General features: G+C 59.7%; 53 protein-coding genes and 2 pseudogenes (2 of these 55 only partly in view). 23 read left to right on the forward strand and 32 right to left on the reverse strand.

All coding sequences use genetic code 11. The features are described from left to right. On the forward strand, nt 1-362 hold the 3' portion of the coding sequence (locus tag ACYZTZ_RS21325) for a hypothetical protein (RefSeq protein ID WP_461999625.1). 193 nt of this gene lie to the left of the window's left edge; the window shows 362 of its 555 coding nt (coding positions 194-555); its start codon lies beyond the left edge, outside the window; the stop codon is at nt 360-362. A 58-nt stretch (nt 363-420) separates the two neighbouring features. On the opposite strand, the gene ACYZTZ_RS21330 is transcribed toward ACYZTZ_RS21325, so the two are convergent. From ACYZTZ_RS21330 to ACYZTZ_RS21340, 3 genes and pseudogenes are all read right to left on the reverse strand, one after another. After that, on the reverse strand, nt 421-879 hold the full coding sequence (locus tag ACYZTZ_RS21330; protein ID WP_442965775.1) for a methyl-accepting chemotaxis protein: 459 nt from the start codon (nt 877-879) through the stop codon (nt 421-423). A gap of 84 nt (nt 880-963) precedes the next feature. Next, nucleotides 964-1,740, reverse strand: a pseudogene (locus ACYZTZ_RS21335) (PAS domain-containing protein); the annotation flags it as partial. 417 nt (nt 1,741-2,157) lie between these two features. Beyond that, nucleotides 2,158-3,030, reverse strand: coding sequence for a LysR family transcriptional regulator (locus ACYZTZ_RS21340; protein ID WP_461999626.1), 873 nt, complete (start codon nt 3,028-3,030; stop codon nt 2,158-2,160). 99 nt (nt 3,031-3,129) lie between these two features. Here ACYZTZ_RS21340 and gstA point away from each other — a divergent pair, with 99 nt between their 5' ends. Beyond that, on the forward strand, nt 3,130-3,732 hold the full coding sequence (gene gstA / locus ACYZTZ_RS21345; RefSeq protein ID WP_461999627.1) for a glutathione transferase GstA: 603 nt from the start codon (nt 3,130-3,132) through the stop codon (nt 3,730-3,732). A gap of 24 nt (nt 3,733-3,756) precedes the next feature. On the opposite strand, the gene ACYZTZ_RS21350 is transcribed toward gstA, so the two are convergent. The 4 genes from ACYZTZ_RS21350 to ACYZTZ_RS21365 form a co-directional block, all read right to left on the reverse strand. Continuing rightward, the gene (locus ACYZTZ_RS21350; RefSeq protein ID WP_461999628.1) at nt 3,757-4,770 is read right to left on the reverse strand and encodes an ABC transporter substrate-binding protein; all 1,014 of its coding nucleotides are present in this window, start codon (nt 4,768-4,770) and stop codon (nt 3,757-3,759) included. After that, the gene (locus ACYZTZ_RS21355; protein WP_461999629.1) at nt 4,767-5,309 is read right to left on the reverse strand and encodes a sigma-70 family RNA polymerase sigma factor; all 543 of its coding nucleotides are present in this window, start codon (nt 5,307-5,309) and stop codon (nt 4,767-4,769) included. Before ACYZTZ_RS21355 ends, ACYZTZ_RS21350 begins: the two co-directional genes overlap by 4 nt. Before the next feature lie 132 nt (nt 5,310-5,441). Beyond that, the gene (locus ACYZTZ_RS21360; RefSeq protein ID WP_461999630.1) at nt 5,442-6,233 is read right to left on the reverse strand and encodes a phosphate/phosphite/phosphonate ABC transporter substrate-binding protein; all 792 of its coding nucleotides are present in this window, start codon (nt 6,231-6,233) and stop codon (nt 5,442-5,444) included. A gap of 8 nt (nt 6,234-6,241) precedes the next feature. Beyond that, nucleotides 6,242-7,183, reverse strand: a complete 942-nt coding sequence (locus ACYZTZ_RS21365) for a fatty acid desaturase (RefSeq protein WP_461999631.1) — start codon at nt 7,181-7,183, stop codon at nt 6,242-6,244. Nucleotides 7,184-7,518: 335 nt separating this feature from the next. On the opposite strand from ACYZTZ_RS21365, the gene ACYZTZ_RS21370 reads away from it, so the two are divergent. Further along, nucleotides 7,519-7,935, forward strand: a complete 417-nt coding sequence (locus ACYZTZ_RS21370; RefSeq protein WP_461999632.1) for a GNAT family N-acetyltransferase — start codon at nt 7,519-7,521, stop codon at nt 7,933-7,935. 12 nt (nt 7,936-7,947) lie between these two features. On the opposite strand, the gene def is transcribed toward ACYZTZ_RS21370, so the two are convergent. From def to ACYZTZ_RS21385, 3 genes are all read right to left on the reverse strand, one after another. After that, nucleotides 7,948-8,487 carry a peptide deformylase gene (def, locus tag ACYZTZ_RS21375; RefSeq protein ID WP_461999633.1) on the reverse strand — a complete coding sequence of 180 codons (540 nt, stop codon included), beginning with the start codon at nt 8,485-8,487 and terminating at the stop codon, nt 7,948-7,950. Beyond that, entirely contained in the window at nt 8,484-9,440 is a 957-nt protein-coding gene (locus ACYZTZ_RS21380) for a YihY/virulence factor BrkB family protein (protein ID WP_461999634.1), read from the reverse strand. Before ACYZTZ_RS21380 ends, def begins: the two co-directional genes overlap by 4 nt. Nucleotides 9,441-9,611: 171 nt before the next feature. Continuing rightward, nucleotides 9,612-9,803: a CsbD family protein gene (locus tag ACYZTZ_RS21385; protein ID WP_033056805.1), complete on the reverse strand. Its 192-nt coding sequence runs from the start codon at nt 9,801-9,803 to the stop codon at nt 9,612-9,614. A 199-nt stretch (nt 9,804-10,002) separates the two neighbouring features. Here ACYZTZ_RS21385 and ACYZTZ_RS21390 point away from each other — a divergent pair, with 199 nt between their 5' ends. Continuing rightward, complete coding sequence (locus tag ACYZTZ_RS21390) at nt 10,003-10,380, forward strand: hypothetical protein (protein ID WP_033056806.1); 378 nt, start codon at nt 10,003-10,005, stop codon at nt 10,378-10,380. A gap of 178 nt (nt 10,381-10,558) precedes the next feature. Here ACYZTZ_RS21390 and fadD1 read toward each other — a convergent pair whose 3' ends face one another. Both fadD1 and fadD2 read right to left on the reverse strand, forming a co-directional pair. Then, a complete protein-coding gene (gene fadD1 / locus ACYZTZ_RS21395) occupies nt 10,559-12,259 on the reverse strand; it encodes a long-chain-fatty-acid--CoA ligase FadD1 (protein WP_461999635.1) in 1,701 nt (566 codons plus the stop codon). Between the two features lie 359 nt (nt 12,260-12,618). Further along, a complete protein-coding gene (gene fadD2, locus ACYZTZ_RS21400; RefSeq protein ID WP_056741482.1) occupies nt 12,619-14,307 on the reverse strand; it encodes a long-chain-fatty-acid--CoA ligase FadD2 in 1,689 nt (562 codons plus the stop codon). A 227-nt stretch (nt 14,308-14,534) separates the two neighbouring features. On the opposite strand from fadD2, the gene ACYZTZ_RS21405 reads away from it, so the two are divergent. Together ACYZTZ_RS21405 and ACYZTZ_RS21410 are read left to right on the forward strand one after the other, a co-directional pair. Beyond that, nucleotides 14,535-15,479 (forward strand): lysophospholipase, encoded by a 945-nt coding sequence (locus ACYZTZ_RS21405; RefSeq protein WP_461999636.1) that lies wholly within the window; start codon nt 14,535-14,537, stop codon nt 15,477-15,479. A 40-nt stretch (nt 15,480-15,519) separates the two neighbouring features. Beyond that, nucleotides 15,520-15,990: a MaoC family dehydratase gene (locus ACYZTZ_RS21410; RefSeq protein ID WP_046049496.1), complete on the forward strand. Its 471-nt coding sequence runs from the start codon at nt 15,520-15,522 to the stop codon at nt 15,988-15,990. A gap of 103 nt (nt 15,991-16,093) precedes the next feature. Here ACYZTZ_RS21410 and ACYZTZ_RS21415 read toward each other — a convergent pair whose 3' ends face one another. The 4 genes from ACYZTZ_RS21415 to ACYZTZ_RS21430 form a co-directional block, all read right to left on the reverse strand. Continuing rightward, nucleotides 16,094-16,954 carry an efflux RND transporter periplasmic adaptor subunit gene (locus tag ACYZTZ_RS21415; protein ID WP_056741484.1) on the reverse strand — a complete coding sequence of 287 codons (861 nt, stop codon included), beginning with the start codon at nt 16,952-16,954 and terminating at the stop codon, nt 16,094-16,096. 10 nt (nt 16,955-16,964) lie between these two features. Then, nucleotides 16,965-17,171 (reverse strand): DUF1656 domain-containing protein, encoded by a 207-nt coding sequence (locus ACYZTZ_RS21420; RefSeq protein ID WP_008151119.1) that lies wholly within the window; start codon nt 17,169-17,171, stop codon nt 16,965-16,967. Continuing rightward, nucleotides 17,158-19,146 carry an FUSC family protein gene (locus ACYZTZ_RS21425; protein ID WP_461999637.1) on the reverse strand — a complete coding sequence of 663 codons (1,989 nt, stop codon included), beginning with the start codon at nt 19,144-19,146 and terminating at the stop codon, nt 17,158-17,160. Before ACYZTZ_RS21425 ends, ACYZTZ_RS21420 begins: the two co-directional genes overlap by 14 nt. A 157-nt stretch (nt 19,147-19,303) precedes the next feature. Next, nucleotides 19,304-19,771, reverse strand: a complete 468-nt coding sequence (locus tag ACYZTZ_RS21430) for a ferritin-like domain-containing protein (RefSeq protein ID WP_461999638.1) — start codon at nt 19,769-19,771, stop codon at nt 19,304-19,306. 203 nt (nt 19,772-19,974) lie between these two features. Between ACYZTZ_RS21430 and ACYZTZ_RS21435 the strand changes: the two genes are divergently transcribed. Further along, on the forward strand, nt 19,975-20,211 hold the full coding sequence (locus ACYZTZ_RS21435) for a DUF3820 family protein (protein WP_007949456.1): 237 nt from the start codon (nt 19,975-19,977) through the stop codon (nt 20,209-20,211). A 36-nt stretch (nt 20,212-20,247) separates the two neighbouring features. Beyond that, the gene (locus ACYZTZ_RS21440; protein ID WP_461999639.1) at nt 20,248-21,429 is read left to right on the forward strand and encodes an aminotransferase class V-fold PLP-dependent enzyme; all 1,182 of its coding nucleotides are present in this window, start codon (nt 20,248-20,250) and stop codon (nt 21,427-21,429) included. Between the two features lie 2 nt (nt 21,430-21,431). On the opposite strand, the gene ACYZTZ_RS21445 is transcribed toward ACYZTZ_RS21440, so the two are convergent. The 4 genes from ACYZTZ_RS21445 to zwf all read right to left on the reverse strand — a co-directional run bounded on the left by ACYZTZ_RS21445 (nt 21,432) and on the right by zwf (nt 25,178). Then, entirely contained in the window at nt 21,432-22,157 is a 726-nt protein-coding gene (locus tag ACYZTZ_RS21445; RefSeq protein WP_461999640.1) for an intradiol ring-cleavage dioxygenase, read from the reverse strand. 168 nt (nt 22,158-22,325) lie between these two features. Next, entirely contained in the window at nt 22,326-22,991 is a 666-nt protein-coding gene (locus ACYZTZ_RS21450) for a bifunctional 4-hydroxy-2-oxoglutarate aldolase/2-dehydro-3-deoxy-phosphogluconate aldolase (RefSeq protein ID WP_008151112.1), read from the reverse strand. Nucleotides 22,992-23,008: 17 nt separating this feature from the next. Then, nucleotides 23,009-23,722, reverse strand: coding sequence for a 6-phosphogluconolactonase (gene pgl / locus ACYZTZ_RS21455; protein ID WP_461999641.1), 714 nt, complete (start codon nt 23,720-23,722; stop codon nt 23,009-23,011). Further along, nucleotides 23,709-25,178, reverse strand: coding sequence for a glucose-6-phosphate dehydrogenase (zwf, locus tag ACYZTZ_RS21460; protein ID WP_461999642.1), 1,470 nt, complete (start codon nt 25,176-25,178; stop codon nt 23,709-23,711). The genes pgl and zwf overlap by 14 nt, the downstream gene beginning before the upstream one ends. Nucleotides 25,179-25,417: 239 nt before the next feature. On the opposite strand from zwf, the gene ACYZTZ_RS21465 reads away from it, so the two are divergent. Continuing rightward, nucleotides 25,418-26,278 carry a MurR/RpiR family transcriptional regulator gene (locus ACYZTZ_RS21465; RefSeq protein ID WP_173667542.1) on the forward strand — a complete coding sequence of 287 codons (861 nt, stop codon included), beginning with the start codon at nt 25,418-25,420 and terminating at the stop codon, nt 26,276-26,278. A 95-nt stretch (nt 26,279-26,373) separates the two neighbouring features. On the opposite strand, the gene ACYZTZ_RS21470 is transcribed toward ACYZTZ_RS21465, so the two are convergent. From ACYZTZ_RS21470 to edd, 11 genes are all read right to left on the reverse strand, one after another. Further along, nucleotides 26,374-27,228 (reverse strand): D-hexose-6-phosphate mutarotase, encoded by an 855-nt coding sequence (locus tag ACYZTZ_RS21470; RefSeq protein ID WP_008151105.1) that lies wholly within the window; start codon nt 27,226-27,228, stop codon nt 26,374-26,376. Between the two features lie 108 nt (nt 27,229-27,336). Further along, nucleotides 27,337-28,683, reverse strand: coding sequence for a carbohydrate porin (locus tag ACYZTZ_RS21475; protein ID WP_461999643.1), 1,347 nt, complete (start codon nt 28,681-28,683; stop codon nt 27,337-27,339). 91 nt (nt 28,684-28,774) lie between these two features. Continuing rightward, entirely contained in the window at nt 28,775-29,935 is a 1,161-nt protein-coding gene (locus tag ACYZTZ_RS21480) for an ABC transporter ATP-binding protein (protein WP_461999644.1), read from the reverse strand. Nucleotides 29,936-29,939: 4 nt separating this feature from the next. Next, nucleotides 29,940-30,785, reverse strand: coding sequence for a carbohydrate ABC transporter permease (locus ACYZTZ_RS21485; RefSeq protein WP_046049483.1), 846 nt, complete (start codon nt 30,783-30,785; stop codon nt 29,940-29,942). Then, on the reverse strand, nt 30,778-31,686 hold the full coding sequence (locus ACYZTZ_RS21490) for a carbohydrate ABC transporter permease (protein ID WP_007902369.1): 909 nt from the start codon (nt 31,684-31,686) through the stop codon (nt 30,778-30,780). Before ACYZTZ_RS21490 ends, ACYZTZ_RS21485 begins: the two co-directional genes overlap by 8 nt. 166 nt (nt 31,687-31,852) lie before the next feature. Next, nucleotides 31,853-33,160 carry an ABC transporter substrate-binding protein gene (locus tag ACYZTZ_RS21495; protein ID WP_461999645.1) on the reverse strand — a complete coding sequence of 436 codons (1,308 nt, stop codon included), beginning with the start codon at nt 33,158-33,160 and terminating at the stop codon, nt 31,853-31,855. Between the two features lie 117 nt (nt 33,161-33,277). Further along, nucleotides 33,278-34,537, reverse strand: a complete 1,260-nt coding sequence (locus ACYZTZ_RS21500) for a D-mannose isomerase (protein WP_461999646.1) — start codon at nt 34,535-34,537, stop codon at nt 33,278-33,280. A 312-nt stretch (nt 34,538-34,849) separates the two neighbouring features. Beyond that, a complete protein-coding gene (locus ACYZTZ_RS21505) occupies nt 34,850-36,319 on the reverse strand; it encodes an ATP-binding protein (RefSeq protein ID WP_461999647.1) in 1,470 nt (489 codons plus the stop codon). Continuing rightward, nucleotides 36,309-37,040, reverse strand: a complete 732-nt coding sequence (locus tag ACYZTZ_RS21510; RefSeq protein ID WP_008155851.1) for a response regulator — start codon at nt 37,038-37,040, stop codon at nt 36,309-36,311. Before ACYZTZ_RS21510 ends, ACYZTZ_RS21505 begins: the two co-directional genes overlap by 11 nt. Before the next feature lie 194 nt (nt 37,041-37,234). After that, on the reverse strand, nt 37,235-38,194 hold the full coding sequence (locus ACYZTZ_RS21515; protein ID WP_461999648.1) for a glucokinase: 960 nt from the start codon (nt 38,192-38,194) through the stop codon (nt 37,235-37,237). After that, entirely contained in the window at nt 38,191-40,017 is a 1,827-nt protein-coding gene (gene edd / locus ACYZTZ_RS21520) for a phosphogluconate dehydratase (RefSeq protein WP_008155848.1), read from the reverse strand. Before edd ends, ACYZTZ_RS21515 begins: the two co-directional genes overlap by 4 nt. Before the next feature lie 220 nt (nt 40,018-40,237). On the opposite strand from edd, the gene gap reads away from it, so the two are divergent. The 10 genes and pseudogenes from gap (at nt 40,238) to ACYZTZ_RS21570 (ending at nt 51,151) form a co-directional block, all read left to right on the forward strand. Beyond that, complete coding sequence (gene gap, locus ACYZTZ_RS21525; protein WP_461999649.1) at nt 40,238-41,239, forward strand: type I glyceraldehyde-3-phosphate dehydrogenase; 1,002 nt, start codon at nt 40,238-40,240, stop codon at nt 41,237-41,239. 29 nt (nt 41,240-41,268) lie between these two features. Then, complete coding sequence (locus ACYZTZ_RS21530; RefSeq protein ID WP_008155845.1) at nt 41,269-41,733, forward strand: methylglyoxal synthase; 465 nt, start codon at nt 41,269-41,271, stop codon at nt 41,731-41,733. A 90-nt stretch (nt 41,734-41,823) separates the two neighbouring features. Next, nucleotides 41,824-42,342, forward strand: coding sequence for an RNA polymerase sigma factor (locus ACYZTZ_RS21535; RefSeq protein ID WP_461999650.1), 519 nt, complete (start codon nt 41,824-41,826; stop codon nt 42,340-42,342). 123 nt (nt 42,343-42,465) lie between these two features. After that, nucleotides 42,466-43,431: a FecR family protein gene (locus ACYZTZ_RS21540; protein WP_461999651.1), complete on the forward strand. Its 966-nt coding sequence runs from the start codon at nt 42,466-42,468 to the stop codon at nt 43,429-43,431. A 122-nt stretch (nt 43,432-43,553) separates the two neighbouring features. Continuing rightward, on the forward strand, nt 43,554-46,118 hold the full coding sequence (locus tag ACYZTZ_RS21545) for a TonB-dependent receptor (protein WP_461999652.1): 2,565 nt from the start codon (nt 43,554-43,556) through the stop codon (nt 46,116-46,118). Between the two features lie 113 nt (nt 46,119-46,231). Then, the gene (locus ACYZTZ_RS21550) at nt 46,232-46,840 is read left to right on the forward strand and encodes a biliverdin-producing heme oxygenase (RefSeq protein ID WP_461999653.1); all 609 of its coding nucleotides are present in this window, start codon (nt 46,232-46,234) and stop codon (nt 46,838-46,840) included. A gap of 164 nt (nt 46,841-47,004) precedes the next feature. Then, the gene (locus tag ACYZTZ_RS21555; protein WP_461999654.1) at nt 47,005-47,400 is read left to right on the forward strand and encodes a YbaN family protein; all 396 of its coding nucleotides are present in this window, start codon (nt 47,005-47,007) and stop codon (nt 47,398-47,400) included. A 451-nt stretch (nt 47,401-47,851) separates the two neighbouring features. Beyond that, a pseudogene (locus tag ACYZTZ_RS21560) lies at nt 47,852-48,859 on the forward strand (methyl-accepting chemotaxis protein); the annotation flags it as partial. A 102-nt stretch (nt 48,860-48,961) separates the two neighbouring features. Further along, the gene (locus ACYZTZ_RS21565) at nt 48,962-49,717 is read left to right on the forward strand and encodes a methyl-accepting chemotaxis protein (protein ID WP_462000694.1); all 756 of its coding nucleotides are present in this window, start codon (nt 48,962-48,964) and stop codon (nt 49,715-49,717) included. A gap of 90 nt (nt 49,718-49,807) precedes the next feature. Further along, complete coding sequence (locus tag ACYZTZ_RS21570) at nt 49,808-51,151, forward strand: CoA transferase (RefSeq protein ID WP_461999655.1); 1,344 nt, start codon at nt 49,808-49,810, stop codon at nt 51,149-51,151. 187 nt (nt 51,152-51,338) lie between these two features. On the opposite strand, the gene ACYZTZ_RS21575 is transcribed toward ACYZTZ_RS21570, so the two are convergent. Beyond that, complete coding sequence (locus tag ACYZTZ_RS21575) at nt 51,339-52,202, reverse strand: DNA-3-methyladenine glycosylase family protein (RefSeq protein WP_461999656.1); 864 nt, start codon at nt 52,200-52,202, stop codon at nt 51,339-51,341. A 179-nt stretch (nt 52,203-52,381) separates the two neighbouring features. Here ACYZTZ_RS21575 and ACYZTZ_RS21580 point away from each other — a divergent pair, with 179 nt between their 5' ends. The 4 genes from ACYZTZ_RS21580 to gcvP all read left to right on the forward strand — a co-directional run. Continuing rightward, nucleotides 52,382-52,747 carry a DUF5064 family protein gene (locus ACYZTZ_RS21580; protein ID WP_056745460.1) on the forward strand — a complete coding sequence of 122 codons (366 nt, stop codon included), beginning with the start codon at nt 52,382-52,384 and terminating at the stop codon, nt 52,745-52,747. Nucleotides 52,748-53,005: 258 nt separating this feature from the next. Then, the gene (locus ACYZTZ_RS21585; RefSeq protein WP_008155836.1) at nt 53,006-54,514 is read left to right on the forward strand and encodes a sigma-54-dependent transcriptional regulator; all 1,509 of its coding nucleotides are present in this window, start codon (nt 53,006-53,008) and stop codon (nt 54,512-54,514) included. Nucleotides 54,515-54,978: 464 nt separating this feature from the next. Beyond that, complete coding sequence (gene gcvH / locus ACYZTZ_RS21590) at nt 54,979-55,362, forward strand: glycine cleavage system protein GcvH (RefSeq protein WP_008027813.1); 384 nt, start codon at nt 54,979-54,981, stop codon at nt 55,360-55,362. Between the two features lie 11 nt (nt 55,363-55,373). Next, on the forward strand, nt 55,374-57,162 hold the 5' portion of the coding sequence (gcvP, locus tag ACYZTZ_RS21595) for an aminomethyl-transferring glycine dehydrogenase (RefSeq protein ID WP_461999657.1). The gene runs 1,064 nt beyond the window's last position; only the first 1,789 of its 2,853 coding nucleotides appear in the window; its start codon is at nt 55,374-55,376; its stop codon lies beyond the right edge, outside the window.

Consider the following 57,162-nt stretch of genomic DNA (forward strand, 5'->3'; position numbering starts at 1 on the left):
CGCAACAGGTCAGCGAAGCGACCAGGATCAGCGACAACGTCGATGAGGCGTTCGCGAAAACCCGCGTGGGACTGCAAGCCTCGTCCGCACAACTACCGACCGATGTTGAAACGGCCACGGACGCCTTCAAGGAGTACATGAGCAAAACGCCGGAACAGCGGTTGCGCGACAGTATTTTGCAAGAGATGGGTCTGACGGAAGATGACCTAAAAGCCATGCCGCCGGAAAAACAACTGGCGATCGGTAAAGAGATTGCCGAGCGCATGCAAGACAAGATCAAACTGGCGCAGGCCGAGAAAGAAAACAGCAGCAGCGAAAAAGGCAGCAGCCACGTGGTTGACAAGTTCCTCGCTTCGCTTTAACAGCGCGGGAATCAATAAAAAAGGGTCCCTTCGAGGGACCCTTTTCAATGTGCCGCTATCAACTTATCTGCAAGGTCGAGTTGAACTGACTGATCGCATCCACCACATGCCGCGACCCTTGTTGAATTTCCAGAATCACCGCTCCCGCCTCATTCGCCAGTTCCACCCCAAGCCCGGTTCGACTCAAACTGGACTGCATGCTCGACACCGCACTCAATGACAAATCGTGGTTCTTGCGCACCACTTCAACGATCTCCACCGTTGCCTGGCTCGTTCGTGCCGCAAGGCTGCGAACTTCATCGGCGACTACCGCGAACCCGCGCCCGTGTTCCCCGGCCCGGGCCGCTTCGATCGCGGCGTTGAGTGCCAGCAGGTTGGTTTGATCGGCAATGCCACGAATGGTCTGGACGATGGTACCGATGATGTCCGACTGCTTGCTCACCGCATCAATGCTCAGCGCCGCTTCGTTCAAGTCTTTGGAAATGTCCTGGATGGTCTGCACCGTTTGCTGCACCACCTGAGAACCTTTCTGTGCACAAGCGTCGTTTTGAACCGAGGTGCTGTGGGCCGATTCCGCGGCAGTTTGCAGGGTGGTGACTTGCTGGGTGATGTCGCTGGCGAACTTGACCACTTTGTACAACCGACCCTTGGTGTCGAACAGCGGGTTGTAGGAGGCCTCCAGGAAAACCGTATGACCGTGCTTATCTTTGCGCTCGAAACGGTGCGAGTGATATTCGCCGCGATTGAGCGAGGCCCAGAACGCTTTATAGGCCTGAGATTCGGCTTCGGCACGATGACAAAACAGGCTGTGGTGCTGGCCAACCACTTCGTTGAGCGAGTAATGCATCGTCTTCAAGAAGTTGTCGTTGGCGGTGATGACCTTGCCATCCGGGGTGAATTCGATCACGGCCATGGAACGACCGATCGCCGCGAGCATGCTCTCGTTTTCGTGTTCCTTGTAGACCCTGGCTGAGATGTCAGTGGCGACTTTGATCACACTCCGGACCTGACGATCAGGGCCGAACACCGGCATATAGCTGGCTTCGAGCCAGATCTCCTTGCCGCTCCTGTTCAAACGTAAAAAGGTCCCGCTCACCGGTTCGCCACGGGCCAGGTCACGCCACAACTTGGCGTAGGCTTCGCTTCGATAAAACGCTTCTTCGCAAAAAATCCGGTGATGCTTACCGCGCACTTCTTCGGCGCTATAACCCATGGCACTGCAAAAGTTGTCGTTGGCATCGAGCACGATCCCTTCGGGAGTGAACTCAATCATCGCCATCGAGCGGCTGACCGCGGCCAACTTCGCGTTAGCCTCGGTCAGCGCGCAACTGAATCGTTCGATTTCCAGCAGGTCAGTCTTGTGACGTCGGTTAAACATAGTCGTATCACCTTCAGCGCGGTCTTTTGTTTGATGAAAGTTCTTTGGTCTTTCAACAGCTCCACCACTACGTTCCAAGGAACAGGCACACGCATCCCTCCACAGGAAGGACTTGGTCAGGTGATCAATGATGTTTAATCGGAGAGTCCATGCTGCAACGCTCTTATCAAGACATCCTTCTCTTGATAGCCCGGAATCGGGCCAGCCCTAACGTTCTGATAAGACATTCCATTGACCGGACAGCTCCGTGTTGTTCAGCGTCGGTGCCTTGGGTTGCGCACACTTTTAACCTGTATGACGGCCTTCACATGGCGGCCGACATAGTTAGTTACGAGTCAGCATAGACAGGCGAGGCAGGTAAGCAAGGCCACTAGTCGGCCAGTATTGAGGACAAAATCGGTTCAGCATCGGTATGCGTCATTTCTCAGCAAGCATGCCCATCAACGCCTGCACCGCCGCCGAGGGTGGCTTGGTCGCAGCGGCCACCAAGGCAAATTCGCGATCGATACGCGGTTTGACCGGCACTACCCGCAGACCCTGAAGTTGGCTCGGCAGCGTCATCTCCGGCACCAGCGTCACGCCGATGTTTTCCCGCACCAGGGTGAACGCACTGCTCCATTCACGGACCTCGACCCGCACATCAAGCAGTTGCAGCCCGGCATCCTCTGCCAGGCTGCGAGCGTTGGTCGAACAACCGCCGGTAGCCAGTACAAAAGGTTGTTCCGCCAACTCGGCCAGGGAGACGCCTTCTTCATTCGAACGGCGAGCCAAGGGATGGCCACCAGGCACCACCGCCATCCAGGCATCACGTCCCAGGCGACCGGCATTGCGCTCGGGCGCCGGGTTCAACACCACGCCGACATCCACCAGCCCGGCGCCGAGCAGCGTTTCCACTTCATCGTCGCTGACTTCCAGTGCGACCACCTGAATGCCGGGATAAAGCCGATTGAACTGACGCAGCAGCGGTGGCAGAAAAGTCGCCAGCACCATGGGGAAACTGGCCAGGCGAATCGTCCCGCGCTGAATGTCTTTGGTGGCATCGACGCTGCTGCGAATGTTTTCCAGGGCACCGAGCATGGTTCTCGCGTGTTCGATCACAGACAGGCCGATTGCCGTCGGCAAAGTCTGGCGACTCTCCCGACTGAACAGTTGAACGCCCAGGGTTTCTTCAATCAACGCCAAGGCCTGGCTGGCACCGGACTGGGTCATGCCGACCCGCTCGGCAGCCCGGGTAATGTTGCCCGTGTCAGCCACGGCCACCACCATTCGCCAGTGCATCAGATTCATCATGGCAGTAGCTTTCCTTATGGCGGCTTTCTGAAAGATTAATTTTACCGAGGGTGCCGCGCACTATGACACTGGCGCAAATCCCCAGCCAGAGCCCTGCCGATGAAGTTGTATTACGCCCCACACGCCTGCTCGCTCGCGCCGCATATCGTGCTGCGCGAACTCGATCTGCCATTCGAATTGATCCGCGTCGACAACACCACCAAGCGAACCGCCAGCGGCGACGACTTCCTCGCCATCAACCCAAAGGGCTACGTCGCGGCACTGCAATTGGACAATGGCCAAGTGCTGACCGAAGGTCCGGCGATCCTGCAATACCTGGCAGACCTGCGACCCGAGGCAAACCTGGCGGCAGCGAACGGTACGTTCGAGCGGGTACGGTTGCAGGAATGGCTGAATTTCATCTCGACCGAGATTCATGGCGGGCTGGGCGGGTTGTTCAGTTCGCAGTTCCCGGATGAGGTCAAAGCGCTGATCAAGGAGAAACTGTTCAAGCGGTTTGTTGTGTTGAGCCAGACTCTGGAGCGCCAGGATTATTTGATGGCTGACGGGTTCAGCATTGCTGATGCGTATTTGTTTACGGTGTTGCGCTGGGCGCACCTGTTTACCATCGAGTTGAATGAGTGGCCGGCGTTGGCGCGGTTTCAGGCGCGGGTTGATCAGCGGCCAGCCGTGAAGGCTGCGTTGGCCGCTGAGTTGGTGTAGGCCTCAAGACCAGGCACTACAAATTTACAAACTCGCACTCACCTTAGTGGCCACTTCACCGGGTACCCAGCCCTTCCACACCTGTGGCTGATCACGCAAAAACGCTTCGGCCACCTGACGTGGTTGCAGGCGCTTCTCGCTCATCTGACCGAGCGTGTGGTTCAGCAGATCGATCGGCAGGTCGACCTTTTCGAAGAACGCCACCAGGTCCGGGTACTGCGCCTTGAACGGCGCAGACACCCCAATCGCCAGGTTTGCCGGCATCGAACGCGTGCCTTTCGGATTCGGGTTATTGGCGTCGGCCAGGGTCTTCCAGGCGTCGGCGTCGAACGCCGGCTCGTCGAGTTTCACCAGTTTGAAACGCCCCAACAGCGGCGTCGGCGACCAGTAGTAGAACAACACCGGTTTGCCACGACGGATTGACGAAGCCACCTCGGCATCCAGTGCGGCGCCAGAACCCGTGCGGAAGTTGACGAAGCTGTCGGTCAGGTCATAGGCCTTGAGTTTTTGGCTGTTGACGATCTCCGAGGTCCAGCCGGTCGGGCTGTTGAGGAAGCGACCTCGGCTCGGGTCTTCCGGGTCGCGGAACACGTCCTTGTAGTGCGCCAGGTCGGCGACGGATTTCAGCTCCGGGGCCAGAGGTTTGATGCCGCGTTCGGGGTCGCCCTTGATCACGTATTCCGGCACCCACCAGCCTTCGGTGGCGCCTTTGACCGTGTCGCCCAGGCCAAACACTTTGCCTTCCGAGGCGGCTTTGACCCACGCCGGACTGCGCCCGGCCCACTCTTCGCCGATCACTTGAATATCGTTCTTGGCCAGGGCCGCTTCGAGGCTGACGGTGCTGCCCGGCAAGGTATCGGTCGGGTAGCCGTAACCTTTCTCGACAATCAAGCGCAGGATTTCGGTGATGAGGCTGCCGCTTTCCCAGGTGATGTCACCGAAGTGGATCGGCGCGGTTTTTTCTGCCGCGGGAACGTGGGTTGCCACAAGGCTCAGGGCCAGCAGTGAACTGCCGAGCAGGGTTTTGATCGATCTCATGCGGACCTCCGGGTCAGGGAATTCAAGGATTGGTTGGCACTGTGCCGGGCGCACAGGGCTTGGGTACGCGTCATGTAAACGCTGACCGAACGCTGGGAAATGCCCAGTTCGGCGGCGATTTGCGGGTAGGTCAGACCGTCGATTCGCGACATCAGGAAGGTTGCCCGAACCTTGCCCGGCAAGCGCTCAAGCGTACGGTCGAGGCCATGCAAGGCCTGGGTCAGTTGCACCCGATCTTCGGGCGAGATCGCTAGAGGCTGATCAAGGTGTTGCAGCTGATCGAGGTGTTGGCGTTCCAGGTCACGGCGGCGCCAGAGTTGATAGATCAAGCGCTGGGCAATGGTGGTGAGCAAGGCGCGAGGCTCGCGGATCGGGGTCAGCCCCGGCGATTCGAGCAGCTGTAAAAAGGTTTCGGCAGCGATGTCTTCGACACTGGAACTGGCGCCCAGATGCCGGCGCAACCGTGCGCACAGCCAAGGGTAATGCGCGCGGAACAATCCGCCCACGTCGTTGCGATGGGAAAGGTCGGTGCCGGACATAGAGGCTCCAAGGGTTAGGGGTCGCTGAATGTCCGGTGATCCGGTGACGCGATCCTAGCAAGGAGCCTTATTCATTAATAATACTTAAAAAGCATTTTTATATTCCATTATGAAATTAAACATCAACACCGCCTACCGTAATCGCCCATACCCCAACGCCTCAGCCTCTTGCTGATAGTCGAGAACGATTTGATAGTCGCTTTCGCTGGCCGGCAGAACCTCGTGCAGGCCGAGGACTTCAGCGACGTCGGGCAACTCCTGCAACGTCGTGTTCATCACCTGCCGCAGCTCTTCAGCCTGTTCATCGGTAACGGTCGCGGCGGTGATGAACGGCAAGGTCGGACTGAACGCACTTCGCGCAATGACCCGCAGGCCGGCCACTTCTTCTTCGGCGTGCCGCGCCAGATAGGCGAAGGTGACGCTGTCGATGGCCGCCAGGTCCGCTGTCCCTTCACGCAACCAACGCAGACTTTCGCGGTGGCTGCCGCTGATACCGACACTGGCGAAGAACTGCCCGTCTCGATGCAACGGCGCCAATCGGTGACGCAGCAGGTTCATGCCGCTGTTGGAGTCTTCGCCATTGATCACCCCACGACTGTTGCGAAAGGCCGGCAGGCTTCGCCGTGGATCATCGACGCGACTCAGCAACAGACTGCAATGGTTGCCACCGTTGGCGTCCGGCAGTTCATAACGAGGACGACCGATGACCCGGACCCGACCGCGCAACGCGGTCATCAGCGGGTAGCCGCAGGTTTGGGTCAGCAGCAAGTGTGGGGACAGCCAGAGGTCCATCAGTGAAAGGCCCTCGGCGTTACGGCGGGTGGCACCCAGTCGCTCGATCATGCGCGTCAGCCAGCGCTCGTTGGCCTCGCGGATCGGCTCGGGGGCGACGTACATCAACAGTTCTGCGTAGGCTGAAGTCATTGGATTTCTCAACTGAACGGATGCCGCGGGCTGTCGATAGCCTTCACCCCATGCTGACGCCACAACTGGCCATAACCCCGCACCAGAAACCCGCCGCTGCGCGCCAGCCATTGCTCGCGACGCGCGTGGTAGGCGCGGGGCAAGTCGTACCAGGGCAGCCCTGGCAAGTCGTGATGCACCAAATGCAGATTGAGGTTGAGGAACAGCCAGCGCCACGGCCAGGCGGCTTCATTGATGACCGTCCTTTGCTCGGGCTCGGCGTGGGGACGGTGTTCATAGTAGGAGCGAATCATCGCAATCGATAGCGCCGGCACACTGATCAGCAACAGGTAATGCCACACCGGCAGCACGCTGTAGCGGGCGATAAACAGCAACATCAACAGGGCCAGCGCGCCGTGGCTTAACCACATCAACCAGGCCTGTCGCTCACCTGTTTTTAGACGTTGCAGTTCCTCCCGGGCCAGCGCCAGCAAGGCCAGCGGTGCACCGAGGGCGAAGCGTCCGAGCACGGTTTTGTTCAGCCAGTGCAGACTCTGTTCGAACAGTGAACTGCCCTGCCACTGCTCGGCGCTCAGGTAACGGCTTTCCGGATCGCGACCCGGAAGGGTCAGGTCTTCGTCGCGGTGATGCAGCAAATGGCTGTCGCGATACAGGGTGTAGGGATACCAGACGGCGAACGGCGCATAGCCGAGGATCTTGTTCAGCGATGTCCAGCGGGTGGGGTGACCGTGAAGCAATTCGTGCTGCACCGATAACCAGAGCACCACCAACGGAATCAGCAACACCGTGCTCCACCACAGGCCCAAATGATCGCTGGCCAGCACGATGCTGAACCAACCAGCGTACACGCCGATCAGCAGCAACCAGGTCGGCCACTCGGTGCGAGCGGTCAGGCGTTGGCGCAGGGTTTCGATTTCTTCACGGTGGGCGGTATCGAAGTAATGGGGCATGGCGTTGCTCAGATCGGGGACCAGTCCCCTTCTGTGCAATGGCGTCGGGTTTTCTTGCAGATTATTTGGTTACTTCGTTAGAAGCAGCGGGAGCCCGAGACCGGGCTCCCTTGTCGCGGGATCAATGACCGAACACATCTACCTTCTTGGCCTTCTTGTCCGCACGCTTTTCGTCGGCGGTTTTTGCCGGTTTTTTCTTTGCCGCTTTTTTTGAATCCATGCCTTTGGCCATGATACTTACTCCACTCATACGGGATGTGAGATCAGGTATACACCTATCGCTGCGCGCGCGTTCTTTTATAATCGCCCGCTTTGCGCACCGACAGTCGAAGACCATGCCCAACACCCAATACACCTTGCTCGCCGAGCCTTTATGGCCCTTGATGAACAAGTTTTATCGCGCTCACCAATCGTCGATGAAAGCGGTCCGCGACGCTCAACTCTGGGTGGCCAGGCGCGAGGAGATCATTGGCGCACTGTGCTTGCGACCGGTGGCGGACGGGCATTGGCTGACGGGTTTGTTTGTCGATCCGGCCTGCCGTGAACAGGGCATCGCTGCGGCGTTGATCGCCGAGGCGCTCAAGGATCTTGAAGGCCCGGTATGGTTGTTTTGTCATCCAGACTTGCGTGGGTTTTATGAACGTCGTGGTTTTACCTTCGACCCGCCACTGCCCTACTCCATGGCGGAGCGCTTGAGCCGTTATGCGCGGAGCAAACCAATGATCGCCATGGGGTTGGAAGCCTCTGGATGATTCAGGAAGGCGTCAGTCGTCTGCAGCAGGATCGAGATCCGGAAACATCACTTCGGTAAACCCGAACTTGCTGAAGTCACTGATGCGCGACGGGTACAACCGGCCGATCAGGTGATCGCATTCATGCTGCACCACGCGCGCATGGAATCCCGAGGCGATGCGCACGATCGGTTGGCCTTTTGGATCGAAACCTTCGTAACGAATGTGCTGATAGCGATCCACCGCGCCGCGCAGGCCGGGCACAGACAGGCAGCCTTCGAAACCCTCTTCCAGCGTCGGGTTCAATGGTGTGATCAGCGGGTTGATCAGAATCGTCTGCGGCACGGCTTCGGCGTCCGGGTAGCGTTCGCTGTGCTCGAAACCGAAGATCACCAGTTGCAGGTCGACGCCGATCTGCGGCGCAGCCAGGCCAACGCCACCGACGCTTTCCATGGTCTGGAACATGTCGTCGATCAGTTGCCACAGCTCCGGGCTGTCGAACATTTCGGCGGGCACCGGCGGGGCAATGCGCAGCAGGCGCTCGTCGCCCATTTTCAGAATTTCACGGATCATTTGATGACTTCGTCAGTGGTCGGCTTGATCGAGTGGTCCCGACCCAGTCCCGACACGTGGTGTTTGGGTTCGTGGCTGTGCTCGCCGGGGACTTTTTCGCCATCATTCTTGCCCTCGGTCGACATGTGTTCGATCACGGCATTCATCTCCGCGCCGAGCAACAGCACCGCGGCGGAAATGTAGAAGTACAGCAACAGCACGATGATCGCGCCGATACTGCCATACATGGCGTTGTAGTTGGCGAACGTCTTGACGTACAGACCGAAGCCCAGCGACGCGATGATCCACACCACCACCGCCAGCACCGAGCCCGGGGTGATGAAACGGAACTCTTGTTTGACGTCGGGCATGACGTAATAAATCAGCGCCACCGCCATCATCAACAGAATCACGACCACCGGCCAGCGCACGATGGTCCAGAGGGTCACGATGAATTCTTCAAGGCCGACTTGCGAGGCGATCCACTCCATCACCTGCGGCCCAAGCACCATCAGCGCGGCGGCCATCAGCAGCATGCCGGCGATGCCGATGGTGTAGAAAATCGACAGCGGAAAACGCTTCCACGCCGGCCGGCCTTCGACCACGTCGTAGGCAGCGTTCATCGCGCTCATCATCAGCCGCACACCGGCGGACGCGGTCCACAGGGCAATCACAATACCGACCGACAGTAAGCCACCCTTGGATTGCTGGAGCTGGTCGATGACCGGGTTCACCTGCTCCAGTGCCTGGGGCGGCAGGACCAGTTCCGATTGCAGGCGCAGCCAGGAGAAGAAGTCCGGGAGGTGCAGGAAACCGATCAGGGCGATCAGGAACAGAATGAAGGGAAACAGCGAGAACAGCATCTGATAGGCCAACGCCGAGGCATAGGTCGACATCTCGTCGTCGACGAACTCGGTGATCGTGCGCACCATGACACGGTGCAGGCGCTGACCTTTCATGTGTGGGAAAAACATTAGCGTCTCCTTTCGCCGCAAATTTGGTCGAAGTCGTGGCGACTCAGGGGCCGTTTTCTACATCAAAGTAGCTTACTTGGCGAGTTTGAAACAATTTCCTTGTGCAAGTTCAGGCTGACACAAAAACGGCCATCTGCGGATGGCCGTTTCTGTTGCTCATCAAAGGCCTGATCATGCCTTGTCGATGCCTTTTTTAAGAGCATCCTTGGCTTTGCCGACCGCTTGCTGGACTTCACCTTTCTTTTCCTGCACGACGCCTTCGGCGCGCATTTTGTCGTTACCGGTGGCCTTGCCGACGCCTTGCTTGACGTTGCCGACGGCTTCGTTGGCCATGCCTTTTACTTTATCGCCAGTGCTGCTCATGGTGTTTCTCCTGTGAACCATTCAACGGGAAAAGTCGTTACACAAGGTTGACCGGAGGCGTTTGCGCGGAGTTTCATTTATTTTCCCGGCGACATTTCATCGTTCGGTGCAGGTTGGGCTTTATGTTTGCCGACCAACCCCCGAGAATGCGCAACGTATTCAGGCCATGGCGCTGAAGATCCAATCCCGTAGGAATGTTATGAAACTCGATAAAAAGCAGGCCATTGCCCGCAGAAACCAGGAACTTGGCGGTGCGGTGCTTGGCGTCAACAACTGCCATTTCACCGAATTGAACCGCAATCGCAACATCTGGTGGTTCGATATTCCGGTCGCGCGTCTGGCCATTGGTCAGTACGAGTGGGTTCACCTGCTGATGCACACCCCGGATACCGACGAACTGCTGCACCTGAAAGTGCCGACGGTATTCCTGCGCGAGAAGCTGGAAGGTCTGGTGGTGCGCAACGAAGGTAAACGCAAAGCGGCCTTGAGCCTGGAACTGAGCGCTGACAAGGACTCGTACCTCCAGGACATGCGCCCGGCGGGTACCAACGTCAATTTCGCGCAGTTCCGTCTCTGAACTAAAAGCTTCGCGAGCAGGCTCGCTCCCACAGTCGACCGAGTTCCTCCAGGAGGAATGCGGTCACATGTGGGAGCGAGCCTGCTCCGGGCGGCGTTCCGACGAAAGCGGTCTGATAGACAATGAACCTTCCCTGTCAGGCAAAAAGAAGCCCCGCATCTGCGGGGCTTTTTGTTTGTTACGCGCTTACCTTTTTGACGCCGAGCTTCTTCAGCTCTTCATCGCGCAACTCGCGGCGCAGGATCTTGCCGACGTTGGTGGTCGGCAGCGCATCGCGGAACTCCACGGAGCGCGGAACCTTGTAGCCAGTGACGTTGGCGCGCATGTGCTCCATCACCTGTTCCTTGGTCAGTGTCACGCCCGGTTTGGCGACGATGAAGATCTTGATCGCCTCGCCCGACTTCTCGTCCGGCACGCCGATGGCTGCGCATTGCAGCACGCCCGGCAGGGTCGCGAGCACGTCTTCCAGTTCGTTCGGGTACACGTTGAAACCGGAGACCAGAATCATGTCTTTCTTGCGATCGACGATGCGCATGTAACCGTCAGGCTGGATCAGCGCGATGTCACCGGTCTTCAACCAGCCTTCGCTGTCGAGGATTTCATCGGTGGCTTCCTGACGCTGCCAGTAACCCTTCATCACTTGCGGACCTTTCACACACAGTTCGCCGATGTCGCCCAACGGCTGTTCAACACCGGCATCGTCGATGACTTTGCACAGGGTCGACGGAACCGGAATACCGATGGTGCCGATCTGGATGTTCTGGATTGGATTGACGGTGGCCACCGGACTGGTTTCGGTCATGCCGTAACCTTCGCAGATGGCGCAACCGGTGACCGCTTTCCAGCGCTCGGCCGCAGCCAGTTGCAGGGCCATGCCGCCAGACAGGGTGACTTTCAGCGCCGAGAAGTCCAGCTTGCGGAAGCCTTCGTTGTTGCACAGGGCGACGAACAGCGTGTTGAGCCCGACGAAACCGCTGAACTTCCACTTCGACAGTTCCTTGACCATCGCCGTCAAATCGCGCGGGTTGCTGATCAGGATGTTGTGGTTGCCGATCAGCATCATCGCCATGCAATGAAAGGTGAAGGCATAGATGTGGTACAGCGGCAGCGGCGTGATCAGGACCTCGCAACCTTCATTGAGGTTGGAACCCATCAGCGCCTTGCACTGCAGCATGTTCGCCACCAGGTTGCGGTGGGTCAGCATCGCGCCCTTGGCCACGCCGGTGGTGCCGCCGGTGTATTGCAGCACGGCAACGTCGCTGCTGGCCGGGTTGGCTTCAGCCACTGGCTGGCCGTGGCCCTTGTTCAGCACGTCGTTGAACTTGATGGCCTTGGGCAAGTGATACGCCGGGACCATCTTCTTCACGTACTTGATGACGCTGTTGACCAGCAGACGCTTGAGCGGCGGCAGCAGGTCGGCCACTTCGGTGACGATCACGTGCTTGACGCCGGTTTTCGGCACGACGAGCTGGGCCAGGTGCGCCATGTTGGCCAGGCAGACCAGGGCTTTGGCACCGGAGTCGTTGAATTGGTGTTCCATTTCCCGCGCGGTGTACAGCGGGTTGGTGTTGACCACGATCAGCCCGGCGCGGATGGCACCGAAGACGGCGACCGGGTACTGCAACACGTTGGGCAGCTGCACGGCGATTCGATCGCCCGGCTGCAAGTCGGTATGCTGTTGCAGGTAGGCGGCAAAGGCACCGGACAATTCGTACAGTTCACCGTAGGTGATTGTCTTGCCCAGGTTGCTGAATGCCGGTTTGTCGGCAAAGCGTTGGCAGGACTGCTTCAACACCGCCTGAATATTCGGATACTCGTCCGGATTGATGTCGGCAGCAATCCCGGCAGGGTACTTATCCTTCCAAAAGTCTTCGATCATGGAAGCCCACTCCTCAGCAACGCGAATTCATCACCGCATTTGATGCGATTATTATTGGTGTGTGTTTGTTGGTGAGTCTGGCTATTTACATAGGCCGAGAAGTCACAAAGCGCGCCGAGAGTAGCAGCTTTGCCAAGGGCCGACCAGAGCCAAAAGCCGCCTCTACAGTCACTTTAATGACTCAAGAATAGCAAGCAGTCATTTTAGAGCAAAAATTCTATACAGCCTTGACCCCCCCCATAAATACAGGGCTTAAAGCAAAAGATCGCAGCCTTCGGCAGCTCCTACAAAGGAATGCGATCCCCTGTAGGAGCTGCCGAAGGCTGCGATCTTTTGGCAGCACCTCGGTCTACGACCGGTTACGCAATATCGCGCAACTCCCGCCGCAGAATTTTCCCAACCGGCGTCATCGGCAGCGACTCACGCAAGACGATGTGCTTGGGCACTTTGTACGCCGTGAAGTTTTCCTTGCAGTAGGCTTTCAGCTCTTCAAGGCTGACACCCGTTTCACGGGCCACCACAAACAGCTTCACCGCCTCCCCCGAACGCTCGTCCGGCACACCGATCACCGCACAGTTGGCGACTTTCGGGTGAGCCATGACCACGTCTTCGATCTCGTTCGGGTACACGTTGAAACCCGAAACGATGATCATGTCTTTCTTACGATCGACGATGCGCACAAATCCGTCCGGGTCGATCACCGCGATGTCGCCCGACTTGAACCAGCCCTCGGCATCCAGCACTTCGGCGGTGGCTTCGGGTTTCTGCCAGTAGCCCTTCATGATCTGCGGGCCCTTGATGCACAGTTCACCGCGCTCGCCCAGCGCCTGCTCGACGCCTTCATCGTTGATGACTTTCAGCGTGGTGCCCGGCACCGGCAGGCCGACTGTACCGAGCCGCGACTTGTCGCCGTACGGGTTGGTGCAGGCCACCGGCGAGGTTTCGGTCAGGCCGTAACCTTCGGTGATGCGGCAACCAGTGAGCTGTTCCCAGCGCTCGGCCGTGGCCTTGACCAGCGCGGTGCCGCCAGAGTTGGTGAGTTTGAGGCTGGAGAAATCCAGGGTCTTGAAGTCCGGATGGTCCATCAGCGCGACGAACAGGGTGTTGAGCCCCAGCAGCGCCGAGAACCGCCAGTTCTTCAGCTCCTTGATGAAGCCCTTGATGTCTCGCGGATTGGTGATCAGCACGTTGTGGTTGCCCGACACCATCATGCACATGCAATTCGCCGTGAACGCATAGATGTGGTACAGCGGCAGCGGCGCGACCATAACCTCTTGCCCTTCGCGCAACAGCGGCTGGCCGTCATTGCCAAACTGCTCCAGGCACGCCCGCACTTGCTGCATGTTGGCCACCAGATTGCCGTGGGTCAGCATCGCGCCCTTGGCCAGGCCGGTAGTGCCGCCGGTGTATTGCAGCACGGCGATGTCGTCGAGCCGGATCTTCAGCGGCTTGATGCCCAGGCCCCGGCCCAGGCGCAGCGCGCTCTTGAAGGAAATGGCCTGCGGCAAGGAGTACGCCGGCACCATCTTCTTGACCTTGCTCACCATCGTATTGACCAGCCAGCCCTTGGCGGCGGGCATCAGGTCGCCCATCTTCGCTTCGATCAGGTACTGGATGTCGGTGTCGGGCAGCACTTCCTGGACTTTGGCCCCGAACATGTTCAGGTAGACCAGCGCCCGGGCACCGGAGTCCTTGAACTGATGACGCATCTCCCGCGCGGTGTACAGCGGGTTGGTGTTGACCACGATCAACCCGGCGCGCAGGGCACCGAACACGGCAATCGGGTAATGCAGGACGTTGGGCATCTGCACCGCAATGCGATCCCCCGGCACCAGGTCGGTGTGAGCTTGCAGGTAACCGGCGAACGCTGCGCTGTAGCGTTCCAGTTCAGCGTAGGTCAGGGTGACGCCCATGTTGCTGAATGCCGGGCGGTCAGCAAATTTCTTGCAGGAACGCTCGAACACCTCGATCACCGACTTATAGGCCCCTTGATCGATGTCCAGGGGCACGCCGGCCGGGCGTTTGTCATTCCAGAAATCAGGTTGCATTATTCTTGTCCTCTTTACCTGAACCTATCCGGGGCCGCTTTTCTGTCCTTCCTGTAAAACAAAAGCGAAAAACGGAGCTTCACGGACACTAGCAGCTATGGCGAATCAGGCAAATATGCGCACGGTCGACATTGATCGTGTGAATCTTGCTGCCACGGCGTGGCCTGATCAGACGGCACGCTACGGATGCGCTATACAATGCAACGACCAAGCGCAAAGGAACCGCCATGATCCACGACACTTTCTGGCTGACCGCGAGTGACCGCAGCCGCCTCTTCGTCAACCAGTGGCTGCCCGCCCCACCTTTAAAAGCAGTGATCCTGCTGGCCCACGGCATGGCGGAACACAGTGGCCGCTACGCCCGTCTGGCGGAAAAACTCTGTGATCAGGGCTACGGTGTGTATGCGCCGGACCTGCGTGGACATGGCAAAACTGCCGAAAACGGGACACTGGGCCATTTCGCCGACGATGACGGTTGGTGCAAGGTGGTCGGCGACCTCGCGAGCCTCAACCAGCACATCGGCCAACAACATCCCGGCGCGCCGATCGTGTTGCTCGGTCACAGCATGGGCAGCTACATCGCCCAGGCTTATCTGCTGCACCACAGCGCCAGCCTGCATGGGGCCGTTCTCAGCGGGTCGAACTTCCAACCGGTGGTGCTCTATCGCGCGGCGCGGCAGATTGCGCGGTTAGAACGTTTGCGCCAGGGCCCGAAGGGTCGCAGCGCGCTGATCGAATGGCTGTCGTTCGGTTCGTTCAACAAACAATTCAAACCGGCGCGCACTAAGTTCGACTGGCTCAGCCGCGACCCGGCGGAGGTCGATCTGTACGCCAACGACCCGCTCTGCGGCTTTCGCTGCACCAATCAGCTGTGGATCGATTTACTCGGTGGGTTGCAGCAAATCAGCAAAGCGTCCAATCTCGCTCAGATTGATCCGGGCCTGCCGTTGCTGGTCATCGGCGGTGAATGTGATCCGGTGAGCGAAGGCAAGCGTCTGAAAGATCTGGCCCATGCGCTGCGCGCTGCCGGCAGCCAGAGCCTGCAACTGACTATTTACCCGCAGGCACGGCATGAACTGTTCAACGAGAGCAACCGCGATGAAGTGATCAATGACGTGTTGAGCTGGATCGCCCAGGCGCTGAGCCACCGTCGACCACCCAGATCGGAATAGTTTTTTTGAATTTATTTATTCGTGACAGGAATTGAAACAGATGACCCAGGTTACCAACACCCCTTACGAAGCCCTTGAAGTCGGCCAGACCGCCAGCTACAGCAAGACGGTCGAAGAGCGCGACATTCAGTTGTTCGCCGCGATGTCCGGCGACCACAACCCGGTGCACCTGGACGCTGAATTCGCCGCCGGCACCATGTTCAAGGAACGCATTGCTCACGGCATGTTCAGCGGTGCGCTGATCAGCGCTGCCGTTGCCTGCGAGCTGCCTGGGCCGGGGACTATTTATATTGGTCAGCAGATGAGCTTTCAGAAGCCGGTGAAGATTGGCGACACGCTGACCGTGCGTCTGGAGATTCTCGAGAAGCTGCCGAAGTTTCGTGTGCGGATTGCCACTCGCGTGTTTAACCAGCGCGATGAATTGGTAGTGGATGGCGAGGCGGAGATTCTGGCGCCGCGCAAGCAACAGACGGTGACGTTGCCTAAGCTGCCGGCGATCAGCATCGGCTGATTGCCTCAAGAGATCGCAGCCTCGTTTTACTCGACAGCTCCTACAGGTATATGGCAAACCCTGTAGGAGCTGTCGAGTAAAACGAGGCTGCGATCTTTTGATCTTACGGCCCTTCCTGCACCTGCACACTCGCCGTCATCCCCGAACTCAAATTCATCCCTTCCGGCAACTGATCAATCTTGATCCGTACCGGAATCCGTTGCGCCAACCTCACCCAGTTAAACGTCGGTTCCACCTCCGCCAGCAACTGCCCGTCCGGCGTGGTATTGCGATCGGTAATCCCGCGACTGATGCTTTCCACATGCCCCTGCAACGCCTCCCCCGCGCTCATCAACCAGACCTTTACCGGATCGCCAACACGAATCCGTGGCAGTTTGGTTTCCTCGAAATAGGCCTGCACATAGAAAGTCGAATCGTCGATCAACGCCATCACCGATTGCCCGGCATTCACGTAATTACCTTCAGCCAGACGCAGGTTGGTGATGTGACCATTGCGCGGCGCATGGACCTGACTGCGCGCGAGATTGAGTTCCGCAACCTTGGCTTCGGCCTGGGCTTCGCGCAGTTCGCCACGGGCGATGCCGGCGTTGATTTGCGCATTCTCGCGTAGCTCGGCACTGATTGCCTGCGGACCGAGGGCAGCGCGGCGACTGGCTTCGCGTTCGCGCAAATTGAGTTGTTGTTGCCGGGTCTGAACCACCGCTTGAGCTTTCTCCAGCGCCGCTTCGAAACGATCACGATCAATGCTCAGCAATAAATCGCCGGCCTTTACCTGCTGGTTATCAAAAGCCTTGAGTTCACGCACCCAACCCGAGACGTCCGGGGCGATGACCACCACGTCGGCGCGGATCCGCGCATCCCGAGTCCAAGGCGTGAGCATGTAGTACTGCCATAAATGGAAGCCGGCAAAAATCGCCACCGCCACCAGGCACAAGGTCACCGCGACACGTATCGGTGTACGCATTTTCAACTCCTTATAAAGGTCCGAGGACGACGGTGATCAGGGTCAATACACAGACGTACAAGGCGCAATCAAACAATGCTTCGTGCCAGATCCAGCGGCCCACCGGCGTCAGGCGCAAGAGCATGCGCAAGGCCCCGGTCACGAGCAGCGCCAGCAGCACATAAATCAGAAACGGACTGAGCAGCACGCCACCCACCGACCACTCACGCAAGCCCATGGCTTTGCTCCTGTTGACGGCACCAGGCGCGCCAGCTGCTTTGTAATTGCAGCACCGCGCCTTGGGCCAGTTTCACTGCATCGCTGGGGGGCAATGCGTACAAGGTCTTCAAGAATTCTTCGCTTGGCTGCGCCAACGCCTCGGCGCGACTGCCGGCCGGGCCTTGCTCGAGGATTTTTTCCAGCTGTTCGAGATAACGTCGCTGAGGTGCGCTGACCGGTGCCTGCGCCACCGCCAGACTCAAACGCAAATGCAGCAATTCGTCGCCGATGTCCAAGCCAAGCAGGCCATCGTCCCAGCGACTGCGCGCCGGTTCCGGCAATTCGGGATAGTGCCGCGCCAGTTGTAGCAAGCGGTCGGCCATGCGTCCGCCAAACCAGCTTTCGGCACCGCGCAGATTGCGCCGGGTCAGGCGCACCAGATCGTCGAGTGTCGCCGTCAATAAGCGTCGGCCATGCCACGTCGGGTCGCGCAGGATCAACAAATGGAACGCCAGCACTGCTGCGCCGACACCGACCACAATGGATTGAGCGCTGTTGAAGAACGTCGCGACATCGAATTTCATCGCGTTGAGCGGCGATACCAACACAATGAAGTGCAGACAAAACGAGGTGGCCGTGGCGCCGATCTGCGGTTTGGCCATGCCCAGCGCGCCGAGGAACAACGGCACGCCCATGCCCATGCACAGCAAGGCAAAACCACTCCATTGCGGCAGCAGAATCTGCCCGACGATAAACGCGGCCGGAATTGCCAGGAAGATCCCGCGCATAAAACTCATGCCTATCTGGGCACCGTTCTCGCGGCTGGCGAACAGGCTACACACCACGCACGTCAACAGCAGCGCGCCGGAGGCAGCGGGCCAGGCGGTCGCCAACCAGAAGCACGAGACCACCAGAAACGCCAGGGCACTGCGGGTACCGAAAATCAGCGCCAATGACAGGTCGCGGTGTGGTGTCAGGGTTCTCGGTGGATCGACCGTTTCCTTGCCCTCCTCAACGGCGTTCAACGCGGCGCTGGCCGCCATGGCGGTATCGAGCAACAAAGTGAAACGAGCCAGGCAGTAACTCTGTGCGGAGCTGATGTGCGGGTCGTGGGAAGCATCGAGCAACCGCGGACGCAGCGCTTGCAGGGTCGCGGTATCCGGGCTGTTGAGCGCCTCTTGAACCTCGGTCATCCAGGGCAACAGTTGCTCGGCTTCCTGGGGTTCCAATTGCTTCCACTGACGGCGCACCGAACGGGCGATGCGCAGCAGCATCAACAGCTTTTGGCTCAAGCCGCTGATCGCCCGCGCTCGTTGCCGTCCCAGGCCACCTTCAAACCAGGCATGCTCGCGCTGGGCATCGACGGCGACGATTCTCCCGAGGATTTCCAGCAAGCCTTTACGCGCCTGACCATCACCGGCCAATGTCGCACGCGCGGCGTTCATACCGCTTTGCCACGCTGCCCGCGCCTGATCCGCCAATTGCCGTTCGACCCGCATCGGCCAGAGCAGCGCACTGGCGGCGGTGGCGCAAAGAATGCCCAGGCAGATTTCCGTACAGCGAGCCACGGCTTGATCGAACACCGTCAGCGGATGAGTAATGGCCGGCAGCGCGATGATCGCCACCGTGTAACCAGCCAGCACGAACGAATAGGACCAGGCGCTGCGCAGCAAGGTCGAACTCGCCGTACACAACCCCAGCCACAACGCCAAGGCCAACAAAAACAGCCAAGGCGTCTGGGCAAACAACCCCATGAACACCACTGACATGATCGTCCCGACCAAAGTCCCCAACAGCCGCGCCAAGCCCTTCTGCACCACCATCCCCGACAAGGGCTGGGCGACGATGAACGCGGTCATCAACGCCCAGGCCGGTTGCTCCAGGCCCCAGCGCAATGCCAGCCACAGCGCCAGGCCGCCGCCGATCAAGGTCTTGATCGCGAACTGCAAGGCGCGGCGGTCAGGCGCAAATAAAGCCTGCAAGGTGATAGGCACGTAAAGGACTCTTGGAAAGGCGATTTAACGATAGTCGGGATCGGTTCAGTCACTTGATAAACAAATTATTAGCTAGCTAACTAACATCCGTCCAGTGCTAATTCCCGGACACAAAAAAACGCCAGACTGGCTGGCGTTTTTGACAGACAACGAACGCTTACGAGCGTGCGCGCGCCTGGTTACGCAGGGCTTTTACCTGATCGTGATTACGTTGCACGCCGTGGTACTGACGCTCAACCAGGTCACGAATGCCCACCAGGTTGTGTTTGTTGATTTTTTCGATGGCTTCTTTGTAAGCCTTCAGTGCATGGTCTTCACCCCGTTCGGCTTCATTCAGCACGGCTTCTTCATCCTTGCCGGTGAACATCGATTTCACGTCGACCCAGCGACGGTGCAGGTCACCGCTGACACTGGTGGACGTTTCCGGATCGCCGCCTAGCGAACGCACCTGCGCTTGCAGTTCGGAAGCCGCAGTAGCGCAGTCCGCCGAGCGTTGCACGAACAGGGTTTTGAGTTCAGGGTGTTTGATGTCTTCAGCGCAAGTCTTGAACCCTTCCTGACCGTCTTTACTGGTTTCAATCAGGTCGTTGAGTACAGAGATGGCTTCTTTATTCATGTCAGTCATTTTCAATTCCTCGCGGGTCAATGAAAGATGCAATAGGTGTTGCACCCTGCATGCCAGCTTTGAACTGACTGCTTACTACTTATATTTCAATAACTTATCGTTTAACGCGAAATCTGTATCCGCTTTTTTTGCATGATCTGTCATTTGGCCTGCATGCAGAATGCCTGTATTTTCCAGACTGTTTGAATCAAGACGACTGATTGATGAACCCTGAAAAGCTCGAACTGTTGATTACCCGTGAAATGCCCTTTGGCAAGTACAAGGGCCGAATCATTGCCGACCTCCCCGGCCAATACCTGAACTGGTTCGCTCGGGAAGGCTTCCCCCATGGCGAACTCGGCGGCTTGCTGGCCTTGATGCAGGAAATCGATCACAACGGCCTGTCGGAGCTGCTCGAACCGCTACGCGCCAAACATGGCAAACCCGCCCCCCGCCATTGACCCGACACCCATACCTGGCCCCTGATTGAGTAGCCCATGCCCGATAACACCCGCCGCGCCCGTGATGAAGCTTTCTGGCGAACCTTTGCCGACCGATACGCGGTTGAACCCGGCCCGGTCAACCTCGAAAACGGGTACTTCGGGCGTATGTCGCGCACGGTGGTCGAGGAGTATCAGCGCAACATCGAACTGATCAATCGCAGCAACTCGGTGCACGTGCGACAACGCTTCGAACAGGGCGAAAGCCTGGAGATTCGCAAACAGCTCGCCGAGCTGGTGGGCGTACCCGCCGACACTGTCGCCCTCACCCGCAACGCTTCGGACGGTCTGCAATCGCTGATCCGCAACTACAACCGCCTGATACCGGGCGATCAGGTGCTGATCTGTGATCTGGAATACGACACGGTCAAAGGCGCCATGCGCTGGCTGGCACGTCATCGCGGTGTCGAAGTGATCGAGATCGAACACTCGCACCCCGCCAGTTTCGACAGTTTGCTGGCTACTTATCGCGAAGCTTTCGTGCGTTATCCGCGACTCAAACTGATGGCCCTGACCCACGTCACTCATCGCTCCGGGCTGGTGATGCCGGTGCAGGCCATTGCCGCAGCCGCAAGGGAACATGGCATCGACGTGATCCTCGACGGCGCCCATGCGCTCGGCCAGCTCGAGTTCGATCTCGATAAACTGGGCATCGCCTTTGCTGGCTACAACCTGCACAAATGGATCGGTGCACCGCTGACTCTAGGCTTCATGTACATCGCCCCCGAGCGCCTGGCCGACATCGACCCGGACATGGGCGAGATGCATTTCCCGGTCACCGACATTCGCGCCCGCACGCCGTACAGCACGCCCAACATCCCGGCGCTACTGACCCTGCCGCTGGTGTTCGAGGAACATCGGGCCATGGGCGGTTCCGCCGCCAAGGGCGCTCGGCTCAATTACCTGCGCAACCGCTGGGTGAACGCGGTACGCGAGTTGCCGGGGATCGACGTCATGACCCCGGACGACCCGCGACTGTATTGCGGCATCACTTCGATGCGCTTTACCCGGCATGCCGATCAACAGGCGATGGTCGAGCGGCTGCTCAAGGACTACAACCTGTTTACGGTGGCGCGCAGTGGTGCCGCGAGTGGTCCGTGCATTCGCATAACGCCGGGGCTCACCACCACGGCTGCAGATATGGATGTGCTGGCCCGGGCGTTGACCGAACTGCGCTGACGTCACACCGTGTATTTGTCGAAGTCCTCGGGCTTGATCTGCGTCGATATCGCGAATGTGTTGATGCCGATGGTCGTGTGCCCGAAGTAGCCGTCTTTATTCGAGTCGCGACTCAGGGTGTGAACGTTCAAGGTCGAAGCTTCGCCGCCCATGTTTTCATAGAAAAAGTCTTGATCGTTGGTCAGCGGCGAAACGGCCCGCCCCTGGTACTCCCTGGCGTTGAGTACCGAGCGCGAGGCCACCTCGGGAAAGTAGAGCTGACCGACCCAGGCAACATGCCGTTCTTCCAGATAGTTATTGCCTGCTGCAATGCGTACGACGACGTGAATGTGCAGGGCACGACCGGCGTAGAACCCCGGATAGATCGTGGTAAACCGCACGATGCCGTTCTTGTCCGTAAATTGCCCGCCACGCAGGTAAGTGTCGTCGTCAGTGCGCGGGATCGAACCGATGTCATCGACGTCGACTTCCTTGTCCGGATTGACCTTGCTCCAACCCGAATACGCCCCGCGTGCATTGCAATGCCAGATATCCACCAACGCGTCAGTCACCGGTTGACCGGTCATGGCATCGACAATCGTCAGCCTCAGCACCAAGGGGATGCCATCCATCCCTTCGCTGATGTTTCGTCTGATCAATTTCGGATTTCGAAAATAAGGACCGGCGATCTGTTCGGGTGAAAGCAGGTAAACCGCTGGTGAGGGTGAAACCGGAGTGTTGTCTTCCATGACGTTCTCTCTTCCATAAGATGAACGCAGGTTAGGGCGGAACGAAACCCTATGTGCGGTAATTATTTATCGCACCGCATGGTTTTCATCGGGCAAAAAAAAACGGTGCACCGACCAAGCGCACCGTAAAGCCGTAGAACACACAACGAAGTGTTTGGTAAAAGCCGATCAGTCCAGCAGCGCCAGTGCCTCGGCGGTGCATTCCTGAATGCGGGCCCAGTCGCCGTTCTTGATCCACTCGGGATCAAGCATCCAGCTACCGCCCACGCACATCACGTTTTTCAACGCCATGTAGCTTTTGATGTTGGCCGGGCTGACGCCGCCAGTCGGGCAGAATTTCACTTCGCCGAACGGGCCGCCGAGGGCCTTGATGGCCGCAACGCCGCCGCTGACTTCCGCCGGGAACAGCTTGAAGCGGCGATAACCCAGGCCATAGCCTTCCATGATGCCGGAGGCGTTGCTGATGCCTGGCAACAGCGGAATCGGGCTGTTGACGCTGGCTTCGAGCAGGTCACGGGTGATGCCCGGCGTGACGATGAACTGCGAACCGGCCGCTTCGGCAGCCGCCAGCATATTGCGATCCAGCACAGTGCCGGCACCGGTCACCAGCTCCGGACGCTGCTCGCGCAGAATCTGGATAGCCTTGAGGCCAAACTGTGAACGCAAGGTCACTTCCAGGGCTGTCAGGCCACCGGCCGCGAGGGCGTCGGCCAGCGGCAGGATGTCCTGCTCGCGAGCGATGGTGATCACCGGCAGGATCCGCGCCTTGGCGCAGAGGCTGTCGATCAGGGCAACTTTGTCCGCCATGGAAACGGTCGGGGATGGGGTTGTCATAGCGGCTGATCCTTGGTTCATGGGCACCAGTAAATCTCTAACGTAGGTTGCAGAAACGCGCGAATCGGCATGGCGGCGACATCATCACCGGCCAATGCGGCACTCAGGGTGGTCAGCTTGGACTGACCGGAAATCGATAGAACGGTGGTCTTGGCCGAGGCCAGAAGCGCGCGGCTCATGGTCAGGCGCTGATGCGGCACGGTCGGCGCCAGCATCGGGTAGCAACGACGTGTGCCGTCGGCTTTCAAGGCATCGGCCAGGTTCGGGCTGTTGGGGAACAGCGAGGCGGTGTGACCGTCGTCGCCCATGCCGAGTATCAGCACGTCGATCGGCGGCAATTCCGCGAGCAAGCGATCCGCCTGCTCGGCCGCCAGTTCAAGGTTGGCCGTGGCGCTGTACAGACTCAGGAACTGAGCCTTGGCCGCCGGGCCTTGCAACAGGTAACGCTTGAGCAGACCGGCATTGCTGTCGGCGTGTTCAACCGGCACCCAGCGCTCGTCGGCCAGGGTGACGACAACCTTGGACCAGTCCAGCGTCTGCTTGGCCAGGTGCTGGAAAAACGCCACCGGGCTGCGTCCACCGGACACCACCAGGGTCGCGGTGCCGCGCGTGTCGATTGCGTCACTCAGTTGCTTGGCCACATTCAGCGCCAGGCCTTCGGCCAGCAGCACCGGGCTTTTGAACGCATGGGCGCTGACGCCCTGAGGCAGTTTCAATTCAGATATCGCCATACCACGACCTCCCATCCCGCGTGATCAATGCAATGGAGCTCATCGGCCCCCAGGACCCGGCCGCGTACGGCTTGGGCGCATCACCGGATTTTTTCCACCCGGCGATCAACTGGTCACACCACTTCCACGCGGCTTCGATTTCATCTTTACGGACAAACAGGTTCTGATTGCCGCGCATCACTTCCAGCAACAACCGCTCGTAGGCATCGGGAATCCGTGCGCTGCGATAAGTGTCGGAAAAATTCAGCTGCAACGGACCGCTGCGCAGCTGCATGCCCTTGTCCAGGCCTTGTTCTTTGGTCATCACGCGCAAGGAAATGCCTTCGTCCGGTTGCAGGCGGATAATCAGCTTGTTGCTGATCTGCAGGCGCTGCTCGGGGGCGAAGATGTAGTGGGACGGTTCCTTGAAGTGGATGACGATCTGCGACAGCTTCTGCGGCATGCGCTTGCCGGTACGCAGGTAAAACGGCACGCCGGCCCAACGCCAGTTGCGGATATCGGCACGCAGCGCAACGAAGGTTTCGGTGTCGCTCTGGGTATTGGAGTTCGGCTCTTCCAGGTAACCGGGAACCGATTTGCCTTCGCTGTAACCGGCGATGTACTGACCGCGCACGACCTGAGTGGTCAGGCCTTCCGGGCTGATCGGCGCCAGCGCCTTGAGCACTTTGACTTTCTCGTCACGGATGCTGTCGGCGGACAGGTCGGCCGGCGGGTCCATGGCGATCAGGCAAAGCAGTTGCAGCAGGTGATTCTGGATCATGTCCCGCAGCTGTCCGGCCTTGTCGAAGTAACCCCAGCGACCTTCGATCCCGACTTTCTCGGCCACGGTGATTTCCACGTGGGAGATATAATTCTGGTTCCACTGGGTTTCGAACAGGCTGTTGGCGAAACGCAGGGCGATCAGGTTCTGGACGGTTTCTTTGCCCAGGTAGTGGTCGATGCGGTAGGTGCGGTTCTCCGGGAAGAACTGCGCCACGGCGTCGTTCACCTTGCGCGAGGATTCCAGGTCCGAACCAATGGGTTTTTCCAGCACAACGCGAGTGTTTTCGGTCAGGCCGACCTTCGACAGGTTCTCGCAGATCGCGCCGTAAACGGCGGCCGGTGTCGCGAAGTAGGCAATCACCCGCTGGGCGCTGCCGGCTATTTCGGCCAGGGCGACGTAATCGTCAGCCTTGAGGAAGTCGACGTGCAGGTAACTCAGGCGGGCCAGGAAGCGTTCGACCACGGCTTCGTCCAGCTCTTTGGCGACGACGTAGCGGCGCAGCTCGGAGGCGATAAACGCCAAATGCTGCTGCTCGCTGCCAGGCTCACGGGCCAGCGCGATAATTCGCGTGTCCTCGTGCAAGAGGCCTGCGCCATCGAGCTGATAAAGGGCAGGAAACAGCTTGCGCAGGGCCAGATCGCCGAGGGCGCCGAACAAGGCAAAGGTGCACGGTTCAACCGTAATCGAAGGCATGATGTTTGTTCTTTTATCAAGTTAAGCTACAAATACCTTTTTTCAAGGCATCACTCAAGGGAAAATGTAGTAATAACCACAACATTTTCGCAAAATACAGATTCCGAGTGGTGGACGGTCGGAGCCATCAGTAGGATAGGCCACCGTTACGGGCCCGATCAAAGTCCCAATTTGCATAGCCGGGGCCCTTATTTGCATTGCTCTCATGTTTGCGGAGCTAAGGAACATATATGGACCGCGTGCGAAATTTACTGGAACAGATCCAGAATCGCCTTGAAGACCTGAACAAGGCGGAACGCAAAGTCGCCGAAGTAATCCTGCTCAACCCAGAGCAGGCCACCCGGTTCAGCATCGCCGCCCTCGCCCAGGCCTCAAAGGTCAGCGAGCCGACGGTCAACCGTTTCTGCCGTTCGTTCGGCGTCAGCGGCTACCCGGAACTCAAGCTTCAATTGGCCCAGAGCCTGGCCAGCGGCGCGGCGTATGTCAGCCGTGCGGTCGAGGCTGACGACAATCCGGAAGCCTATACCAAAAAGATTTTCGGCAGCGCCATCGCCTCTTTGGACAGTGCTTTACAGGCGCTTGACCCGAACCTGATCAGCCGCGCCGTCGACCTGTTGATCCAGGCCCGGCAGATCCACTTCTTCGGCCTCGGCGCCTCGGCCCCGGTGGCGCTGGATGCGCAGCACAAGTTCTTCCGCTTCAACCTGGCGGTCACCGCCCACGCGGACGTGCTGATGCAGCGCATGATTGCGTCGGTGGCGCACACCGGCGAGTTGTTCGTGATCATTTCCTACACCGGCCGTACCCGCGAACTGGTGGAAGTGGCGCGTATTGCCCGGGAAAACGGCGCTTCGGTACTGGGCCTGACGGCCGAGGGTTCGCCACTGGCCAAGGCCAGCACGTTGAGCCTGAACATTCCGCTGCCGGAAGACACCGACATCTATATGCCGATGACGTCGCGGATCATTCAGCTGACCGTGCTGGACGTGCTCGCCACTGGCATGACCTTGCGCCGAGGCGTGGATTTCCAGCCGCATTTGCGCAAGATCAAGGAAAGTCTGAATGCCAGTCGGTATCCGATTGGGGATGAGTTTAATTAAAAAGATCGCAGCCTCGCTTCGCTCGACAGCTCCTACAGGTTTACACGATCCCTTGTAGGAGCTGTCGAGCGAAGCGAGGCTGCGATCTTTTGATCTTACGCCCCAACCCGCGCCTGCAAACTCAAATGCGCCCTCTCCCCCGGTGCCAGGCTCAGGCTATCGGTCCCGCCACTCGCGGCTTCCACACACACAAACTCCGAAATCTCGTTCCAGCTCACCCCCAGCAACGGCCGTGAGCCCGGATGCCAAACCACCGTGTCCGCATGGTCACCGGTATCGATGCACAACTCGCGCTGCCAGGCGTGGTCCTTGAGCTGTAATTCGCCATCATGCTGGAACACCCGCTGACAGCCACCTTCTACCCGCAACTCGCCTTCCTGATGACAAATCTGACGGTTCAACTGGTCGTAACCCTGCGCCCCGTCGAGACCAGACAGCGCTACCTCGCCGACGTCACCAATACGCCAATACGCATGCAACGCCTGACTCAATTGGCACGGCAGGCTGTCCTGATGCTCGGTACTCAGGCGCAAATCCATGCGTTCGCCCAAGTGCGCATGCAGGTCCACTTGCCAGTCGCACAACTGAAGTTGCCAGTGCAAGCGCACGCCATCGTCATCAGTGCTGCTGTCCAGCAGCTTCCAGTCGATCAGCCGTGCCCAACCATGGGACGGCCAGGCGTTTTCGCTCGGATGACGGCCATACCACGGCCAGCACACCGGAACGCCACCGCGAATCGCTCCGACCTGCGGCCACTTCGCCGCGCACCAGAGCCAGGGTTTCTGCCCCTTTGGCTGGAAGTGCAGCAACTGCGCACCCTGCCGACTGAACACCGCCTGACACAGCGGATGGTCGATCACCAGCACGTCGCGCTTCTGATAGCGCTCCCACGCAAACACCGGACGTTCGCGCAAGGATTTGAAGAAGCGTTGTAGCGGATGCTCATGCATGTGCCACGGTCCTGAAAATCACCCGGGGTGTGCAGCCCCCAAAAAAAAGCGGACAGCCAAGGCTGTCCGCAAAAATGCGCACATGGAGAGGAGCTTATCGCAACAGCGTTAGAACACCGACTGAATTTTCAGGCCGGCGACCAGCGCGTTGTCGACTTCATCAACACCACCTGGGTGAGTGATGTATTGCAGGTTAGGACGCACGGTCAGCCAGTTGGTAACGTGGAAGCCGTAGTTGATCTCGTAGTTGTACTCGGTGCTACGCAGCGGCGAGAACAGTGGATCCTCGTACTCGGTAACACCATTGGCGGCGTTGACCAGCTCGGCGTTTTTCTTCACGTCATCGTTGACATGGATACGGGCGAAACCGATCCCGACGTCATCTTTTGGACGTGCGTCGAACGGCCCCTTGTACACAAACATCAGCGACTGGTAGTTGTCGACGAAGTTGGTGTCCTTGTCGTGGAAAGTGGCGTTGGCTGCAACGTTCAGACCGCGGGACGCGTCACCGTTGTGGCTGGTGAGTTGTTGCTGCGCAACGAACCAGTAACCGTGTTTGCTATCGTGGCTGCGATAGGCGTTACCGCTGGTGGCTGCATCATTGCCGTCGGCATCCTTGCGGACGTCATCGGCGTTGGCCGTGCTTTTGTAGTAACCGACACGGTATTCGCCCGGCAGGTTATTAGGGTTCGGCAACCAGACCAGTTCGACCGGCAGGACGGTGCCGTTGGTACCACTGCCGCTGAGCTTGAAGCCGTTACCGTGCTCCAGTTGCGACGTGTTCTGGTTGTACGCGCCGATCTGCGCATAGAACTCAGGCGAGATGTTGTACTTCACGCGGACCGCAGCCTGCATGACCGGCCAGTTGTACCAGATGTTGGTGGCCCAGTTACCCGCTTGGGAACCGCAGAACGCCAGGTTCTGGAACTCGCACGGGAAGGTGTTGAAGTCCTCGCCTTCGCCGAAGTAACCGGCTTTGACGTCCAGTTTACCGTCGAGGAACTGGTGCTTGATCCACAATTGGGTCAGACGGACCATATGGCCACGGCCGTAGACTTCCTGGGACGAACTCAAGGTGCCGGCACGCGGGTCGCCGACACGGTCATTGGAGATGTTCTGACCGTTACGGTTGGTGAGCTGGATCTTGGCCTGGGTGTTATCCCAGCCCCACAGCTTTTGCAGGTCCAGTGCCACGCCCAGGCCAAACTGGTCCGCGTAACGCGCGGTCTTGTCATCATTAAACCCGCCGTGGAGGTTGCCACCCACTTCACCGACGTAGTCCATCTTGATGTCGATACCCTGCTCGATCAGCTTGGTCCGCTCGCCACCCCAATCACCGGTCATCCATTCGGAATCAGCGCTGAACGCGTCAGCCGCGTGCACGCTACCGGCCAACATCATTGCCGCAATGGCTGACAACTGGCAGATAAGCTGAGCGTTGTTCTTCTTCTTCATCCCTACATCCTCGTTTTATTGTTATTAACTGTTTTTATTTAACGCGGTGACATCCCCTGTGGGAGCGAGCCTGCTCCCACATTTTTGATCTTCAGCGGCCTTTGAACTGCGCCACATTGGCACTGTGAGTCTCGGTTTTAGGCTGACCGGCCACCCCCAGGCGCTCCCCGGTCTTGGCATCGAACAGCAGCACTTTCGATGGATCGAATTGCAGGGTCAGGGTCTCGCCCACGGCCGGTGCAACGTCCGGCGCCAGACGGCAGCAGACTTTGGTTTCGTTGAGATTGACGAACACCAGGGTGTCGGGACCGGTCGGCTCGGTGACCTGGACTTCGGCGCGAATGATCGGCAAACCATTCGGCTCGCTGCCCGCCAAAACGATCTGCTCAGGGCGCATGCCGAGGATCACTTCGCGGTCTTCAAGACCGGCATCCTGCATGCCCAATGGCAATTCGCAGCGCGCCTGACCGCTGTCGAGCAGCGCCACCAGACGACCGTCCTTGCGCTGCAAACGCAGGGGGATGAAGTTCATCGGCGGCGAACCGATGAAGCTCGCCACGAACAGGTTGGCCGGGTTGTTGTAGATGTCTTTCGGCGTACCGAATTGCTGAATGATCCCGTCCTTCATCACCGCCACTTTGTCGCCCAGGGTCATGGCTTCGATCTGGTCGTGGGTCACGTAGACCGTGGTGGTTTTCAGGCGCTGGTGCATCAGTTTCATTTCGGTGCGCATCTCGACGCGCAGCTTGGCGTCGAGGTTGGACAGCGGTTCGTCGAACAGGTAAATCTTCGGCCGCCGCGCCAGGGCACGGCCCATCGCCACGCGCTGTTGCTGGCCACCGGAGAGCTGGCCGGGTTTACGGGCGAGCAAATGTTCGATCTGCAACAGCTTGGCCACGCGAGCGACTTCTTCGTCGATTTCGGCGGCGGGCATTTTGCGAATCTTCAGACCGAACGCGATGTTGTCGCGCACGCTCATCGTCGGGTACAGCGCGTAGGACTGGAACACCATGGCGATGTCGCGATCTTTCGGGCTCATGCCGCTGATGTCGGCGTCGTCCACCAGGATCGCGCCGCCGCTGATGTTTTCCAGACCGGCGATGCAATTCATCAGCGTGGATTTACCGCAGCCCGACGGGCCGACCAGAATCAGGAACTCACCGTCATCGATCTTCAGTTCGATGTTTTTCAGGGTGTCCGGCAAACCGGCGCCGTAGGTCTTGTTGACGTTGCGTAATTCGAGAGTTGCCATTGTTCTACCCCTTGACCGCGCCGGACGTCAGCCCACGCAGGAAATACTTGCCAGCGAATATGTAGACCAGCAGTGTCGGCAGCCCGGCGATCATCGCGGCGGCCATATCAACGTTGTATTCCTTGGCCCCGGTGCTGGTGTTGACCAGGTTGTTCAGGGCCACGGTAATCGGCTGGGCATCGCCACTGGCGAAGACCACGCCGAACAGGAAGTCATTCCAGATCTGGGTGAACTGCCAGATCAGGCAGACCATCACGATCGGGATCGACATCGGCAGCAGGATCTTCCAGAAAATTGTGAAGAAGCCCGCGCCATCAAGGCGTGCAGCCTTGACCAGCGCATCCGGAATACTCACGTAGTAGTTGCGGAAGAACAACGTGGTGAACGCCAGGCCGTAGACGATGTGCACCAACACCAAACCGGTGGTGGTGTTGGCCAGACCGAGTTTGCCGACGGTGAACGAGGCTGGCAGCAGCACGGTCTGGAACGGCAGGAAGCAGCCGAACAGCAGCAGACCGAAGAACAGTTGCGAACCCCGGAAGCGCCACATCGACAGCACGTAACCGTTCATGGCTCCGATGAACGTGGAGATCAGAACCGCCGGCACGGTGATTTTCACCGAGTTCCAGAAGTAGCCCCCGACGACGTCCCAAGCCTTGATCCAGCCGATGCCGTCAATCACTTGCGGCCAGCTCAGCAGGTTGCCGGTGCGGATGTCTTCCGGGGATTTGAAACTGGTCAGCAGCATCACCACCAGCGGGATCAAATAGATCGCGGCGGCCAGCAACAACGTTGCGTAGATTGCGATGCGGCTGAAGCTGATGCCCGGTTTGCCAAGTTGATTACTCATGGCGTTTGCCTCGCAATTCGGAGTACAGGTACGGCACCAGAATCGCCAGGATCGCGCCGAGCATCATCATGGCGCTCGCCGAACCAATGCCCATCTGGCCACGGCTGAAGGTGAAGGAATACATGAACATCGCGGGCAGGTCGGACGAGTAGCCCGGGCCGCCAGCGGTCATTGCCGCCACCAGGTCGAAACTCTTGATCGCGATGTGCGCGAGGATCATGAAGGCGCTGAAGAACACCGGGCGCAGGCTCGGCAATACGATCTTCAGGTAGATGGTCGGCAGGCTCGCACCGTCGACTTGCGCGGCACGGATGATCGATTGATCGACACCACGCAGGCCGGCCAGGAACATTGCCATTACAAACCCGGAGGCTTGCCACACGGCGGCGATCACCAGGCAATACACCACGCGATCCTGATCCACCAGCCAGTCGAGACGGAAGCCTTCCCAGCCCCAGTCACGCAGCATTTTGTCCAGGCCCAGGCCTGGGTTGAGCAGCCATTTCCACGCGGTACCGGTGACAATCATCGAGAGCGCCATCGGGTACAGGTAAACGGTGCGGATGAAGCCTTCCTTGCGAATGCGCTGATCCAGTAACACCGCCAGGAACACCCCCAGCACCAGGCTGATGCCGATAAACATGCCGCCGAAGACCGCGAGGTTTTTGCTCGCGACCCACCAGCGATCGTTGTCCATCAGGCGGATGTATTGCTGCAGGCCGACCCATTTGTAGCTCGGCATGAAGCTGGAATTGGTGAAGGACAGAACGAATGTCCAGATGATGTAACCGTAAAAACCAACCAGGACGATCAGCATGCTTGGCGCCAAAACCAGTTTGGGGAGCCAGCGCTGCAGTGCGTCGAACGGTGAGGCTTTGCTGAAAACCGCCACAGAGCTCATCGGGATAATCCAGGTGAAGAAGTGAGGATCAGAGGGTGATCCCTTGTGGGAGCGAGCTTGCTCGCGATAGCGGTGTAACAGTCGACATCTCTTTTGAATGTCAGCCAGCTATCGCGAGCAAGCTCGCTCCCACAGGGGGAACTCACTCAGGTAAATGCCGCAGGGATTACTGGGCGGCTTTGACGGCCGATGCCAGTTGGGCGCTGGCCTTGGCCGGGTCAGCATCCTTGTCGTTCATGAAATTGGTCACCACATCGAAGATCGCGCCCTGCACGGCCAGGGAAGTGGCCATGTTGTGCGCCATGCTCGGTTGCAGGCCGCCAGTCTTCTCGTCTGCAAGGAAATCCTTGGCAGCCGCTTGAGCGCAGGAATCGAAGCCCAGACCGCTCATGTCGTTAAGCATGTCGGTACGCACCGGGATCGAGCCTTTGTTGATGCTGAAGACTTTCTGGAAGTCTTTACCCAGGGCGACCTTGGCCAGGTCCTGCTGAGCGGCGATGTCACCTTTGCGATCAGCCTTGAGCTTGAACACGGCCAGGGAATCGATGTTGTAGGTGAAGGCTTTTTCGGTGCCCGGGAATGGCACGCATTGGTAGTCCTTGCCCGCTACTTTCTTGGCAGCGGTCCATTCGCTCTTGGCCCAGTCGCCCATCATCTGCATACCGGCCTTGCCGCTGATGACGTCGGCGGCCGCGATGTTCCAGTCACGACCGGCGCGGTTAGGGTCCATGTAGCCGGTGAGTTTTTTCAGCTCGGTGAACGACTTGGTCATCTCGGCACCCGAGAGGGTTTTCTGATCCAGGTCTACCAGGGCTTTCTTGTAACCGTCCGCGCCCATGACCGAGAGCACCACGTCTTCAAACACGGTGCTGTCCTGCCAAGGCTGGCCACCGTGGGCGAGCGCGATGAAACCGGCGGCTTTCAGCTTGTCGCCTGCGGCATAGAATTCGGCGAGGGTGGTCGGGGCTTTTTCGATCCCGGCTTTCTTGAAGACTTCCGGGTTGATCCACAGCCAGTTGACGCGGTGAATGTTCACCGGCACGGCGACGTAGTCACCTTCGTATTTGACGGTGTCGGAGACTTTCTTCGACAGCAGGCCATCCCAGCCTTCGGATTTGGAAACGTCTTTCAGGGTATCGGTGCTGAGCAGGCCAGTGCTGCCCCACTCCTGGATGTCCGGACCTTTGATCTGTGCAACGCCCGGCGGGTTACCGGCGACGGCGCGGCTTTTGAGTACGGTCATGGCAGTGGAACCGCCGCCACCGGCGACTGCGCCGTCCTTCCAGGTGAAGCCGTCTTTTTCGACTTGAGCCTTCAGGACATCGACCGCGGCCTTTTCACCACCAGAGGTCCACCAGTGAACGACTTCCACCGAACCTTTGGAATCGGCAGCAAGCGTACTCAGCGGGAATGCAGACAGGGGAAGCAGTGAAGCGAGAGAAATGACAGTAGCGAGGCGAGAAATCGCATTCATCTAGTAGTACCTTTCTTGTTGTTATGCATGCAAGTCTGGTGCTTGCGCTGCATAGGATTCTAAACAGGAGTGATCCCTTCGCAGGTAACGAAGGGACGTTTGAATGTCACCACATGGTTACACAGGAGCGCTCTGGGATAACTGTGCCAGGGCAGTCGCCATACTCGGCGCCAGAGGCAATCGCGGGATCAATACGGCTTGCCAGGCGTGATAAAGATCAGGCTTACCAGCCCAGATATCGGCGCTTGGACGGTTTTGCGGATCAAGTTCGTGATGCCAGCTGCCGCTTTCGCGGTCAATGAAATGGCTGTCGCAGAATTCCCAAAAAAGTCGGTACCAGCTTTCGTATTGCGCATCGCCTGTGCGTTTAAGCAGCGCACTGGCGGCGGCGCTGGCTTCGCAATGGGTCCAGTGCAGACGATGGCGAACCACGGCGCGATTGTCCCAGTCGAGGGTGTAAACAATCCCCGGCGCCCCGTCGACATCCCAGCCGTGACGGCAGTTGTGGTCGAAGAGTTTCTGCGCGTCGGTGGCGAGCCAGCCCGGCGTGAGCATCCCGGCCTTAACCCGCGCCGCTTCGAGATGCAGCATCAACCGGGCCCATTCGAAACCGTGACCCGGCGTGGTGCCGAAGGGGCGGAAACCATCGGCCGGGTTGTCGTGGTTGTAGTCGCGAAGCGGCTGCCAGTCGCGGTCGAAATGCTCGACCACCAGGTAATCGTTAGCGGCCGCGTGACCGTGGATGACGCGCTCGACGATGCGCTGGGCGCGGCACAGCCAGCGGTTGTCGTCGGTGACATCGGCCAACGCGAGAAAGGCTTCGGTGGCGTGCATGTTGCTGTTGGCGCCGCGATAACTTTCCTCCTCACTCCAGTCGCGGTTGAAGGACTCGCGCATCGCGCCCTCCTCCTCGCTCCAGAAGTGCGTGTCGATGATGTCGATGGCATCGTCGAGCAAGGCCTGCGCGCCGGGACGCTGAGCGACGACCGCAGAACTGGCGGCCAAGGCAACGAAGGCGTGCAGGTAAGCGGCTTTGTCAGTGTTGCCGTCGCGATGCTCGGGGACAGCGAACCAGCCACCGTGTTCGGCGTCACGCAATGGGCCGCTGAGGGCTTTGATGCCGTGATCCACCAGCTCGGCGAAACCCGGCAGGCCCTGAATGTGAGCCATGGCGAAGCTGTGGGTCATGCGCGCGGTGTTCATGGTTTCGGCGTGGGCATTGGCCGGGAGGCAGCCCTTTCCATCAAGATTGCCGAAACCTTCGGGAAGCTTTGAAGCCTTGGCAAACGCCAGCAGGCGCAGGCCTTCGGCGGCGAGCCATTGCTGATGGCCGGGGGCGTTCAGCCAACTGCTGAACGCGGGTTGGAAGGTGTCCATGGGGTGCCTTTTTTGTTGTTATGACTGGGGGCAGTCTAAACAACGGGCGGTGGTGGGCTTGTAACGAAGGGGGCGAGTTATGTCACTGGATTGTGACAAATGATTTAGGGTTTGTGTCGGGCTCAAAAGCCACCCCTCACCCCAGCCCTCTCCCCATGGGGGAGAGGGGGAAAGGGAGCCGATCTTCATGTTCTTCAAACCTGAGTTCGACTCGGAATTTCAGGTCGATGTAGATCAAATAGCCCACACGATCAGTCCCCTCTACCCCCTGGGGAGAGGGTTAGGGTGAGGGGTGGATCTAAAGGAAGAAACTCAATCCACCGAACGAGGCAAATGCAACGTCACCCTTAACCCGCCTTCACGCAGGTTTTGCAGGCTCACTTCCCCCCCATGGCTATGCGCAATATTTCGCGCAATCCCCAACCCCAATCCATAACCCTGCTGCTGCCCGGCAAGGCGGAAGTGCGGCTCGAACACCTGCTCCATCCGCTGTTCCGGCACACCTGGCCCTTCATCGTCCACATGCAGGATGAACGCACTCTGGTCGTCATCAATGTGCAAATGCGCTTTCTGCCCATACTTCAAGGCATTGTCGATCAGGTTGCCGATGCAACGCTTGAGCGCCAGCGGCTTCCCCGGATACGCCGCCAGCGCACGCCCTTGCTGAGTAACGCGACCGTTACCGTTGGGCGCCAGATACGGTTCCACCAGACAATCAAGCACGTGATTGAGGTCCACCGGTTCGATGTTTTCGTGGATGTCGGTGTCTTTCACGCATTGCAGCGCGCCTTTGACCAGCAGCTCCAGCTCATCCAGATCACGGCCGAACTTGGCTTGCAGCGTTTCGTCCTCGAGCAATTCAACCCGCAACCGCAAGCGGGTAATCGGCGTGCGCAAGTCATGGGAAATTGCGCTGAACAACTGGCTGCGCTCGGTCAGGTAACGGCTGATGCGTTCGCGCATCGCATTGAAGGCGCGGCCGACTTCGACCACTTCACTGCCGCCGCCCTCCGCCACTGGCTCGACTTCCGCGCCGAGGGACATGTCCCGTGCTGCCCGCGCCAAACGCTTGAGCGGCCGGCTCTGCCAGTGCACCAGCAGGCCAATGAACAACAGCAAAAAGCCGCTGGTGAGCACGATGAACCAGACCTGCTGCGCCGGCAGGCCTTGTTCTTCAAGACTGGTGTAGGGCTCGGGCAACAGTGAGGCGATGTACAGCCACTCGCCCGGTGCCATCTGGATTTGCGTGACCAATACCGGCGGGTTCACCGGCTCCAGGGTCAGCGCGTAATGCGCCCAGGAGCGCGGCAATTCATCGAGTTTCAGGCCGCCATTGAAGATCCGCAGGTCTTCGGGGCTGACGAACGTCACCGAGATATCAATGTCCTGACCCAGTGACTGGCGCAGCACTTCGTCCACCGCTTTGAGCACGGCTTCCTTGCGCGGGGTGATCGGCAGCACTTCCATGCCCAAGGGTTTGTCGTTGAGCGTCACCACAAAACGGGTGCCGCCCATGCTGCGCAACTGGTCGAGTACCAATGGCCGAAACGCGACCGGCAGAGAGCGGAAGTAACTGACGCTGGCGGTCATCGAATGAGCGAGGCTTCGGGCGCTGGTGACCAGGCCTTCAAGTTGGGTGGCGCGCAGTTGCGAGACCCAGATCACGCTCGACAGCGTCTGGGCGAACAACACCGCCAACAGCGTCAGCAGCAACATCCGCCCGAGCAGCGAACGCGGCACGGGAATCCGTGCGGCGAGCTTGCGGAAAAACTCAGTGGCCATTGCTGGCAACCACATTGGCGGCCAGTTGGTAGCCGCTGCCGCGCACGGTACGGATCAGCCGCGGCGGTTTTTCGGTGTCGCGCAGGCGCTGGCGCAAACGGCTGACGGCCATGTCGACGATGCGATCCAGCGGCATCAAATCACGACCACGGGTGGCGTTGCCGATGGTGTCGCGATCGAGAATTTCCTGAGGGTGATCGAGGAACAGTTTCAGCAGCGCGAAATCGGCGCCGGAGAGAATCACTTCTTCGCCATCGATGTGGAACAGCCGATGGCTGACCATGTCCAGTCGCCAGTCATCGAAGGCCAACACTTCACTGCCGGAACGTTCCTGACCGAACTGCGCGCGACGCAACAAGGCTTTGATGCGCGCCTGCAATTCACGCGGGCTGAAGGGTTTGCCAAGGTAATCGTCGGCGCCCAATTCCAGACCGATGACGCGGTCGGCCTCGTCGGAACTGGCGGTGAGCATGATGATCGGCACCTGCGCCTGACGCGGGTGCTGACGGATCCAGCGGCAGAGGCTGAAGCCGTCTTCGTCCGGCAGCATCACATCGAGGATCACCAGATCGCTCGGCGCCTCGTTCATCGCCTGACGAAAGCCTGCACCGTCAGGCGTGGTACGAACCTGGAAGCCGGCGCGGGTCAGGTAGGTGTCCAGCAACTCGCGTATCTCTTGATCGTCATCGACCAACAAAATCGACTTGTTGACTGAGCTCACAGGGGCGGCATCCTTGTTGTTTGAATTGGGCGGATTATGCCTTAAGCACTGAATCTACAAACACTGCAGAAGCAACTGTGGAAAAACCACTGTGGGAGCGAGCCTGCTCGCGATAGCAGTTTTACATTCAACACATTGGTTGACTGACACACCGCCATCGCGAGCAGGCTCGCTCCCACATTTTTGATCGCATTTCAGGCTGGGTTGGATTGCTCCAGTGCTACCCCTGCCCCCATCAAGCCGGAATACGGCGCCGTCACCAGCCACACCGGGATGCCTTTGAAGTAATCGCTCATGCAGCCCTTGTCGGCGAAGCACCGGGCGAAACCGCTTTCGATGAAGAAATCGGCAAACCGCGGAATCACCCCGCCCACGATGTACACACCGCCACGCGCACCGGTGGTCAGCACGTTGTTGCCGGCCACACGACCCAGCCAGCAGCAGAACTGCTCGAGCACTTCCAGGGCAATCGGATCGCCGGCCAACCCGGCAGCCGTGATCGCTTCCGGTGTTTCGAGCACAGGCTCATGACCGTCCACCGCACAAATCGCCCGATAGACCCGCGGCAAACCGCTGCCGCTCAACGCCGTTTCAGCGCTGACATGGCCGATCTCATTGAAGATGTGCTGCCACAACTGAGTTTCCCGCGGACTGCTCAGCGGCAAATCGACGTGTCCGCCCTCCCCCGGCAACGCGGCGAAACGACTTTCGCCCAGATCCAGCAACGTGCCAACACCGAGGCCAGTCCCCGGGCCGATCACCACTGCCGGCCGCAACGGTTCCGGCGTGCCTTCGCAGACCACCCGAAACTCGTCCGGCTGCAAACGGGTCATGCCCAGCGCCATCGCCGAGAAGTCGTTGACCAGCAGCAGTTGATCCACCTGCAAGGTCTGGCAGAACCCCTTGCGGCTGAGTCGCCAGTGATTATTGGTGAACTTGAATTCATCGCCGCTGACGGGGCCGGCCACCGACAGGCACACCGAGCCGATTGAACCCGGCGCCAGGCCAAGCCCGCTCAGGTAGAGGGCAATCGCCTCTTCCGGGCTGGCGTGGTCGACCGTTGCCAGCACCTGGATCGATTCCAGCTGCTGGTTTTTCCACAACGCGAAACGTGCGTTGGTCCCACCGATGTCACCGACCAAAGCCAGTTTCAATTAAGCGTCTCCAGGGCAGAAGTAAAGGCGCTGGCGCCCTGCTCCGCCGAGCTGAAGGCCATGCGCATGAAACCAAACAGCTCGCGACCGCTGCCGATGTTATTGCCCAACAGGCCCTTGGCAGGTTCGCGCGCCGCGAATTCTTCGGCGTCCACCTTAAGCTCCAGAGTGCCTTTGACGCCATCGACGCGGATGATATCGCCCTCTTGCACCCGCGCCAAAGCGCCGCCCACATACGCTTCGGGGCTGACGTGAATGGCCGCCGGGATTTTCCCCGACGCACCGGACATGCGCCCGTCGGTGACCAGCGCGACTTTGAAACCGCGATCCTGTAGCACGCCGAGGAACGGCGTCATCTTGTGCAGCTCCGGCATGCCGTTGGAGCGCGGGCCCTGGAAGCGCATCACGGCGACGAAATCCTTCTCGAGCAAACCGGCCTTGAACGCATCAGCCAAATCCTGCTGATCCTGGAACACCATGGCCGGTGCTTCGACGACCTGGTTTTCCAACGCGACGGCGGAGACTTTCATCACACCGCGGCCGAGGTTGCCTTCCATCACTCGCAAGCCGCCCTCTGGCGAGAACGCGCGCGCGACTGGACGCAGGATGGTTTCGTCGAGGCTTTCGATCGGGCCTTCGCGCCAGACCAGTTCGCCGTTTTCGAGGAACGGTTCCATGGTGTAGCGGCTCAGGCCGTGGCCCAGCACCGTGTTGACGTTTTCGTGGAGCAAGCCGGCTTCCAGCAGTTCGCGAATCAGGAACGACATGCCGCCCGCGGCCTGGAAGTGGTTGATGTCGGCTTTGCCGTTCGGGTAAACGTGGCTCAGGGTCGGCACCACCTCGGAGAGGTCGGCCATGTCTTGCCAGGTCAGTTGAATGCCCGCCGCCATGGCGATCGCCGGCATGTGCAAGGTGTGGTTGGTCGAGCCGCCGGTGGCGTGCAGGGCCACGATGGAGTTGACCAGCGAACGTTCGTCGACGATTTCGCCGATCGGCATGAAGTCGCCACTCTGTTTGGTCAGACGCGTGACCTGATGCGCGGCTTCGCGGGTCAGGGCATCACGCAATGGGGTGTTCGGGTTGACGAACGAGGCGCCCGGCAAGTGCAGGCCCATGACTTCCATCAGCAACTGGTTGGTGTTGGCGGTGCCGTAAAAGGTGCAAGTGCCCGGGCTGTGGTAGGACTTCATCTCCGATTCCAGCAGCTCTTCGCGACTGGCTTTGCCTTCGGCGTAGCGCTGGCGCACGTCGGCTTTCTGCTTGTTGGAAATGCCCGAGACCATCGGCCCACCCGGCACGAAGATCGTTGGCAGATGACCGAAACGCAACGCGCCCATCATCAGGCCCGGCACGATCTTGTCGCAGATGCCGAGCATCAGCGCGCCGTCGAACATGTTGTGGGACAGCGCCACGGCGGTGGACAGCGCAATCACTTCGCGGCTCGGCAGGCTCAGTTCCATGCCCGGTTCGCCCTGAGTCACGCCATCGCACATGGCCGGGGTACCGCCGGCGAACTGACCGACGGAGCCGATTTCGCGCAGGGCCTTTTTGATCTGTTCAGGAAAGACTTCGTACGGCTGGTGCGCCGAGAGCATGTCGTTATAGGACGAAACAATCGCAATGTTCGCGGAGTTCATCATCCGCAGACTGTTCTTGTCGTCGGTGCCGCAACCGGCTACGCCGTGGGCGAAGTTGGCGCATTGCAGCTTGCCGCGCATGGGACCGTCGCTGGCAGCACCACGAATCAGTGCAAGGTAAGCCTCACGCGTGGCGCGGCTACGGGCGATAAGCCGTTCGGTGACCTCAAGGACGCGGGGATGCATGTTTAGAACTCCAGGCTAACGGATGTGGCGACCTGATTGTCTATGCTGAACAAGAGCCGTTGTCGATGGGATGACAGACGGTTTTCTTGATCGGTCGGACCAGTTGATTCAGGTCACTCGTTGTAGATTGAACAAAATATTGCCATTAAAAAGGCTTGTTTTCTATTTTTATGCGAATAATCTTGTAATTCCAACAACAAAACGACGGCGGCCCTGTTAAATGACTCTTCGAATCGCAATCAATGGTTTTGGCCGAATTGGCCGTAACGTCCTGCGCGCACTGTATACCCAAGGGTATCGCCAGGATCTGCAGATCGTTGCCATCAATGACCTGGGCGACAGCGCGATGAACGCTCATCTGCTCAAGTACGACACTGTTCACGGCACGTTCGATGCCGATGTCCAGCACGATCAGGAAAGCCTGACCGTCAACGGTGACCGTATTTCTGTCAGCGCCATTCGTAACCCGGCTGAACTGCCATGGGCTGCCGAGCTGATCGACGTCGTATTCGAATGCACCGGTTTGTTCACCGACCGCGCCAAAGCCGCCGCGCATATTACGGCCGGCGCACGCAAAGTGATCATCTCGGCCCCGGCCAAAGGCGCCGACGCTACCGTGGTGTATGGCGTTAACCACGACATTCTGCGCCAATCGCACCAGATCATTTCCAATGCGTCGTGCACCACCAACTGCCTGGCCCCGGTGGCCCAGGTGTTGCACCGCGAGCTGGGAATCGAAAGCGGTCTGATGACCACTATTCACGCCTACACCAACGATCAGCACCTGACCGACGTCTATCATGTCGATCCGTATCGTGCGCGTTCGGCCACCCAGAACATGATCCCGAGCAAAACCGGCGCGGCTGAAGCGGTCGGTCTGGTGCTGCCGGAACTGGCGGGAAAACTGACCGGCATGTCAGTACGCGTGCCGGTGATCAACGTGTCGCTGGTGGACCTGACCGTGCAACTCAAACGCGAAGCGTCGGCCGATGAAGTGAACGCGCTGCTGAAAGAAGCCAGCCAGCACTCGAAGATTCTCGGTTACAACACCCTGCCGCTGGTCTCCAGCGACTTCAACCACAACCCGCTGTCGTCGATCTTTGACGCCAACCACACCAAGTCCAGCGGCAAGCTGCTCAAGGTACTGGCCTGGTACGACAACGAATGGGGTTTCTCCAACCGCATGCTCGATAACTGCCTGGCGCTGTGCAACGCTGAATAACCCGCTGTGAAAAAGCAGGAGCAGCACCGATGATCGGTATCAGCTTTACGCAAAAGACCATGGCAGCGCGCAAGCGTATTGCCTTGGTCGCCCATGACCACTGCAAAGTGTTTTTGCTGGACTGGGCCGAGCGGCAGAAAGACAGGCTCGCACAGCATGAACTCGTCGCCACTGGCACCACCGGGTTGTTGTTGCAACAACGCCTGGATTTGCCTGTGGAGAGCATGATCAGCGGCCCATTGGGCGGCGACCAGCAACTCGGTGCGCGAATCGCCGAGCAGCGGGTCGACATGCTGGTGTTCTTCTGGGACCCGTTTGAACCACAGCCGCACGACCCGGACATCAAGGCGTTATTGCGAGTTGCGGCGGTCTGGAACATTCCGGTGGCCTGCAACGAATGCAGCGCCGACTACCTGCTGAGCAGCCCGATGATGGAGCAGGCGCACGAACATCGGATCCCCGATTACGCGACCTATCTGCTGGGCCGTGCCTAGCCCTTCGCAAATCAGCTTCACAAATCAATACTTGACCACTCGAGCGGATGATAAGCATTATCATTCGCTCGAAATGGATCAGGTCCTCCCGTGAGTCAATCTCGCTTCAATCACGTCTTCATCGCCCAGCGAGTCTCTCTGCTGCGCACATTGGAGCGGATGGTCAACAATCACAGCACCGCCGAAGACCTCTTGCAGGAGACCTACCTGCGAGTGACCCGGGCGCTCAGTGAGCGGGCCATCGATCACCTTGAACCCTTCGTTTTCCAGACCGCCCGCAACCTGGCGCTGGACCATTTGCGTGCGCGGCGAATCCAGTCCCGCACGATGCTCGACGACGTGCCGCTGGACGTGGTGGAAAGCGTCGTTGCCCCCGCCAGCAGTGCCGAGGACGCCGCCCATGCCGAACAATTGCTTGAGCGCTTGAACGTGAGCCTCAATGAACTCAGCGCCCGTCAGCAGCAGATTTTCATCCTCAGCCGTCTGCACGGGCACAGCTATCTGGAGATCGCCGAGAAGCTTGGCGTGTCATTGAGCACGGTGCAAAAGGAGCTGAAATTGATCATGGCGATCTGCATCGGCGTGGCCGAACGGTTAAACGGCGACTGAATCTGTAGGTTTATTCTCTATGCGTGAGGATGAACTGCACTGACTATCGGGCTTTGCTACCCTGCCCCACTTTCAAGCTTCACTAAAAAAACAGCGGTGCCAAGACACTGCCGAGGAAACACCGTGACGGACACCCACCGCTCCCTTCCGCCCTCCCCGGCGCGGGACTCCGCAAGCGCGATGGACCAGGCCCTGGACTGGCTGATCGTGCTGGACAGTCCGAGCGAGGAACAGAGCCGACAGTTTCACGACTGGCTCGCCGCCGATCCGTTGCATGCCGAGGCGTTTGCCAAGGCTCAGGCGATCTGGGAGGGCCCGCAGGTCGTGCAATGCGCGCAAAGCCTGGCCGCCCGGCCGCCGAAAGTGACCGTCCTGTCGCGCCTGCGACCGCACTGGAAACCCTTGGCCACCGCCGCCGTGCTGATCCTCGGTTTGTTCAGCTTCAGCAATCTGCCGATTCGCCTGCAGGCTGATCACCTGACCGTGGTCGGTGAACGCCAGCGTCTGCAACTGGAGGACGGCTCGAAGGTTCTGCTCAATACCAATTCGGCGTTCTCCAGCACCATCAACGATCAACAGCGCGTGGCCCGTTTGTATCAGGGCGAGGCATTTTTCGAGGTGGCGGCCAATCGCGGCCAGCCGCTGGAAATCGACGCCGGGCCGGTCACCGCCAGCGTGCGGGACACCGCGTTTGCGGTGCGCTATCTGGACGGCGTGGCACAGGTTCGGGTGCAGCGTGGGGATGTCGACTTGCGAGCGACCCGCGACGACGCGCGAATTCGTTTGTCCGCCGGAGAAAGCGTCCGCATCGGCCCCAACGGTTTCGATCGCCCCGCCAAACTCGATGCCGCGACCGACCTGGCGTGGGTCCAGGGTCGACTGGTGTTCGAAAACTGCCCGCTGAGCCAGGTGCTGGCGGAGCTGCGTCGTTACTACCCCGGCTGGATCATCAACAACAACGAGCAGTTGGCCGACATCGCCGTCACCGGCAATTACCGCCTCGACCAGCCGTTGGACGTGGTCCGTTCGCTGGCTCACATCACTTCGGCGCGGCTCCAGGAATTCCCGGCGCTGGTGATTTTGAACTAAATGAGAATTATTTTTACTCGATAGCCAAACCCCGTACGTCTCGTTATAGCCAATGCAATTGATTCGCATCTACTGATTCGGATCAGCACCTATAAAGATTCGTGCGACACGGAGCGCTATCGATGTCCTCTCGCCTTACCCGCCAACCTTCTTCACCTTCTCGCGTGCTGTCGCTGCTGACTGCCGCCATCCTGATGGCCGGCAGCGCGCAGCTCTGCGCCGCCACCGCTGCCGAGCAACCGACCCGCAACATGGGCGATTACGCGTTCGCCATCCCTCAGCAGTCGCTGGTCTCGGCACTCAATGCCTTTACCGCCGTGACGGGATGGCAGGTCGGCTTGCCGGCAGAATTGGCTGAAGGCGTAGCCTCGCCGGGCGTACGGGGTTCGTTGCCGCCGGAAAAAGCCCTCGATCGCCTGTTGGTGGGGACCAACCTGAGCTATCGCAAACTGAGCACCCACAACATCGTGCTGGAGAAGCGCAGCAACAGCAACGCGCTCAACCTGGACCAGGTGACCATCAGCGCCACCCGCCAGGAACAGGACGTGAACAGCGTGCCGAGCACCGTCACCGTCCACACCCGCGAAGAACTGGACCGCAACAACGTCAATAACATCAAGGATCTGGTGCGCTACGAGCCCGGTGTTTCGGTGGGCGGCGCCGGTCAACGCGCCGGTCTCACGGGCTACAACATCCGCGGCATCGACGGCGACCGCGTACTGACGCAGATCGACGGTGTGCAGGTGCCCGACAGTTTCTTCAACGGCCCTTACGCCCAGACCAACCGCAACTACGTCGACCCCGAGATCGTCAAGCGCGTCGAGATTCTGCGCGGCCCGGCATCCGTGCTTTACGGCAGCAACGCCATCGGCGGCGCGGTCAGCTACTACACGCTGGACCCGGACGACATCATCAAACCGGGCAAGGATGTCGGTGCACGCCTGAAAACCGGCTACAGCTCGGCCGACGACAGCTGGTTGACCTCCGGCACGGTGGCCGGTCGCACCGGCGACTTCGACGGCCTGTTGCACTTGAGTCAGCGCAATGGTCATGAAACAGAGTCCTACGGCGAAACCGGCGGCACCGGCCTGAACCGCACCGAGGCCAATCCCGAGGACGTGCGCACCACCAACGTGCTGGCCAAACTGGGCTGGGACTACGCCGACGACGCGCGCTTCGGCCTGACTTACGAGCACTACAAGGATGACCGCGACACCAACCAACTGAGCGCAGTGGGCGGCCCGTTCAACGCAGGACGCGGTTTCGGCTTCTATAAATCCCGTACCGGCAACGACACCGTCACCCGCGAACGCTTCGGTCTGGAACACAGCTTCGGCCTGGACAGCGTCCTGGCTGACAACATCAAGTGGACGCTGAATTACCAGATCGCCAAGACCGACCAGAGCACCGAAGAAATCTACGCGCCGTCGCGCACGGTGCTGCGCAACCGCGATACCACCTACAAGGATCGCCAATGGGTGTTCGATGCCCAGGCTGACAAGTCGTTTGCCATCGCCGACACCGACCACCGTGTCACCTACGGCACGACCATCAAACAGGACAAAGTCACCGGCCTGCGCACCGGTAGCGGCACCTGCCTGACCGTGGCCGGCGCTTGCCGGGTCATCGGTGCCGCCAGCGCCGCCGATACCCTGAAACCCGCCAGCGACTTCCCGGATCCGACCATCAACAGCTACAGCCTGTTCGCCCAGGATCAGATCAGCTGGGGCAACTGGACCTTCCTGCCCGGCGCACGCTACGACTACACCGAACTCAAGCCGCACATCACCGACGAATTCCTGGTCACCGCCGACCAAAGCGGCAACGGCGTGGTGAGTGACAAGACGAAGACCTGGCATCGTCTGTCGCCAAAATTCGGCACCACCTATAGCTTCAACGACCACTACACCTGGTATGGCCAGTACGCCGAAGGCTTCCGTACGCCGACCGCCAAGGCACTGTACGGTCGCTTTGAAAACCTGGCCGGCGGCTATCAGGTCGCACCGAATCCCGACCTGGAACCGGAAAAGAGCAAGAGCTATGAAACCGGCCTGCGCGGCCAGTTCGAGGCAGGCACTTTCGATGTGGCGGTGTTCTACAACAAATACCGCGACTTCATCGACGAGAACGCCATCACGCCCGGCTACACCGAGACCACCTTCCAGAGCAACAACATCGCGCACGCCACCATCAAGGGCCTGGAGCTCAAGGGTCGCCTGAACCTCGACAGCTTCGGCGCCCCGACCGGTCTCTACACCCAAGGTTCGGTGGCCTACCTGTATGGCCGAAACGATGACAGCGGCCAGCCGCTGAACAGCATCAACCCGCTGACAGGTGTGTTCGGCCTGGGTTACGACCAGGACAACTACGGCGCCCTGTTGAGCTGGACACTGGTCAAGCGCAAGACTCGCGTCGACAGCACCAGCTTCAAAACCCCTGACGGCACCAGCACCCAGTTCAAAACCCCGGGCTATGGCGTGCTCGACCTGGCCGGTTTCTACAAGGTGACCGACGACGTAACCGTCAACGCCGGCTTGTACAACCTGACCAACAAGAAGTACTGGCAGTGGGATGACGTGCGCGGTTACGACAGCGTCGGCGAAGCCTCGGTCACTCAACCGGCCAACCTCGACCGCCTGACCCAACCCGGTCGCAACTTCGCGATCAATCTGGTCTGGGATATCTGACCCTGCCACCTCCCTGCGCTGCTTGATAGAAGTGGCGCAGTGAGGTTTTTTTACTGTCAGGCGCCTGCTTATCCGTCTCGTTACCAAGCGCCTCTTTTTCTCAAGGACTTCTCATGACCGCTCAGGACACTGCTCAACGCCCAGCTCTGCGTTCGCAACGTTTGAACCAGATCACAAACGAGCCTCATACCAAGCTGGATGCCTTGGTCAAAGCCCACGCACCGTTCGAAACCCAGGCCAACTTCGCGCGTTTCGTGGTGGCTCAGTATTTGTTTCAGTCGGAGCTGGTGTCGCTGTACAACGATGCCGAATTGACCGCCATCGTCCCTGACCTGCCAGCTCGCTGCCGTGCTGAAGCAGCCAAGGCGGATCTGGCGGACCTGGAAACCGAAGTTCCGGCACCCGTCGCCGGAGCGGTGAAGAATCCAACCAAAGCCGAGGCGCTAGGTTGGCTGTTCGTGTCGGAAGGTTCGAAACTCGGCGCTGCGTTCCTGATCAAGCGTGCTGTCGGTCTCGGATTGAGCGAAACCTTTGGTGCCCGGCATCTCGGTGAACCGGCCGGTGGCCGCGCTGAAGGCTGGAAGAGCTTCGTCAAAACCCTCGACGGGCTGGAACTCAACGCACAAGAAGAAGCCGAGTTGGATAAAGGCGCTATCGACGCGTTCAACCGCTTCACCGTATTACTGGAACAGGCCTACGCCACCACCCCCGAACTCGCCTGAAGAAACACATCCCCCCTGTGGGAGTGAGCCTGCTCGCGATGACGGAGTGTCAGTCGACATCATTGCCGCCTGACCCACCGCTATCGCGAGCAGGCTCACTCCTACAAGGGACCGAGTGTGCCTGCACGATCCCGATAAAGCTTTAGTCGCGCAACTTGAGCCCAATGCCTCACCTTTCCTCCTCAAAACTCTCCCGTCTGCTGTTTGGCCTGCTCGCCTACATCAGCCTGGGCATCGGCCTGATCGCCATCGTCGTACCCGGCCTGCCGACCACCGAGTTCATCCTGCTGGCCGCCTGGGCCGCGACTAAAAGTTCGCCGCGCCTTAGCGCCTGGCTGGAAAACCATCGGCTGTTCGGTTCCATCCTGCGCAACTGGCGCAACGGCAAAATCATCGCCCGCCGAGCCAAGGTCAGCGCCACCGTCAGCATGCTGCTGTGCGCCGGGTTGATGCTGGTGATGCTCGATCATGGCTGGCCGATCTTTTTGGCGATTGCCGGCATGAGCCTGGGCAATCTGTGGATCTGGTCGCGGCCGGAATCGTTGCCGACAATTTCCTGAATTTCTGTCCTTTTCAGGGCATTTTCCTGCGCAAACGTTCACCTGCTACCGTTCGTCGGCTTCGCGTTCATGCAACCTCTGCCCACGCCGATGTGCATTAAATGGCGCTGAATGGACTTGGCGAACCGGGTCGATCCCGACTCACAGCCAACACCTCATCCATTCGCGAGTTCGTCCTATGTTCGACTCTCTCTCCATCCGCCTGAAAATCGTCCTGCTGTCCGGTCTGTGCCTGCTGGGCGTGGTCGTCCTGATCGTCGGCATGAACATCTACCAAACCGATCAGAACGATGAACTGGTCAGCGCCTCCAGCAGCAAGATGCTCACCGCCAGCGTGCAGAACCTGCTTCAGGCCAAGGCCGCCGAGCAAGCAGTGCGGGTGCAGAAGACCTTCGGCGAAAACCTGCTGGTGGTGACCGCCCTGGCCGATCAGATCAAGGACATGCGCAACATGGCGACCAAGCGCTCCCTTGACGCCGGCGCCCTGCGTGAGGAGTTGAACCAGAGCCTGAAAACCGCCTTCGAGCGCAACAGCAAAGTGCTCGGCATCTGGCTGGCATTCGAGCCCAATGGCCTCGACGGCAAGGACAGCGAGTTCGCCAACGATGCGGCTCGCCAGTCCAACGAAGCCGGTCGTTTCGCCAGCTACTGGAGCCGTGCCGGCGGTGTCGGAATCAACACGATCATGGTCGAAGACGACATGACCAAAACCACCTTGAGCCTCAGCGGCACACCCTATAACAGCTGGTACACCTGCCCTCGCGACAGCAAGCGCACCTGCCTGCTCGATCCGTATGCCGACACCGTCGCCGGCAAGGAAATGCTGATGACCACCATTTCCGTACCTCTGCTGGTGGATGGCAAATCCATCGGCGTGGTCGGTGTGGACATTGCCCTCGACGCCCTGCAAGCAGCGGCGGTCGATTCCCAACGCGATCTGTTCAACAGCGCCGGCCACATGCTGATCGTCTCCGGCAGCGGCGTACTCGCCGGTTACAGCGTGGACGCGAGCAAGGTCGGCAAAAGCATCGGCGACACCCTGGGCGCAGACGGCAAGGACGTTCTGCAATTGCTCAGCGGTGGGACGCCGAAAATTCTCGAACAGGGCGACCTGATCCGCGCGGTGTACCCGGTCAGTCCGATTGCCGAGTCCAAGGCCTGGGGCGTGGTGATCGACCTGCCGAAACAAGTGTTGCTGGCCGACTCGGTCAAGTTGCAAGCCGTACTCGATGACGCCCAGCAAAGCGGCACGATCAAAGCCGTTTTGGTCGCGGTGATTGCCGGCCTGGTCGGACTGTTGTTGATCTGGCTCACGGCGTCCGGTGTGACCCGGCCGATCAACAGCGTGGCCGAGATGCTCAAGGCGATTGCCAGCGGCGACGGCGACCTGACGCAGCGTCTGCACTACAGCAAGAAAGACGAACTGGGCGAACTGGTGAGCTGGTTCAATCGCTTCCTCGATAAGCTGCAACCGACCATTGCGCAGATCAAACAAAGCATCACCGATGCCCGCGGAACGGCCGACCAGTCTTCGGAAATCGCCCGCCAGACCAGCGAAGGCATGCAGGTGCAGTTCCGCGAAATCGACCAGGTCGCCACTGCGTCCAACGAAATGAGCGCCACCGCCCACGACGTCGCCAACAGTGCCTCGAATGCGGCGAACGCGGCCAAGGGTGCCGACCAGTCGGCTCGCGACGGCATGCAGATCATTGAACGCAGCACCCGCGACATCAATCAACTGGCCGACGAAGTCAGTAAGGCAGTGACCGAAGTCGAAGCACTGGCGGTCAACAGCGAGCAGATTGGCTCGGTGCTGGAAGTGATCCGCAGCATCGCCGAACAAACCAACCTGCTGGCGCTCAATGCGGCGATTGAAGCGGCCCGTGCCGGCGAGAGCGGTCGCGGGTTTGCGGTGGTCGCCGATGAAGTGCGCAACCTGGCCAAACGTACGCAAGATTCGGTGGAAGAAATCCGTATCGTCATCGAGCGCATCCAGACTGGTACTCGCGGCGTGGTAGCCACGATGCATTCGAGCCAGACCCAGGCCCACAGCAACGCCGGGCAGATCCAGCAAGCGGTGCAGGCCTTGAGCAAAATCAGCGACGCGGTGACGGTCATCAGCGACATGAACCTGCAAATCGCCAGCGCCGCCGAACAGCAAAGCGCGGTGGCCGAAGAGGTCAACCGCAACGTCTCGGCGATCCGCACCGTCACCGAAACCCTGACCGGCCAGGCCACCGAATCGGCGCAAATCTGCAGCCATCTCAACTCGTTGACCACCCACCAGATGAAATTGATGGATCAGTTTCGGGTGTAACCCTCAAAAGATCGTCCGAAGGCTCGGGCCGCGTTCGGACGATCTTTTGATCTTTTGATCTATGCTGCCCTCTCTCCCGGAGGGCCTTCGATGACTGATTTACTCACGTCCATTCAAGCCGCACTCGGCTTGCCTCACACCCAGGTCAAGTTCACGTCGAGCGGCGCCCTGCCCTCGGCGTTTGCCGTCACCGACCTGGCATGCGCCAGCATTGCCGCTGCCGGCCAGGCTGTCAGCGAATGGCTGCAGCAACAAACCGGTCGCTTACCCAGCCTTGAGGTCGACCGCCGCCTGGCCTCTTTCTGGTTCGCCACTTCGATCCGCCCGGTCGGCTGGAGCGTCCCGCCGCTGTGGGATCCGGTCGCCGGTGACTACGCCACAAAGGATGGCTGGATCCGCCTGCACACCAACGCGCCCCATCACCGCGCCGCTGCCGAAAAAGTGCTCGGTGCCTGTGCCGACCGTGCAGCGATGGCGAGCAAGGTTGCTCAATGGGCCAAAAGCGATCTGGAGCAGGCCGTGGTCGATGCCGGTGGCTGCGCCGCCGAGATGCGTAGCTGGGCACAATGGCAGGCGCACCCTCAAGGTCAGGCTGTGAACGCCGAGCCGCTGATTCAATTTGCTGAAAACAACCGTCAGAACGCGAAACCGTGGCAAGGCTCGGTGGCGCAACCGCTGGCCGGAATCAAGGTGCTGGATTTGACTCGAGTGCTCGCCGGCCCCATCGCCAGCCGTTTCCTGGCAGGCCTCGGCGCCGACGTTTTGCGCATCGACCCACCGACCTGGAACGAACCCGGTGTGGTGCCGGAAGTCACCTTGGGCAAACGCTGCACACGCCTGGACCTGCACGACAAGACTGATCGCTCCGTGTTCGAAAGCCTGCTCAAGGACGCTGACATTCTGCTCCACGGCTACCGCGCCGACGCACTGGAACGCCTCGGTTACGGTGTCGCCGAACGCCAGAAACTGGCGCCCGGCCTGATCGACGTCAGCCTCAATGCTTACGGTTGGAGCGGCCCGTGGCAGAACCGCCGCGGCTTCGACAGCCTGGTGCAAATGAGCAGCGGAATCGCCGACGCCGGTATGCAATGGAAGCGCGCGGACAAGCCGACGCCATTGCCCTTGCAAGCGCTCGATCACGCCACCGGGTATTTGATGGCGGCCAGTGCAATTCGATTGTTGGGGCGTAGTGGATCGGCGCGGTTGTCATTGGCGCGTACGGCGAAGTTGCTGATTGAAAATGGTGCGGGAACAGATGAACCGTTGCGGGCGGAGGATGACAACGATCAAGGTCTGTTGGTTGAGCAGACGCCCTGGGGACCGGCGCATCGACTTCATGTGCCACTGAAGATTACGGGGACGCCGTTGCAGTGGGCGATTCCGGCTTCTGAATTGGGGGCGCATCGTCCGCAGTGGATCCACCCCTCACCCTAACCCTCTCCCCAGGGGGTAGAGGGGACTGACCGAGTTGTTCTTGGAGGTACATCGACCTGAGAAATCGAGTCGAACTCAGGTTTGAAAAGCATGAAGATCGGCTCCCTTTCCCCCTCTCCCTCTGGGGCGGTCCGACGTTTCGGGAGGGCTGGGGTGAGGGGTCGATTTCAAGCCGATCCCATCCCCATCAATCACTCCGAGTCAAAGAAGTCCAAATCACCTGCGCCGCATAGCCTCGATAAGGCCGCCAGACTTCAGCGCGCTGCAACAACTGCCGAGCCGTCACCGCCTCACCTTCTAGCGCTGCCAACGCATTGATCAACCCCACATCCCCGCTCGGAAACGCATCCAGATCGCGCAACTGCCGCAAGGCAATGTATTGCGCCGTCCAGTCACCAATCCCGTGCAACGCCAGCAGCCGCGCAACGCTGCCCTCCCGATCCGGCTCAAACAGTAAAGGATCATCGAGCAACGCCTGAGCCACACCCGACAGGGTTCGACCACGGCTTTTCGGCATCCCCAACGTTGCCAAATCCACTGATGCCAAAGCGGCAGCCTGAGGAAACACATGGGTCACGCCGGTCAACGCCGGAGCCAGCGGCTCGCCATACTGCGCCACCAGTTTCCCCGCCAGTTTAATCGCCGCGCCCACGCTGATCTGCTGCCCCAACACCGCACGAATCGCCAACTCCAGACCATCCCACGCCCCCGGCACCCGCAACCCCGCACGCTCGGCAATCAACCGCGCCATCAAGGGATCAACCGCCAGTTGCCGATGAATCGATGCCAGGTCCGCATCCAGATCAAACATCCGCCGCAGCCGCGCGATGATCTCTGGCACCGCCGCTGAATCAGGAAAATCCAGCGTCACTTCAAGTGCATCCGTCGCTGCGGGCTTGATCGAAAACATGCCATGAACACCGTTCAACCCGATGCTGCGCGAGTAAACGCCGTCAACCACCGCTTCCATTCCAACTATCGCCCGCGCCGACAAAAACCCCAGCATCGCCGACCAGTCATAGGGAGTTTGATACTCCAGCAGCACCTTCATATCGCCTCCGATTTACGCTAACCAAGATGAACCACGTTCGCCCGACAGACTGGAGAAGTCGCGGTGATCGGTCCACTCTCGGACACGGCGACACCCGGATAAGCTATCAATAAAAGAAACTCCGAGGGCAGGCCTGAGGTCTGCCCTGATTCAATGCCTTTTTGAAGGAGAAACGCTAAATGGCTATGTTCGAACCCGGTCACCTGCACATCGAGCGCCACGCGCTGAACAAGGAAGATTACAGTTACAGCCTGAGCATCGACTATGCAGTCACCCAGGACCCCAAGGAAGGCGAAGGCATGCTGTTCAAGATGCATGGCACGGTTGGGGACAAGGAGCTGAAGGAAGAATTCTTCCTGCCCAAGGATCAGGCGTTCGACTTCGCCCGGCATGCCACGCGCATCGCGCAGAAGTACGGGATGCCCAAAGAGGCCAGTATCGGCTCGATACACAAGGAGTACGACGCCATGTTTGAAGATGTGCGGGCGCAGCTCCACGTCAAATCCGGTGATCCGGTCAAACCTGAGCACTTGGATCGAATCTGAAGCCCCTCACCCTAACCCTCTCCCCAAGGGGCGAGGGGACTGACCGAGTTGCTCTTTCGATGTACATCGACCTGAAAGTCCAAGTTGGACTCCGGCTTTGAAAGCGACAAATATCTGCCCCCTTTCCCCTCTCCCCACTGGGGAGAGGGCTGGGGTGAGGGGTCGATCTTCCAGCCAACTCCCTTCTCAAGATTTCACCCCAGCCCTCCTCCAAGGCATACTTGCCACCCTCCGCACTCCAGAACCCAAAAACGCCCCATGCGTATCCACGTCAGCTTCATCGACCGCGTCGGCATTACCCAGGAAGTCCTGGCCCTGCTCGGTGGGCGCAATCTCAATCTGGATGCAGTGGAAATGGTTCCGCCCAACGTCTACATCGACGCCCCGACCCTGAGCCCGGAAGTCCTCGAAGAGCTGCGCGATGCGTTGTTCAGCGTGCGCGGTGTGCAAGCGGTGACGGTGGTCGACATTCTTCCCGGTCAGCGTCGGCATCTGCAACTTGATGCGTTGCTCGCAGCCATGACCGACCCGGTCCTGGCGCTGGACAGTGCCGGCAAGGTGCTGCTGGCCAACCCGGCACTGATCGCCTTGTACGGTCGTGAGCCTGACGGCGAAAGCATCGCCGACCTGTTCGCCGACCCGGCACTGCTCGAAGCCCTGCTGGAAAACGGCTTCCGCCTGCCGCTGCGGGAAGTCACCGTCAACGGCCAGACGTTGCTGCTGGACGCCACACCGATTACCGACGCCGGCGCCCTGCTTACCCTGTATCAACCCAACCGCATCGGCGAGCGCCTATCGGCGCTGCACCACGACCATGCCGAAGGTTTCGATGCGCTGCTCGGCGAGTCCCCGGCGATTCGGACTCTCAAGGCCCGCGCCCAGCGCGTTGCGGCCCTCGATGCACCGTTGCTGATCCAGGGCGAAACCGGCACCGGTAAAGAGCTGGTGGCGCGCGCCTGCCACGCCATCAGCGCTCGGTACAGTTCGCCATTTTTGGCGCTGAACTGCGCGGCATTGCCGGAGAACCTCGCCGAAAGCGAACTGTTCGGCTACGCCCCCGGCGCCTTCACCGGCGCGCAACGAGGCGGCAAACCGGGGCTGATGGAACTGGCCAACCAGGGCACGGTGTTTCTCGATGAGATCGGCGAGATGTCGCCGTATTTGCAGGCAAAATTGCTGCGATTCTTGAACGATGGCAGCTTCCGCCGGGTGGGCGGGGATCGTGAGGTGAAGGTCAATGTGCGGATCCTCAGCGCCACGCACCGCGATCTGGAAAAAATGGTCAGCGAAGGTTCGTTCCGCGAAGACCTCTTCTATCGCCTCAACGTCCTGAACGTCGAAGTCCCGCCCCTGCGCGAACGCGGCCAGGACATCCTGCTGCTGGCCCGCTACTTCATGCAGCAAGCCTGCGCGCAGATCCAGCGCCCGGTCTGTCGCCTGGCGCCCGGCACTTATCCGGCCCTGCTGGGCAATCGCTGGCCGGGCAACGTGCGGCAATTGCAGAACGTGATCTTCCGCGCCGCTGCGATTTGCGAAAGCAGCCTGGTCGATATTGGCGACCTTGATATCGCAGGCACCTCCGTGGCGCGTCAGAGTGACAGCGACGTCGATAGCCTCGAACAGGCGATGGAAGAGTTCGAAAAAACCCTGCTGGAAAAACTCTACGTCAGCTATCCCTCGACCCGCCAACTGGCCAGCCGCCTACAAACCTCCCACACGGCGATTGCCCATCGGTTGCGCAAGTACGGGATTCCTAACAAGCCGTAAGGCTATTGATTGAATGCCGCCTCCCGGCCAACACAAATCCACTGTGGGAGCGAGACCGGCTTGCCGGCGATGAGGCAGTGTCAGTCGACATCTATGTTGAATATCAGGCCGCTTTCGCGAGCAGGCTCGCTCCCACAGGTTTTGTGTCCCGCCTAAAAAATCACTTCTAAAAGCGACCTCCATCTGTACTGAAAGCGCTACAGCGGAACGATATCGCTACACCCCCTCCCGATCACCGCTGTGCAAGGCTTTGATCCACTTAGGCTTTTTTCTCCGCCTTGGGCTGTAGCGATTTCGCTACAGCCAGCAAATCCTTACATCTCGAGAATACATATAAGCTATTGATTTTTAACAATAAAAAAACATTGGCCGCGATTTTGCTTAGTAACCGCTTATAAAGCAGGGCTTTTGCCCAAGCATTCAATCGCGTCCACCAGACGAGTCTGGCCCCCTTAGGAGTTTCCATGAGCGAGTTGCGTTTTACTGAAGATCACGAATGGCTGCGTACCGAAGCTGACGGCAGCGTCACAGTCGGCATCACCGCTTTCGCACAGAACGCCCTGGGCGACGTGGTTTTCGTACAACTGCCTGAGCTGCAGTCCTACGACAAAGGCGCTGAAGCCGCCACCGTGGAATCGGTAAAAGCCGCGAGCGGCGTGTACATGCCGCTGGACGGTGAAGTGCTGGAAGTTAACCCGGCGCTGGACAGCAGCCCTGAACTGGTCAACGAAGATCCGCTGGGCGAAGGCTGGTTCTTCCGCTTCCAGCCAACCGATGCATCGGCTGTCGCCAAACTGCTGGATCAAGACGCCTACGACCGTCTGATCAAAGCCAACGCCGAAGCCTGAGGAGCGCTGACATGACTCAAGTAAATCTCACCACTGCCAACGAATTCATCGCCCGCCACATCGGCCCGCGCGCCGGCGACGAGCAAGCCATGCTCAACAGCCTGGGTTTCGACTCGCTGGAAGCCCTGAGCGCCAGCGTCATCCCCGACAGCATCAAGGGCACCAGCGTCCTCGGTCTGGAAGACGGCCTGAGTGAAGCCGACGCCCTGGCCTTGATCAAGTCCATCGCCGGCAAAAACCAGCTGTTCAAGACCTACATCGGCCAGGGCTACTACGGCACCCACACGCCGTCGCCGATCCTGCGCAACCTGCTGGAAAACCCGGCCTGGTACACCGCCTACACCCCGTACCAACCGGAAATTTCCCAGGGCCGTCTCGAAGCGCTGCTGAATTTCCAGACCCTGATCAGCGACCTCACCGGCCTGCCGATCGCCAACGCCTCGCTGCTGGATGAAGCCACCGCCGCGGCCGAAGCGATGACCTTCTGCAAACGCCTGAGCAAGAACAAGGGCAGCCACGCGTTCTTCGCCTCGGTGCATTGCCACCCGCAAACCCTCGACGTGTTGCGCACTCGTGCCGAGCCGTTGGGCATCGACGTGGTGGTCGGCGACGAACTTGAACTGACTGACGTGACGCCATTCTTCGGCGCCCTGCTGCAATACCCGGCGAGCAACGGTGACGTGTTCGATTACCGCGAACTGACCGAACGCTTCCACGCCGCCAACGCGCTGGTGGCGGTCGCCGCCGACCTGCTGGCCCTGACCGTGCTCACCCCGCCGGGCGAATTCGGCGCCGACGTGGCCATCGGCAGCGCGCAACGTTTCGGCGTGCCGCTGGGCTTCGGTGGCCCGCACGCGGCGTATTTCTCCACCAAGGATGCGTTCAAGCGTGACATGCCGGGCCGTCTGGTCGGCGTCTCCGTGGACCGTTTCGGCAAGCCGGCCCTGCGCCTGGCGATGCAGACCCGCGAGCAACACATCCGCCGCGAGAAGGCCACCAGCAACATCTGCACCGCGCAGGTCTTGCTGGCCAACATCGCCAGCATGTACGCCGTGTACCACGGCCCGAAAGGCCTGACGCAGATCGCCAATCGCGTGCATCACCTGACCGCGATTCTGGCTACAGGCTTGAGCGCATTGGGCCTGAAGGTCGAGCAAGAAAACTTCTTCGACACGCTGACCCTGAACACCGGCGCCAACACCGCCAAGCTGCACGACCAGGCGCGCACCCAGCAGATCAACCTGCGCGTGGTCGATGCTGAACGTCTGGGCCTGTCCCTCGACGAAACCACCTCGCAAGCCGACGTGGAAACCCTGTGGGCGCTGCTGGCCGACGGCCAAACCCTGCCGGACTTCGCCGCCCTCGCCGCTTCAGTGGTCAGCACGATCCCGGCCGCCCTGCTGCGCCAATCGCCAATCCTCAGCCACCCGGTGTTCAACCGTTATCACTCGGAAACCGAGCTGATGCGCTACCTGCGCAAACTGGCGGACAAGGACCTGGCACTGGATCGCACCATGATCCCGCTGGGCTCCTGCACCATGAAACTCAACGCCGCCAGCGAAATGATCCCGGTGACCTGGGCCGAATTCGGTGCCCTGCACCCGTTCGCCCCGGCCGCGCAAAGCGCCGGTTACCAGCAGCTGACCGACGAACTGGAAGCGATGCTCTGCGCCGCCACCGGGTACGACGCGATCTCCCTGCAACCGAACGCCGGTTCGCAGGGTGAATACGCCGGCCTCTTGGCGATTCGCGCCTATCACCAGAGCCGTGGCGAAGACCGTCGCGACATCTGCCTGATCC

It is taken from the genome of Pseudomonas sp. LB3P58 (assembly GCF_054897895.1).

Bases quoted from the DNA above. Each gene is read 5' to 3' on its own strand.
- ACYZTZ_RS21340 (WP_461999626.1), bottom strand. From the start codon at position 3,030: ATGATGAATCTGATGCACTGGCGAATGGTGGTGGCCGTGGCTGACACG.
- gstA (WP_461999627.1), top strand. From the start codon at position 3,130: ATGAAGTTGTATTACGCCCCACACGCCTGCTCGCTCGCGCCGCATATC.
- ACYZTZ_RS21350 (WP_461999628.1), bottom strand. From the start codon at position 4,770: ATGAGATCGATCAAAACCCTGCTCGGCAGTTCACTGCTGGCCCTGAGC.
- ACYZTZ_RS21355 (WP_461999629.1), bottom strand. From the start codon at position 5,309: ATGTCCGGCACCGACCTTTCCCATCGCAACGACGTGGGCGGATTGTTC.
- ACYZTZ_RS21360 (WP_461999630.1), bottom strand. From the start codon at position 6,233: ATGACTTCAGCCTACGCAGAACTGTTGATGTACGTCGCCCCCGAGCCG.
- ACYZTZ_RS21365 (WP_461999631.1), bottom strand. From the start codon at position 7,183: ATGCCCCATTACTTCGATACCGCCCACCGTGAAGAAATCGAAACCCTG.
- ACYZTZ_RS21370 (WP_461999632.1), top strand. From the start codon at position 7,519: ATGCCCAACACCCAATACACCTTGCTCGCCGAGCCTTTATGGCCCTTG.
- def (WP_461999633.1), bottom strand. From the start codon at position 8,487: ATGATCCGTGAAATTCTGAAAATGGGCGACGAGCGCCTGCTGCGCATT.
- ACYZTZ_RS21380 (WP_461999634.1), bottom strand. From the start codon at position 9,440: ATGTTTTTCCCACACATGAAAGGTCAGCGCCTGCACCGTGTCATGGTG.
- ACYZTZ_RS21385 (WP_033056805.1), bottom strand. From the start codon at position 9,803: ATGAGCAGCACTGGCGATAAAGTAAAAGGCATGGCCAACGAAGCCGTC.
- ACYZTZ_RS21390 (WP_033056806.1), top strand. From the start codon at position 10,003: ATGAAACTCGATAAAAAGCAGGCCATTGCCCGCAGAAACCAGGAACTT.
- fadD1 (WP_461999635.1), bottom strand. From the start codon at position 12,259: ATGATCGAAGACTTTTGGAAGGATAAGTACCCTGCCGGGATTGCTGCC.
- fadD2 (WP_056741482.1), bottom strand. From the start codon at position 14,307: ATGCAACCTGATTTCTGGAATGACAAACGCCCGGCCGGCGTGCCCCTG.
- ACYZTZ_RS21405 (WP_461999636.1), top strand. From the start codon at position 14,535: ATGATCCACGACACTTTCTGGCTGACCGCGAGTGACCGCAGCCGCCTC.
- ACYZTZ_RS21410 (WP_046049496.1), top strand. From the start codon at position 15,520: ATGACCCAGGTTACCAACACCCCTTACGAAGCCCTTGAAGTCGGCCAG.
- ACYZTZ_RS21415 (WP_056741484.1), bottom strand. From the start codon at position 16,954: ATGCGTACACCGATACGTGTCGCGGTGACCTTGTGCCTGGTGGCGGTG.
- ACYZTZ_RS21420 (WP_008151119.1), bottom strand. From the start codon at position 17,171: ATGGGCTTGCGTGAGTGGTCGGTGGGTGGCGTGCTGCTCAGTCCGTTT.
- ACYZTZ_RS21430 (WP_461999638.1), bottom strand. From the start codon at position 19,771: ATGACTGACATGAATAAAGAAGCCATCTCTGTACTCAACGACCTGATT.
- ACYZTZ_RS21435 (WP_007949456.1), top strand. From the start codon at position 19,975: ATGAACCCTGAAAAGCTCGAACTGTTGATTACCCGTGAAATGCCCTTT.
- ACYZTZ_RS21440 (WP_461999639.1), top strand. From the start codon at position 20,248: ATGCCCGATAACACCCGCCGCGCCCGTGATGAAGCTTTCTGGCGAACC.
- ACYZTZ_RS21445 (WP_461999640.1), bottom strand. From the start codon at position 22,157: ATGGAAGACAACACTCCGGTTTCACCCTCACCAGCGGTTTACCTGCTT.
- ACYZTZ_RS21450 (WP_008151112.1), bottom strand. From the start codon at position 22,991: ATGACAACCCCATCCCCGACCGTTTCCATGGCGGACAAAGTTGCCCTG.
- pgl (WP_461999641.1), bottom strand. From the start codon at position 23,722: ATGGCGATATCTGAATTGAAACTGCCTCAGGGCGTCAGCGCCCATGCG.
- zwf (WP_461999642.1), bottom strand. From the start codon at position 25,178: ATGCCTTCGATTACGGTTGAACCGTGCACCTTTGCCTTGTTCGGCGCC.
- ACYZTZ_RS21470 (WP_008151105.1), bottom strand. From the start codon at position 27,228: ATGCATGAGCATCCGCTACAACGCTTCTTCAAATCCTTGCGCGAACGT.
- ACYZTZ_RS21475 (WP_461999643.1), bottom strand. From the start codon at position 28,683: ATGAAGAAGAAGAACAACGCTCAGCTTATCTGCCAGTTGTCAGCCATT.
- ACYZTZ_RS21480 (WP_461999644.1), bottom strand. From the start codon at position 29,935: ATGGCAACTCTCGAATTACGCAACGTCAACAAGACCTACGGCGCCGGT.
- ACYZTZ_RS21485 (WP_046049483.1), bottom strand. From the start codon at position 30,785: ATGAGTAATCAACTTGGCAAACCGGGCATCAGCTTCAGCCGCATCGCA.
- ACYZTZ_RS21490 (WP_007902369.1), bottom strand. From the start codon at position 31,686: ATGAGCTCTGTGGCGGTTTTCAGCAAAGCCTCACCGTTCGACGCACTG.
- ACYZTZ_RS21495 (WP_461999645.1), bottom strand. From the start codon at position 33,160: ATGAATGCGATTTCTCGCCTCGCTACTGTCATTTCTCTCGCTTCACTG.
- ACYZTZ_RS21500 (WP_461999646.1), bottom strand. From the start codon at position 34,537: ATGGACACCTTCCAACCCGCGTTCAGCAGTTGGCTGAACGCCCCCGGC.
- ACYZTZ_RS21505 (WP_461999647.1), bottom strand. From the start codon at position 36,319: ATGGCCACTGAGTTTTTCCGCAAGCTCGCCGCACGGATTCCCGTGCCG.
- edd (WP_008155848.1), bottom strand. From the start codon at position 40,017: ATGCATCCCCGCGTCCTTGAGGTCACCGAACGGCTTATCGCCCGTAGC.
- gap (WP_461999649.1), top strand. From the start codon at position 40,238: ATGACTCTTCGAATCGCAATCAATGGTTTTGGCCGAATTGGCCGTAAC.
- ACYZTZ_RS21530 (WP_008155845.1), top strand. From the start codon at position 41,269: ATGATCGGTATCAGCTTTACGCAAAAGACCATGGCAGCGCGCAAGCGT.
- ACYZTZ_RS21545 (WP_461999652.1), top strand. From the start codon at position 43,554: ATGTCCTCTCGCCTTACCCGCCAACCTTCTTCACCTTCTCGCGTGCTG.
- ACYZTZ_RS21550 (WP_461999653.1), top strand. From the start codon at position 46,232: ATGACCGCTCAGGACACTGCTCAACGCCCAGCTCTGCGTTCGCAACGT.
- ACYZTZ_RS21555 (WP_461999654.1), top strand. From the start codon at position 47,005: ATGCCTCACCTTTCCTCCTCAAAACTCTCCCGTCTGCTGTTTGGCCTG.
- ACYZTZ_RS21565 (WP_462000694.1), top strand. From the start codon at position 48,962: ATGCAGGTGCAGTTCCGCGAAATCGACCAGGTCGCCACTGCGTCCAAC.
- ACYZTZ_RS21570 (WP_461999655.1), top strand. From the start codon at position 49,808: ATGACTGATTTACTCACGTCCATTCAAGCCGCACTCGGCTTGCCTCAC.
- ACYZTZ_RS21575 (WP_461999656.1), bottom strand. From the start codon at position 52,202: ATGAAGGTGCTGCTGGAGTATCAAACTCCCTATGACTGGTCGGCGATG.
- ACYZTZ_RS21580 (WP_056745460.1), top strand. From the start codon at position 52,382: ATGGCTATGTTCGAACCCGGTCACCTGCACATCGAGCGCCACGCGCTG.
- ACYZTZ_RS21585 (WP_008155836.1), top strand. From the start codon at position 53,006: ATGCGTATCCACGTCAGCTTCATCGACCGCGTCGGCATTACCCAGGAA.
- gcvH (WP_008027813.1), top strand. From the start codon at position 54,979: ATGAGCGAGTTGCGTTTTACTGAAGATCACGAATGGCTGCGTACCGAA.